This window comes from Pseudoalteromonas shioyasakiensis (genome assembly GCF_019134595.1).
In the GTDB taxonomy this organism is placed as follows: Bacteria; Pseudomonadota; Gammaproteobacteria; order Enterobacterales; family Alteromonadaceae; genus Pseudoalteromonas; species Pseudoalteromonas shioyasakiensis_A.
Genome location: NZ_CP077770.1, coordinates 1,944,800 through 2,002,470, shown reverse-complemented (window position 1 = coordinate 2,002,470; position 57,671 = coordinate 1,944,800). Strand labels below are relative to the sequence as shown.

General features: G+C 40.3%; 53 protein-coding genes and 1 tRNA gene (2 of these 54 running past the window's edge). 33 read left to right on the top strand and 21 right to left on the bottom strand.

Annotation, left to right across the window (positions count from 1 at the left end):
• On the bottom strand, positions 1 to 335 hold the 5' portion of the coding sequence (locus tag KQP93_RS09280) for a DUF3010 family protein (RefSeq protein ID WP_054561405.1). Its footprint begins 118 nt before the window's first position; the window shows 335 of its 453 coding nt (coding positions 1–335); the start codon lies at positions 333 to 335; the stop codon falls past the left edge of the window.
• 64 nt (positions 336 to 399) lie between these two features.
• A complete protein-coding gene (locus KQP93_RS09275) occupies positions 400 to 1,413 on the bottom strand; it encodes an endonuclease/exonuclease/phosphatase family protein (RefSeq protein WP_217874139.1) in 1,014 nt (337 codons plus the stop codon).
• Positions 1,414 to 1,662: 249 nt separating this feature from the next.
• On the opposite strand from KQP93_RS09275, the gene thrS reads away from it, so the two are divergent.
• The 10 genes from thrS (at position 1,663) to KQP93_RS09225 (ending at position 11,971) form a co-directional block, all read left to right on the top strand.
• A complete protein-coding gene (gene thrS / locus KQP93_RS09270) occupies positions 1,663 to 3,573 on the top strand; it encodes a threonine--tRNA ligase (RefSeq protein ID WP_217874138.1) in 1,911 nt (636 codons plus the stop codon).
• 57 nt (positions 3,574 to 3,630) lie between these two features.
• Positions 3,631 to 4,194 (top strand): translation initiation factor IF-3, encoded by a 564-nt coding sequence (infC, locus tag KQP93_RS09265; protein ID WP_217874137.1) that lies wholly within the window; start codon positions 3,631 to 3,633, stop codon positions 4,192 to 4,194.
• Positions 4,195 to 4,402: 208 nt separating this feature from the next.
• Positions 4,403 to 4,603, top strand: coding sequence for a 50S ribosomal protein L35 (rpmI, locus tag KQP93_RS09260; protein ID WP_054554888.1), 201 nt, complete (start codon positions 4,403 to 4,405; stop codon positions 4,601 to 4,603).
• Positions 4,604 to 4,618: 15 nt separating this feature from the next.
• Positions 4,619 to 4,978, top strand: a complete 360-nt coding sequence (gene rplT / locus KQP93_RS09255; RefSeq protein WP_036968189.1) for a 50S ribosomal protein L20 — start codon at positions 4,619 to 4,621, stop codon at positions 4,976 to 4,978.
• 199 nt (positions 4,979 to 5,177) lie between these two features.
• On the top strand, positions 5,178 to 6,974 hold the full coding sequence (locus KQP93_RS09250) for a M14 family metallopeptidase (RefSeq protein ID WP_217874136.1): 1,797 nt from the start codon (positions 5,178 to 5,180) through the stop codon (positions 6,972 to 6,974).
• A 1-nt stretch (position 6,975) separates the two neighbouring features.
• The gene (locus KQP93_RS09245) at positions 6,976 to 7,617 is read left to right on the top strand and encodes an MBL fold metallo-hydrolase (protein ID WP_217874135.1); all 642 of its coding nucleotides are present in this window, start codon (positions 6,976 to 6,978) and stop codon (positions 7,615 to 7,617) included.
• A gap of 145 nt (positions 7,618 to 7,762) precedes the next feature.
• On the top strand, positions 7,763 to 8,221 hold the full coding sequence (locus KQP93_RS09240; RefSeq protein WP_036968198.1) for an Lrp/AsnC family transcriptional regulator: 459 nt from the start codon (positions 7,763 to 7,765) through the stop codon (positions 8,219 to 8,221).
• Positions 8,222 to 8,364: 143 nt separating this feature from the next.
• A complete protein-coding gene (locus KQP93_RS09235; RefSeq protein WP_217874134.1) occupies positions 8,365 to 9,921 on the top strand; it encodes a SulP family inorganic anion transporter in 1,557 nt (518 codons plus the stop codon).
• A 155-nt stretch (positions 9,922 to 10,076) separates the two neighbouring features.
• Positions 10,077 to 11,150 (top strand): sensor histidine kinase, encoded by a 1,074-nt coding sequence (locus KQP93_RS09230; RefSeq protein WP_217874133.1) that lies wholly within the window; start codon positions 10,077 to 10,079, stop codon positions 11,148 to 11,150.
• The gene (locus KQP93_RS09225; RefSeq protein ID WP_054554883.1) at positions 11,147 to 11,971 is read left to right on the top strand and encodes a LytR/AlgR family response regulator transcription factor; all 825 of its coding nucleotides are present in this window, start codon (positions 11,147 to 11,149) and stop codon (positions 11,969 to 11,971) included. Before KQP93_RS09230 ends, KQP93_RS09225 begins: the two co-directional genes overlap by 4 nt.
• An 82-nt stretch (positions 11,972 to 12,053) precedes the next feature.
• Here KQP93_RS09225 and pyk read toward each other — a convergent pair whose 3' ends face one another.
• Positions 12,054 to 13,487 (bottom strand): pyruvate kinase, encoded by a 1,434-nt coding sequence (gene pyk / locus KQP93_RS09220; RefSeq protein WP_217874132.1) that lies wholly within the window; start codon positions 13,485 to 13,487, stop codon positions 12,054 to 12,056.
• Between the two features lie 423 nt (positions 13,488 to 13,910).
• Between pyk and gndA the strand changes: the two genes are divergently transcribed.
• Complete coding sequence (gene gndA, locus KQP93_RS09215; RefSeq protein ID WP_209326870.1) at positions 13,911 to 15,284, top strand: NADP-dependent phosphogluconate dehydrogenase; 1,374 nt, start codon at positions 13,911 to 13,913, stop codon at positions 15,282 to 15,284.
• Positions 15,285 to 15,338: 54 nt separating this feature from the next.
• Here gndA and ansA read toward each other — a convergent pair whose 3' ends face one another.
• Together ansA and sppA are read right to left on the bottom strand one after the other, a co-directional pair.
• Positions 15,339 to 16,349 (bottom strand): asparaginase, encoded by a 1,011-nt coding sequence (gene ansA, locus KQP93_RS09210; RefSeq protein ID WP_054561413.1) that lies wholly within the window; start codon positions 16,347 to 16,349, stop codon positions 15,339 to 15,341.
• A gap of 59 nt (positions 16,350 to 16,408) precedes the next feature.
• A complete protein-coding gene (gene sppA, locus KQP93_RS09205; RefSeq protein ID WP_217874131.1) occupies positions 16,409 to 18,274 on the bottom strand; it encodes a signal peptide peptidase SppA in 1,866 nt (621 codons plus the stop codon).
• A 199-nt stretch (positions 18,275 to 18,473) separates the two neighbouring features.
• Between sppA and KQP93_RS09200 the strand changes: the two genes are divergently transcribed.
• The 7 genes from KQP93_RS09200 (at position 18,474) to KQP93_RS09170 (ending at position 23,705) form a co-directional block, all read left to right on the top strand.
• Positions 18,474 to 20,435: an oxidoreductase gene (locus KQP93_RS09200; protein ID WP_217874130.1), complete on the top strand. Its 1,962-nt coding sequence runs from the start codon at positions 18,474 to 18,476 to the stop codon at positions 20,433 to 20,435.
• A gap of 61 nt (positions 20,436 to 20,496) precedes the next feature.
• Positions 20,497 to 21,207, top strand: a complete 711-nt coding sequence (locus KQP93_RS09195) for an HvfX family Cu-binding RiPP maturation protein (protein WP_217874129.1) — start codon at positions 20,497 to 20,499, stop codon at positions 21,205 to 21,207.
• A gap of 63 nt (positions 21,208 to 21,270) precedes the next feature.
• Positions 21,271 to 21,819, top strand: coding sequence for an NAD(P)H nitroreductase (locus KQP93_RS09190; RefSeq protein WP_217874128.1), 549 nt, complete (start codon positions 21,271 to 21,273; stop codon positions 21,817 to 21,819).
• A gap of 199 nt (positions 21,820 to 22,018) precedes the next feature.
• Positions 22,019 to 22,396 (top strand): hypothetical protein, encoded by a 378-nt coding sequence (locus KQP93_RS09185; protein WP_217874127.1) that lies wholly within the window; start codon positions 22,019 to 22,021, stop codon positions 22,394 to 22,396.
• Positions 22,397 to 22,469: 73 nt separating this feature from the next.
• Positions 22,470 to 22,560: transfer RNA gene (locus KQP93_RS09180), tRNA-Ser, on the top strand.
• 52 nt (positions 22,561 to 22,612) lie between these two features.
• Positions 22,613 to 23,014, top strand: a complete 402-nt coding sequence (locus KQP93_RS09175) for a hypothetical protein (RefSeq protein ID WP_217874126.1) — start codon at positions 22,613 to 22,615, stop codon at positions 23,012 to 23,014.
• Between the two features lie 73 nt (positions 23,015 to 23,087).
• Complete coding sequence (locus tag KQP93_RS09170) at positions 23,088 to 23,705, top strand: FKBP-type peptidyl-prolyl cis-trans isomerase (protein ID WP_054553930.1); 618 nt, start codon at positions 23,088 to 23,090, stop codon at positions 23,703 to 23,705.
• Positions 23,706 to 23,773: 68 nt separating this feature from the next.
• Here KQP93_RS09170 and fur read toward each other — a convergent pair whose 3' ends face one another.
• The 5 genes from fur to KQP93_RS09145 form a co-directional block, all read right to left on the bottom strand.
• Positions 23,774 to 24,217, bottom strand: coding sequence for a ferric iron uptake transcriptional regulator (gene fur, locus KQP93_RS09165; protein WP_217874125.1), 444 nt, complete (start codon positions 24,215 to 24,217; stop codon positions 23,774 to 23,776).
• Between the two features lie 189 nt (positions 24,218 to 24,406).
• Complete coding sequence (fldA, locus tag KQP93_RS09160) at positions 24,407 to 24,934, bottom strand: flavodoxin FldA (protein ID WP_054553928.1); 528 nt, start codon at positions 24,932 to 24,934, stop codon at positions 24,407 to 24,409.
• Between the two features lie 14 nt (positions 24,935 to 24,948).
• Positions 24,949 to 25,227: a LexA regulated protein gene (gene ybfE / locus KQP93_RS09155; protein WP_004586673.1), complete on the bottom strand. Its 279-nt coding sequence runs from the start codon at positions 25,225 to 25,227 to the stop codon at positions 24,949 to 24,951.
• A 2-nt stretch (positions 25,228 to 25,229) separates the two neighbouring features.
• A complete protein-coding gene (locus tag KQP93_RS09150; RefSeq protein ID WP_036968243.1) occupies positions 25,230 to 25,451 on the bottom strand; it encodes a DUF2788 domain-containing protein in 222 nt (73 codons plus the stop codon).
• Between the two features lie 99 nt (positions 25,452 to 25,550).
• Complete coding sequence (locus KQP93_RS09145) at positions 25,551 to 26,315, bottom strand: alpha/beta fold hydrolase (protein WP_217874124.1); 765 nt, start codon at positions 26,313 to 26,315, stop codon at positions 25,551 to 25,553.
• 131 nt (positions 26,316 to 26,446) lie between these two features.
• Here KQP93_RS09145 and seqA point away from each other — a divergent pair, with 131 nt between their 5' ends.
• The 6 genes from seqA to KQP93_RS09115 all read left to right on the top strand — a co-directional run bounded on the left by seqA (position 26,447) and on the right by KQP93_RS09115 (position 33,879).
• Positions 26,447 to 27,049: a replication initiation negative regulator SeqA gene (seqA, locus tag KQP93_RS09140; RefSeq protein WP_217874123.1), complete on the top strand. Its 603-nt coding sequence runs from the start codon at positions 26,447 to 26,449 to the stop codon at positions 27,047 to 27,049.
• 16 nt (positions 27,050 to 27,065) lie between these two features.
• Positions 27,066 to 28,703 (top strand): phosphoglucomutase (alpha-D-glucose-1,6-bisphosphate-dependent), encoded by a 1,638-nt coding sequence (gene pgm / locus KQP93_RS09135; protein ID WP_217874122.1) that lies wholly within the window; start codon positions 27,066 to 27,068, stop codon positions 28,701 to 28,703.
• Positions 28,704 to 28,782: 79 nt separating this feature from the next.
• Positions 28,783 to 29,838 carry a succinylglutamate desuccinylase gene (gene astE, locus KQP93_RS09130; protein ID WP_217874121.1) on the top strand — a complete coding sequence of 352 codons (1,056 nt, stop codon included), beginning with the start codon at positions 28,783 to 28,785 and terminating at the stop codon, positions 29,836 to 29,838.
• 269 nt (positions 29,839 to 30,107) lie between these two features.
• Positions 30,108 to 31,322, top strand: coding sequence for a thiamine pyrophosphate-dependent dehydrogenase E1 component subunit alpha (locus KQP93_RS09125; RefSeq protein ID WP_217874120.1), 1,215 nt, complete (start codon positions 30,108 to 30,110; stop codon positions 31,320 to 31,322).
• Positions 31,322 to 32,299 carry an alpha-ketoacid dehydrogenase subunit beta gene (locus KQP93_RS09120; protein ID WP_058584964.1) on the top strand — a complete coding sequence of 326 codons (978 nt, stop codon included), beginning with the start codon at positions 31,322 to 31,324 and terminating at the stop codon, positions 32,297 to 32,299. Before KQP93_RS09125 ends, KQP93_RS09120 begins: the two co-directional genes overlap by 1 nt.
• Positions 32,300 to 32,307: 8 nt before the next feature.
• Positions 32,308 to 33,879, top strand: a complete 1,572-nt coding sequence (locus KQP93_RS09115) for a dihydrolipoyllysine-residue acetyltransferase (RefSeq protein ID WP_217874119.1) — start codon at positions 32,308 to 32,310, stop codon at positions 33,877 to 33,879.
• Between the two features lie 224 nt (positions 33,880 to 34,103).
• Here KQP93_RS09115 and KQP93_RS09110 read toward each other — a convergent pair whose 3' ends face one another.
• Together KQP93_RS09110 and KQP93_RS09105 are read right to left on the bottom strand one after the other, a co-directional pair.
• Positions 34,104 to 35,276: a putative manganese transporter gene (locus KQP93_RS09110; RefSeq protein ID WP_217874118.1), complete on the bottom strand. Its 1,173-nt coding sequence runs from the start codon at positions 35,274 to 35,276 to the stop codon at positions 34,104 to 34,106.
• Between the two features lie 71 nt (positions 35,277 to 35,347).
• Positions 35,348 to 36,973, bottom strand: coding sequence for a M28 family metallopeptidase (locus KQP93_RS09105; protein ID WP_217874117.1), 1,626 nt, complete (start codon positions 36,971 to 36,973; stop codon positions 35,348 to 35,350).
• A gap of 110 nt (positions 36,974 to 37,083) precedes the next feature.
• Here KQP93_RS09105 and KQP93_RS09100 point away from each other — a divergent pair, with 110 nt between their 5' ends.
• The 4 genes from KQP93_RS09100 (at position 37,084) to KQP93_RS09085 (ending at position 43,088) form a co-directional block, all read left to right on the top strand.
• Positions 37,084 to 37,896, top strand: a complete 813-nt coding sequence (locus tag KQP93_RS09100) for a DUF3025 domain-containing protein (protein WP_217874116.1) — start codon at positions 37,084 to 37,086, stop codon at positions 37,894 to 37,896.
• Positions 37,893 to 38,681 carry an ABC transporter ATP-binding protein gene (locus KQP93_RS09095; protein ID WP_217874115.1) on the top strand — a complete coding sequence of 263 codons (789 nt, stop codon included), beginning with the start codon at positions 37,893 to 37,895 and terminating at the stop codon, positions 38,679 to 38,681. The genes KQP93_RS09100 and KQP93_RS09095 overlap by 4 nt, the downstream gene beginning before the upstream one ends.
• A complete protein-coding gene (locus KQP93_RS09090; protein WP_217874114.1) occupies positions 38,674 to 39,882 on the top strand; it encodes an ABC transporter permease in 1,209 nt (402 codons plus the stop codon). The genes KQP93_RS09095 and KQP93_RS09090 overlap by 8 nt, the downstream gene beginning before the upstream one ends.
• Positions 39,883 to 40,055: 173 nt before the next feature.
• Complete coding sequence (locus KQP93_RS09085; RefSeq protein WP_217874113.1) at positions 40,056 to 43,088, top strand: ATP-binding protein; 3,033 nt, start codon at positions 40,056 to 40,058, stop codon at positions 43,086 to 43,088.
• Here KQP93_RS09085 and KQP93_RS09080 read toward each other — a convergent pair.
• From KQP93_RS09080 to KQP93_RS09055, 6 genes are all read right to left on the bottom strand, one after another.
• Positions 43,085 to 43,918 carry a UDP-2,3-diacylglucosamine diphosphatase gene (locus KQP93_RS09080; RefSeq protein ID WP_062565326.1) on the bottom strand — a complete coding sequence of 278 codons (834 nt, stop codon included), beginning with the start codon at positions 43,916 to 43,918 and terminating at the stop codon, positions 43,085 to 43,087. The two genes, KQP93_RS09085 and KQP93_RS09080, sit on opposite strands and share 4 nt — an antisense overlap.
• Positions 43,919 to 44,060: 142 nt before the next feature.
• On the bottom strand, positions 44,061 to 45,785 hold the full coding sequence (locus KQP93_RS09075) for a proline--tRNA ligase (RefSeq protein ID WP_217874112.1): 1,725 nt from the start codon (positions 45,783 to 45,785) through the stop codon (positions 44,061 to 44,063).
• A 113-nt stretch (positions 45,786 to 45,898) separates the two neighbouring features.
• Positions 45,899 to 46,603, bottom strand: coding sequence for a tRNA (N6-threonylcarbamoyladenosine(37)-N6)-methyltransferase TrmO (gene tsaA, locus KQP93_RS09070; protein WP_217874111.1), 705 nt, complete (start codon positions 46,601 to 46,603; stop codon positions 45,899 to 45,901).
• A 99-nt stretch (positions 46,604 to 46,702) separates the two neighbouring features.
• Positions 46,703 to 47,275, bottom strand: coding sequence for an outer membrane beta-barrel protein (locus KQP93_RS09065; RefSeq protein WP_055198360.1), 573 nt, complete (start codon positions 47,273 to 47,275; stop codon positions 46,703 to 46,705).
• A 227-nt stretch (positions 47,276 to 47,502) separates the two neighbouring features.
• Entirely contained in the window at positions 47,503 to 47,967 is a 465-nt protein-coding gene (locus KQP93_RS09060) for an acyl-CoA thioesterase (RefSeq protein WP_054561436.1), read from the bottom strand.
• A 103-nt stretch (positions 47,968 to 48,070) separates the two neighbouring features.
• The gene (locus KQP93_RS09055; RefSeq protein WP_217874110.1) at positions 48,071 to 49,717 is read right to left on the bottom strand and encodes an electron transfer flavoprotein-ubiquinone oxidoreductase; all 1,647 of its coding nucleotides are present in this window, start codon (positions 49,715 to 49,717) and stop codon (positions 48,071 to 48,073) included.
• Between the two features lie 193 nt (positions 49,718 to 49,910).
• Here KQP93_RS09055 and KQP93_RS09050 point away from each other — a divergent pair, with 193 nt between their 5' ends.
• Both KQP93_RS09050 and KQP93_RS09045 read left to right on the top strand, forming a co-directional pair.
• Complete coding sequence (locus KQP93_RS09050) at positions 49,911 to 50,660, top strand: electron transfer flavoprotein subunit beta/FixA family protein (RefSeq protein WP_217874109.1); 750 nt, start codon at positions 49,911 to 49,913, stop codon at positions 50,658 to 50,660.
• The gene (locus KQP93_RS09045; protein ID WP_217874108.1) at positions 50,661 to 51,587 is read left to right on the top strand and encodes an electron transfer flavoprotein subunit alpha/FixB family protein; all 927 of its coding nucleotides are present in this window, start codon (positions 50,661 to 50,663) and stop codon (positions 51,585 to 51,587) included.
• Positions 51,588 to 51,652: 65 nt separating this feature from the next.
• On the opposite strand, the gene KQP93_RS09040 is transcribed toward KQP93_RS09045, so the two are convergent.
• Both KQP93_RS09040 and asnS read right to left on the bottom strand, forming a co-directional pair.
• Positions 51,653 to 52,582 carry a substrate-binding domain-containing protein gene (locus KQP93_RS09040; RefSeq protein WP_217874107.1) on the bottom strand — a complete coding sequence of 310 codons (930 nt, stop codon included), beginning with the start codon at positions 52,580 to 52,582 and terminating at the stop codon, positions 51,653 to 51,655.
• A 155-nt stretch (positions 52,583 to 52,737) separates the two neighbouring features.
• On the bottom strand, positions 52,738 to 54,135 hold the full coding sequence (gene asnS / locus KQP93_RS09035; protein WP_054553906.1) for an asparagine--tRNA ligase: 1,398 nt from the start codon (positions 54,133 to 54,135) through the stop codon (positions 52,738 to 52,740).
• Positions 54,136 to 54,406: 271 nt separating this feature from the next.
• Here asnS and KQP93_RS09030 point away from each other — a divergent pair, with 271 nt between their 5' ends.
• Positions 54,407 to 54,841 (top strand): ATP-binding protein, encoded by a 435-nt coding sequence (locus tag KQP93_RS09030; RefSeq protein ID WP_217874106.1) that lies wholly within the window; start codon positions 54,407 to 54,409, stop codon positions 54,839 to 54,841.
• Positions 54,842 to 54,874: 33 nt separating this feature from the next.
• Here the strand turns inward: KQP93_RS09030 and bioA are convergent, their stop codons facing one another.
• On the bottom strand, positions 54,875 to 56,167 hold the full coding sequence (gene bioA / locus KQP93_RS09025; RefSeq protein ID WP_217874105.1) for an adenosylmethionine--8-amino-7-oxononanoate transaminase: 1,293 nt from the start codon (positions 56,165 to 56,167) through the stop codon (positions 54,875 to 54,877).
• 98 nt (positions 56,168 to 56,265) lie between these two features.
• Between bioA and bioB the strand changes: the two genes are divergently transcribed.
• Positions 56,266 to 57,306: a biotin synthase BioB gene (gene bioB / locus KQP93_RS09020; RefSeq protein WP_054553903.1), complete on the top strand. Its 1,041-nt coding sequence runs from the start codon at positions 56,266 to 56,268 to the stop codon at positions 57,304 to 57,306.
• A gap of 7 nt (positions 57,307 to 57,313) precedes the next feature.
• Positions 57,314 to 57,671, top strand: the 5' portion of a protein-coding gene (locus tag KQP93_RS09015) for an aminotransferase class I/II-fold pyridoxal phosphate-dependent enzyme (RefSeq protein WP_217874104.1). It continues 779 nt past the right edge of the window; 358 of the gene's 1,137 nt are visible here — the first part of the coding sequence; the start codon lies at positions 57,314 to 57,316; its stop codon lies beyond the right edge, outside the window.

The window sequence follows — 57,671 nt, the reverse complement described above, 5'->3', positions numbered from 1 at the left end:
TTGCGCTTAAGCTGCTCTTTGATTTCAGTTGCAGATAAAACTTGCACATCTAAGCGCTCGATTAACTGAATAGCCGTTTCCATTTTGAAACCTTTCGCACTACCAGCGAATTTACCTTTAGCTTGGCGCTCTTTGATTGCTACAGAGTCAATTTGGTAATCTTCCATTAATTTTTTGAAATCAAATTGGAATTTACGCATTACTTCTGTGTCATTACCGTTACCTAAGGTAAAACGTGTTTGTCTGACATCACGGATATCAAATACGTCATTGTCTTTGGTTAAGATACACAGTAGTACGTCGCTACCTGTAATTTCTACACCGCATGTTCTCATGGTCATTCTCTAAATAACTTAATTTTCGCAATTATAGCAAGTAACGTTATGAAAAACAGTTGCTTTAAAAATGAATTTTTATAGCGATAACACTATGGTCACTTACACTAATGTCTTCGGTGAGTTGTGTAGGGGAAATATGCTTGTCATAACTTTCATAGTCGAGCGCTTTCACCTTTGAAACTTGGCAATCGGGATTAAAATGTGCAGATGCAAGAATATAATCTAGTACATTACCTTTACCTTGGTAATAATGGCTAAAGGGTTTGTTTTTATTATCATAAAACGAGCGGCTAAACTCGTAGCTGTCGGTTAGGCCAACAACGGGTTCGTTATGTTCTATGCAGGGCTCACAACGTGTAGGATGAAACCCTTGTGTCATAAACGATAAAGTAGGGCTGGTAAGTACATCGTTAAAATCACCCATAACGAGTGTTGCACATTGCTTTTCTCGCTGGGTTTTTAGCGCATCATAATAAACAATGGATGCTTCTAATGAACGCGATATTTGAGACTGCATGGTACCTACTGTTTGGTGTAACAACTGCAGCAACGGATCTTCAAGGTTGTGAATATTAAGAATATGCGCCATTGATTGCACACGCTGTGACTTAAAGTGAACAACGTAAAAACAGACTTCACCAAAATCAGGTAAATCAATCATGCATTTAATCGGAGTGCGATTAAATTTGAACTCATTTTGATTGTTTAAATACTCAAGTAATTCAGGGCAAGGAGAAAGCGCTTCGACTGATTTAAACGGGTATTTACTGGCAATGGCAACTACAGGGTTGAACAATACTTGTGGGTATAACGCATCATGGGATGGGCTATCGACTGTTTTAAAGAAGTCATAACCTGCTTCTTTACATTGCACCTCTAATGCATGTTGACTAAACACTTCTTGAAAAGCCACCACTTCAGGGTTTGACTCGCTCAAGAAATTAGCTACAAACAATTGTTTTTGCAGCCATTGCGTATTGTTATAACGTTCATGTAATTGATAAAACGAGTAGGGTGGCGCGGTATAATTTAATAAGTTAAACGTTGCAAATTTGAACGTACGCGTGTTTGGCATCTTCATCACTCTAAAAGTACTGACTCACTAAGTATGAAATGACTTAACTAATTGTCAATTTACTCTTCTAACTACTTGTATTTGAGAACGTGAGCGGCGACAATAGCTGCTTGTATTTGCGAAGACTCAGTAAATACAAGCTTAAATAGCAATGCTTATTCGTAAAAGCGTTGCAGAGTTACATAAAATTTTTTTAAAAATATTACATGTGATGCATTGTAGGCATCACCACTGTATTAAGGATTTATAATGCCAGTTATTACCCTCCCTGACGGCAGTCAGCGTAGTTTTGAAAACCCTGTAAGTACATATGACGTAGCAAGCGATATCGGTCCTGGTCTTGCCAAAGCAACGATTGCAGGCCGCGTTAATGGTAACCGTGTTGATGCATGTGACTTAATTACCGAAGATTCGCGTTTAGAAATTATCACAGCAAAAGATGATGATGGTTTAGAGATCATCCGTCACTCATGTGCGCACCTTATTGGTCATGCGGTTAAGCAGCTTTTCCCTGAAGCAAAAATGGCAATCGGTCCGACCATCGATAACGGTTTCTATTACGATATCGATATGGAGCACTCTTTAAGCCAAGATGATTTAGATGCTATCGAAAAGCGTATGCTTGAGCTTGCTAAAACAAACTACGACGTTGTTAAAAAGACCGTAAGCTGGCAAGAAGCACGCGATACTTTTGAAGCGCGTGGTGAAACATATAAAATGGAAATCCTAGACGAGAATATCGCTAAAGATGACCGTCCGGGCTTATACCATCACGAAGAATACATTGACATGTGTCGTGGCCCACACGTACCAAACATGAAGTTCTGTCAACATTTCAAAATCATGAAAGTGGCAGGTGCTTATTGGCGCGGTGATTCTGAAAACAAGATGCTGCAACGTATCTACGGCACAGCATGGGCAGATAAAAAGCAACTTAAAGCGTATTTAAAACGCTTAGAAGAAGCTGAAAAACGTGATCACCGTCGTATTGGTAAAGCACTTGATTTATGGCACTGGCAAGAAGAAGCGCCAGGCATGGTGTTTTGGCATAACGATGGCTGGAGCATTTACCGTGAACTAGAAGACTTCGTTCGTGAAAAATTACGTGAGTACGATTACGAAGAAGTTAAAGGTCCATTAATGATGGACCGTGGTTTATGGGAAAAATCAGGTCACTGGGACAAATACGCAGATGCGATGTTCACAACTGAATCTGAAAAGCGTGAGTACGCAATCAAACCAATGAACTGCCCGGGTCACGTACAAATCTTTAACCAAGGTTTAAAATCATACCGTGATCTGCCATTACGTATGGCAGAGTTTGGTTGTTGCCACCGTAACGAACCATCAGGTGCATTACACGGCTTAATGCGTGTACGTGGCTTTACTCAAGATGATGCGCATATCTTCTGTACTGAAGAGCAAATCATGGATGAAGTTTCTGCATGTATCAAAATGGTTTACGACACGTACGAGACGTTTGGCTTTGAGAAGATCGTTGTAAAACTATCTACTCGTCCAGAAAAGCGTATCGGTGAAGACGAAATGTGGGATAAAGCTGAGCTTGCGCTAGCTGATGCATTAAAAGCAAACGACATTGAGTTTGATTACCTACCAGGTGAAGGTGCATTCTACGGTCCTAAGATCGAGTTTACACTTTATGATTGTTTAGACCGTGCATGGCAATGTGGTACTGTACAGTTAGACTTTGCATTACCAGGTCGTTTAGGTGCAACTTATGTTGCTGAAAATAACGAACGTCGTACACCGGTTATGATCCACCGCGCAATTTTAGGTTCAATTGAGCGTTTCATCGGTATTTTAACTGAAGAATACGCTGGTTTGTTCCCAACGTGGCTTGCTCCTAAGCAAGTCGTGATCATGAACATCACGGACAAACAAGCAGATTATGTGCAAGAAATTGTACAAAAATTAAATAAACTTGGAATTAGAGCCGCTGCTGACTTGAGAAATGAGAAGATTGGCTTTAAAATCCGTGAACATACGTTAAAACGTATTCCATATTTACTTGTTGTTGGCGATAAAGAAGTTGAACAACAAGAAGTGGCAGTACGCACTCGCACAGGTGAAGACCTGGGCAAATTTAATGTTGATGATTTCGTTGCAAAAGTAAGCGAAGAAATTAAAAATCGACAATAAATCATGAGCGTGTAGGGCAAAACAAACAGCCAACTACACGCTTTTTATTTTATATTCTTGGAGGATCGTACCATTAGAGGCGGCAAGAAAGGGCAACAAACAGCTCAAAAAAATCGTATCAACGAAGATATTACAGCTAAAGAAGTTCGTTTAATTGGCATCGAAGGCGAGCAAGCTGGCATCGTGTCATTAAAAGAGGCGCAAGCTATCGCTGATGATGCGGGTGTAGATCTTGTAGAAATCAGTCCTAATGCTGAGCCACCTGTTTGTAAGGTTATGGACTACGGTAAGTTCATCTTTGAAAAAAGCAAAGAACTAAAAGAACAAAAGAAAAAGCAAAAGCAAATCCAGGTTAAAGAAATCAAATTCCGTCCAGGTACGGATGAAGGTGACTACCAGGTTAAGCTTCGCAACTTACGCAAGTTCTTAGAAGCGGGTGATAAAGCTAAAATCACTATCCGTTTCCGTGGTCGTGAAATGGCTCACCAAGAAATTGGTATCGAATTATTAAACCGTGTTAAAACTGATTTAGAAGATGTTTCACAAGTAGAATCATTCCCAAATCGTGTTGAAGGTCGCCAGATGGTTATGATGATGGCACCTATTGCTAAAAAGCAATAAACAGGGTATATTACGCACCGATTTTATTTCAGGTCTACAAGTAACAGTTTACTGTTCACCTGGAATAACCGGTTATAAGTAAGGTTGCACTGCTTTTGTAGTGAGCCTTCACCGGAATATGGCAGTAAGTTAGGCCTTAAAAGTAGAGCTATTTTTATATCTCTCGCCTGCTTGCTAATTTTTAAGCAATACATTTGGAGTTATTGCAATGGCTTACAAGCTAAAAACTCACAGAGGCGCGGCTAAGCGTTTCAAGAAAACTGCTTCTGGCGGTTTCAAGCGTAAACAAGCGCATCTTCGTCACATTCTGACTAAGAAAACTTCTAAGCGTAAATTACACTTACGTCCTAAGATGATGGTTCATAAAAATGACCATGGTCTAGTTTCACGTATGTTACCATTCGCTTAATAGGAGTCTTCAGAAATGGCAAGAGTTAAACGCGGTGTTATCGCACGTGCACGTCACAAAAAAGTTTTAAAGCAAGCTAAAGGTTACTACGGAGCACGTTCACGTGTTTACCGCGTAGCTTTCCAGGCAGTTACTAAAGCGGGTCAATACGCTTACCGTGACCGTCGTGCTAAGAAACGTACTTTCCGTCAACTATGGATTGCACGTATCAATGCAGCAGCTCGTCAAAACGGTCTTTCATACAGCCGTTTTATCAATGGTCTTAAAAAGACTTCTGTAGAAATCGATCGTAAGATCCTTGCAGATATCGCTGTTTATGACCAAGTTGCATTCGCAGCGCTTGTTGCAAAAGCAAAAGAAGGCCTAGCGGCTTAATTTCGCTTTTCATAAAGTTTAAAAAGGAGCCTAGTGCTCCTTTTTTTGATCTTAATTAATACTCATAACTAACAACAATTTTGCATAGCGTATGTCGTTTGCTCCATTTTTTTGTTGAATCACCGCAGTTTACGCAATCCATTCAGATTAGTTGTTATAATTTCCCCAATATAGAATAAGTACCGCACTTGAGAGTGATATGTTTGCGAGTTTAGTGTTTTTATCTGCTGCAGTAACTTTAGACAGCCACTTACCCCCATTGTTGCCATGGCAAGGCGATAGTGTGTCTTTAATGCAAGAAAAAGGACCTTTAACCACAGATTTTGAATTAAGCGAAGGCACTTTATCGCCTAATTATGCCGACACAATGGCGTTTGTAGACCGCCTAGTTGCTGCAAACCCAACACAATTCAAAGTAACGACAATTGCAACAAGCAGTGCGGGTCGTGCGGTTAAAATGTTAGTGGCGAATGAGCAAGGTTTGTTTGATGCCAAACAACTTGTTGCTGATACAAAACCAACCATTTTTATTCAAGCAGGTATTCACAGCGGTGAAATTGATGGCAAAGACGCCATGTTTATGTTGCTACGCGATATCGCAACAGGTAAACGCCGCGATATTTTGAGCAAAGTAAATATTCTGTTTATTCCTATTTTAAACGTTGATGGTCACGAGCGTAGTAGCCAATACAACCGTATTAATCAGCGTGGCCCAGTAGAAATGGGCTTTCGAACGAATGGTCTAAATTTAAATTTAAATCGTGATTACACTAAGCTTGATACACCCGAAGTACGGGGTGTGATGCAGGTTATTAATCAATTTAAGCCAGATTTATACGTGGATGTCCATGTAACCGATGGTGCTGATTACCAATATGATGTTACCTACGGCTATAACCCGGTATTTTCTAGTGAATCACCAAGTGTGTCACAAGCGTTAGATAATCTGTTTAAACCTGTTATTGATGCCAAACTCGAAAAAGCAGGGCATATTCCTGGCCCTCTCGTATTTGTTATGGACAAGCGCGAATTTAAAAAAGGTTTAGCAGGTTGGGTGGCAACACCACGTTTTTCAAATGGCTGGGGTGATTTACGTTCATTACCGACCATCTTAGTTGAGAACCACTCTTTAAAACCTTATAAGCAGCGCGTATTAGGTACTTATGTATTTATTGATGGTGCCATTGATGCTTTAGCTACAAACGATAAAGCCCTTAATGAAGCGGTTAAAAAAGAACTCGAATTCAAACCGACACAATTAGTTGTTGAACGCGGTTATGCAAAAGAGCCTGATACCATCGAATTTAAAGGTATCGCTTATTCAAGAACTGAAAGCGCATTGTCAGGGCAACCTGAAGTTAAATATTTAGGTGAGACTAAAAACTATGACGCTTTGCCTATTTACTGGCAGAAAGAGGTTAAAAAGACCGTTAACGTTCCTACAGCGTTTTATATTCCGCCAGCATACAGCCAATTGGTAAGTAAGCTTAAATTACATGGCGTAGAGGTAATGACATTGAATGGCTCTGTTTCTGAGCCATTAACGCAAGCAAGCGTTGCTGATTACTCATTTGCAAAAGCACCTTTTGAAGGACGTTTTCGTGTAGAGGCGACATTTGATTACAACACCGTTGAAAATGTCGATATGACCGGCTGGTATAAAGTCTCAACTGAGCAGCCATACTCAGAGCTGGCGACGCACTTATTACACCCAGAAGCGCCAGATTCATTCTTTGCTTGGGGTGAGTTTAATACTATTTTTCAGCGTACTGAATACGTAGAAAACTATGCACTGATGCCTTATGCACGACAAATGCTAAAAGAAAAACCTGCATTGGCTTTAGAGTTCGATAAAAAAATTCGTGAAGATAAAAAATTTGCAAAAGATGCTGATGCGCGCTTGCATTGGCTCTATGAGCGTACACCATTTTATGATCAAGGCTATTTGAAATACCCAATTTTAATGGCGTTTGAGCAGTTACAAAAAGGACAATAACATGAAAGTGAAAGCTGTTCCTGTTACTGGCTTTGCGCAAAATTGCCGTATTATCATTTGTGAGCAAACGAATAAAGCGGCGTTGGTTGACCCTGGTGGCGATGCAGAAAAACTTCAAGCAGAACTTGCTGCTTTAAATTGCCAATTAGAGGCAATTTATTTAACACATGGCCACTTAGACCATGTGGGTGCTGCAAAGCAACTCGCAGAGCATTTTAGTGTAGATATCATTGGCCCACATTTAGATGATAAATTTTGGTTTGATGCCTTGCCAATGCAAGCGCAAATGTTTGGTTTTGCACCAATTACACCATTTTATCCAACGAAGTGGCTAAATCATGGCGATACAATCACAGTGGGTGAACTTGAATTATCGGTACGCCATTGCCCAGGGCATACGCCTGGTCATGTTGTTTTTTACCACCAAGGTTCAGAGCAAGTGATAGTGGGTGACGTTATTTTCCAAGGCTCTGTCGGTCGTACTGACTTCCCGAAAGGGGATAGTGCGCAATTAATCGAATCAATTAAGTCTGAGATTTTATCATTCTCTGATGACGTTGCTATTTTGCCAGGCCACGGTCCGAATACCACCGTAGGGCATGAGCGAAAAACAAATCCATTTATTAGCGGACGTTTTGGTTAATGCCAACGCGTAACAATAGCTAAGTAGTTTATAAATGGATCGGTATAAAATTGCAATTTTTTTGCATAAATAGTAGAAAATAGGCAGACTGATTTTTAAATCAGTTATATAATTTAACCAGTATTTTTACAGAAAAAGAAATAAAATGTCTCTGAACCAAGTAGATCGCCAAATTTTGGCATTATTACAGCAGGATGCTAGCTTATCTACGGCAGAAATTGCCGATAAAGTTGGTTTATCTCAATCTCCATGTTGGCGTCGTATTGCTAAGCTTGAGCAAGATGGCTATATCAAAGGTAAAGTTGCTTTGCTTGACGAGAAAAAGCTTGGCTTTGATATGTTGGTTTATGCCCATGTTCGTCTATCTAACCACGGTAGAACGAACCTAGCTGAGTTTGAGCGTTTAATTATGAGCTATGATGAAGTAACCGAGTGTTACAGCATGGCGGGTACGATGGACTTTATGCTTCGTATTATTTCAAAAGGTATTGAAGGTTATGAGCAGTTTGTTCGTGATAACCTACTAAACCTTGAGTTTGTTCAAGAAGTTCACTCAAACGTGACCATGACATGCGTTAAGCGTAGTACGTCTTTACCTCTTTAGTCTTTTTCTACTACGTTTTATTTTTCGGAAACGGTTAGTGCTTTTAGGTACTAGCCGTTTTGTTGTTAATAATTGTTAACTTTTGCGGATTTTGCTAAAATTCTGCGCCTTGCCGAAATGCATTCACTATAAAGAGGATCTTAATGTTTAACTTACTCAGCAAAGCGCCAAGCTCTGCTAAAAACGATATTCTATCAGGCCTGACCGTTGCGTTGGCATTGGTACCAGAAGCGGTTGCGTTTGCTTTTGTTGCTAATGTTGAGCCTTTGGTTGGTTTATATGCTGCATTTATTGTTGGCTTAATTACGGCTATTTTTGGTGGTCGTCCAGGTATGATTTCTGGTGCTACCGGTGCACTCGCCGTTGTAATGGTAAGTTTAGTTTTAGATCATGGCGTAGAGTATTTATTTGCAACCGTCTTATTGATGGGGATACTGCAAGTTCTCGCAGGTATCTTCAAGCTAGGGAAGTTTATTCGCATGGTCCCACACCCAGTAATGCTGGGCTTTGTAAATGGTCTTGCGATTGTAATCTTCTTAGCACAACTGGGTCAATTTAAAGTACCAGACGGTATGGGCGGTCAACAGTGGATGGAAGGACAAGCACTTTATATTATGCTTGGTTTAGTGGCCTTAACTATGGCTATTATTCATTTCTTACCTAAGCTAACCACTGCTGTGCCTTCATCGCTGGCAGCCATTGTAACTGTAACAGCGATTGTGATTGGTTTTGATTTAGAAGCGCGCACTGTACTTGATTTCTTAAAAGGGATGACAGGTAATGAGCAAGCAACGATTGCCGGTGGCTTGCCTGAGTTCCATATTCCTATGGTGCCATTTAACCTTGAAACATTAAAAATTATCTTCCCTTATGCCTTAGTTTTAGCGGCAATTGGTTTAATTGAATCGTTATTAACACTGACTTTAATTGACGAAATTACTGAAACCCGTGGTCACAGTAACAAAGAGTGTATCGGTCAAGGCGCAGCCAACATTACCTGTGGTTTCTTTGGTGCAATGGGTGGTTGTGCGATGATTGGTCAATCAATGATCAATATTAACTCGGGCGGTCGTTCACGTTTATCTGGTATTAGTGCTGCATTAATACTGCTAGCATTCATCATTTTTGCAGCCAGCCTCATCGAGATGATCCCACTTGCTGCCTTAGTTGGCGTTATGTTTATGGTTGTTCTTGGTACATTCGAGTGGGCAAGCTTCAAGATGATGAAGCGGGTGCCTAAGTCTGATGCTTTTGTTATCGTGCTTGTTTCAGGCGTAACCGTAGCAACAGATCTTGCGATAGCGGTATGTGTGGGTGTGATTGTTTCTGCTTTAGTTTTTGCTTGGCAGCATGCGAAACACATTTACACAAGCAATTACATCGATGAGCAAGGCTCTAAAGTGTATGAGCTTCATGGTCCTTTATTCTTTGGTTCGGTTAAGAACTTTGCCGAGTTATTTGATGTTAAAAATGACCCAGAAGACGTGATCATTGAATTCAAACATAGCCGTGTTGCTGATCACAGTGCGATTGAAGCAATTGACAGTCTTGCAGACAAATACGCTAAAGTGGGTAAGAAACTGCATTTGCGTCATTTAAGCCCTGATTGTATTCAACTATTACACAATGCGCGTGATTTAGTTGAAGTGAATGTGATTGAAGATCCAAATTATAAAGTGGCTTCAGATAAACTAGCTTAAAAATAAAGCAGATAAAAAGCGAAGGCTGTTGTGGCCTTCGCTTTTTTAATGTCTGAAGAATGCGGTAAGGCTATAAAAAATTAAGATAGGCGGCAGTGCTTTGTTCTCGTGACTATCGGTATAATAAAAATAATTATGAAAGGTAATCTGATATTTTGAATTGGCAATCATTAGTTGATAATCGACAACGCTTTTTCTGGGTTTTGCAAATTGCAGGCTGGATAGGTTATGCGTTAGTTAATTATATCGGCTCAAAAGTCTTTGAAATGCGTGATATTTACGTATTTGTTATTGTATTAAACGCTTATGCAGGCTGTTTAATGACAGTACCTTTACGTTATATGTATCGCAAAGTGTGGAATGCCTCACCTTGGGTATTAATGCTTGTCGTTTTTGGTGCTTCCTATGTAACAGGCACATTATGGGCCGTTGTACAAAAATTCAATTTGTGGGAAATCTACCGTCACGGTTACCGACCAAATGAATGGTTTTATTACTTTCAACAAGGTTTAGATTCGGTTTATATCATTCTTTGTTGGAGTGGTTTGTATTTTGGTATTAAGTATTACCAGCTATTGCAAAGTGAGCGTCAAAAGGCCCTAAAAGCAACCACTATGGCTCACGAAGCTCAGCTGAAAATGCTGCGCTATCAACTTAATCCGCACTTTTTATTTAATACCCTAAATGCAATTTCAACCTTAATTTTGGTAAAAGAGAACAAAGATGCAAATTTAATGGTGTCAAAATTGAGTGACTTCTTACGATACACACTCAATACCGACCCAATAAAAAAGGTGCCGTTAGAGCAAGAAATTCATGCCCTCATGCTGTACTTAGAAATTGAAAAAGTACGCTTTGATGAACGTTTACAAGTTAATGTAGATGTAAGCGAGCAGGCAAAAGAAGCCTTGGTACCAAGCTTGATCCTCCAACCCATTATCGAAAACTCGATAAAATATGCGATAGCGCAACTAAATGAAGGTGGTGTGATTGATATTAAAGCACAAGTTTTTGCAAATGAACTATTATTGGAAGTAGGCGATAATGGTCCTGGCACTGAGCTTAAAAATGGCCAACTGGTTAATTCTCAAGGCGTTGGCATAGCTAATACACAGGACCGCTTAAAAACACTTTATGAGAACAACTACTCGTTTGTTCTCTCTGACAATACGCTAAGTGGATTAAAAGTTAATCTGCGCGTTCCGTTTGAAAAGGCTGTTAAGAAATGAGCAAAATTAGAACTTTGATCGTTGATGATGAACCGCTAGCTAGAAAAGGCTTAGCTGTTCGACTTTCTGAGTTTGACGATTTAGAAGTCATTCGTTTATGTAGCAATGGTCAAGAAGCAATTGATGAATGCTTATCGGGCAATATTCAATTGGTTTTCTTAGATATTCAAATGCCAAATATGAACGGTTTTGAAGTTGCAAGAGCACTTAGCGAGAGTGTAAATCCATTACCGGCTATTGTGTTTGTCACGGCTTTTGACCAGTTTGCAGTTAAAGCATTCGAGATTCATGCGTTGGATTATATTCTTAAACCAGTCGATGACAACAGACTAAAACAGGCGGTAGAAAAAGTGCATACCTATTTAAAAACGCAACAAGATAACGCCCATAAGAAAAAACTAGCGAGCTTTGTTGCTGGCATTACAGGCAATAATTGCGAAGAAATTTTAAAGAAGTTAGCAACGGGCGATAGCCTTGCTGACCGTCGTTATCCAGAATCATTAGCTGTAAAAGAGCAGGGCGAAATTGTTCGTGTGCCAGTCATTACAATTCAATGGGTTGATGCGGCTGGTGATTATATGTGTCTTCACTGCCAAGACGGGCAAACGCATATTCTTCGTAAAACAATGAAAGAGCTAGAACAAGAGCTTGATCCACAACTATTTGTGCGAGTTCACCGCAGTGCCATTGTTAATACTAAGCAAATTAGCAAACTTGTAACTCAAGTAAGCGGCGAATACCTGTTAGTGTTAGATAACGGCCAAGAACTAAAAGTAAGCCGAAGCTATCGCGATAAAGTGAAAGCTGCTCTGGCGAGCTAATAGCTGTTCAAAAGTTAGTAAGTTAAAAATAAAAAAGGCGCAATTATTAATTGCGCCTTTTTTAATGAAAATTTGTAACAGATTAAACTGTTACAATCTTCATAGTGTTTGTTGCACCAATAGTTTCCATTGCATCACCGTGAGTTAAAATCACAGTATCACCTGCTACTAGAGAGCCTTGCTCAACAAGTGTGTTTAATGCATCACGTACCATGCTCTCATCTTCACACTTCGTTGAATCAAAGAATACAGGGTAAACGCCACGGTAAAGTGCTGTTTGACCCAGTGTGCTTGGGTGACGTGATAATGAATAAATTGGTAAACCAGAGCTGATACGCGACATCAATTTAGCAGTGCTACCTGATTCAGTCAGTGTAACAATTGCCTTAACAGAATCTAAGTGGTTAGCTGCATACATTGCAGATAACGCAATTGATTCAGCATTTGATGAAAAGCGGCTATCTAAACGGTGCTTAGAAACGTGCGTTTCTTTTTGTGATTCAGCACCTAAACAAACACGAGCCATAGTAGCTACGGTTTCTTCAGGGTAGTCACCAGCAGCTGTTTCAGCAGATAACATAACTGCATCAGTACCATCTAACACGGCGTTTGCTACGTCCATAACCTCTGCACGTGTTGGCATAGGATTATCGATCATAGATTCCATCATTTGTGTTGCAGTCACAACTGTACGGTTAAGTGAACGAGCACGGCGAATGATAAGCTTTTGTTTACCAACAAGCGCCGCATCACCAATTTCAACACCTAAGTCACCACGAGCAACCATCACTGCGTCAGAAGCAAGCACGATATCGTCAATTGCTTCAACAGTTTCAACTGCTTCTGCACGTTCGATTTTTGCTAATAGTTGTGCGTTTGAGCCAGCATCTTCTGCTAAAGAGCGAACATAACGCATGTCATCACCACTGCGTGGGAATGAAACAGCAATGTAATCAACGCCAATCTCAGTGGCAGTGATTAAATCTTCTTTATCTTTATCAGTGAAAGCAGGGGCTGTTAAACCTCCGCCTAAACGGTTGATACCTTTGTTGTTTGAAAGTACGCCACCAACAGTAACAGTCGTGTGCACAAGGTCACCGTCAACGCTATCTACCGTTAACTGAATTAAACCGTCGTTTAATAGCAGTAAGTCGCCTGGTTTAACGTCGTTAGGTAGCTCTTTATAGTCGATACCTACCGCATTAACGTCGCCTTGGCCTTTTTCCATTTTTGCATCAAGGGTAAATTTTGCGCCAACTTCTAGGTTTACTTTACCGTCTTTAAACGTTGATACGCGAATTTTCGGGCCTTGTAAGTCTGCAAGGATAGCAACGTGTTTGCCTAAACGCTTAGCAATGCTGCGTACCGCTTCAGCGCGGTCTTTGTGATCTTGTGCTACGCCATGTGAAAAGTTCAAACGAACCACATTTGCACCTGCACGAATAATTTTTTCTAGGTTGTTATCGCGATCGGTTGCCGGTCCAAGGGTCGCAACAATTTTTGTGCGTCTTAGCATCAAATTCTCCTGTGCGCTCAAATATATTAAGCGAATTGATGGTTATCTATTAAAATGTCGTGCTATAAACCTTTAATATAGGCTTATACATAAGCACAATGTAGAACTCATAAGTAAAAAATGATTGTTTTTACTTATGAGAATCTGGCTCTTTGTATTAATTATAGAGTATACAAAGGGTGAATGACGTTATTATGACACCGGTGTCAGGTAGCGTCAATACACATACCTTTTTAAAGGGTATTATAAAAATCTGGTCCGATGCCTTGGTTATTTTGATATACTGAGGGCAACGTCGCTTCATGATTTCGATGATTTCTCTCAAGTTGGCTGTCAAGCTCGCATTTTTGGGCTGCTTGGGTATAATGCGCGCGTAATTATTTTGATTAACTAACCAATAGTTGTTACCGAGGAGGACACTAAATGCAAGTTGCATTAGTAGGGTTAGGCGTTATGGGTAAAAATCTTGCCCTCAACCTGATTGAAAAAGGGCTGACATTAGTAGCTTATGATAAAAACCCAGATGCGGGTGCCGAGTTACTAAGCTGTGCGAAAGCACTAGGTTTGGCAGACCGTTTACATATTGTGTCTGATTTAAATGATATGGTTAGACGCTTAGAGCCGCCTCGTTCGATTCTACTTTTAGTTCCTGCTGGTGAATTGGTTGATAAAGTATGTACAGAGCTTGCAGAAGCAGGTGTTGACTGTGATGACATTATCGTAGATTGCGGCAACAGTAACTACAAAGATGGCATTAGCCGTAAACTTAAGTATCAAAACAAATTTGAATTTGCCACTATGGGGATTTCAGGCGGCGCAGAAGGTGCACGTCACGGTCCTGCTATGATGGCAAGTGGTTCAGAAGGCGGCTGGGAGCGTGTTGAGCCGTGGTTTGAAAAAGTAGCCGCAAGCTACAAAGGTGAATCGTGTTTTGCGCGTGTAGGCCAATCTGCAAGTGGTCATTTTGTGAAAATGGTTCATAACGGTATCGAATATGCGTTAATGCAATTAATTGCAGAAATGTATCAATTATTACGTTTAGGTACTAATCGTTCACCAAAAGAAGTGGCTGACATTTTCAATGAATGGTCAGAAGGCACTTTAAATAGCTATTTACTGTCAATCTCAAGCCATATCTTAAGCCTTGAAACAACAGAAGGTGAGCCGCTAGTTGATTTAATCGACAATAAAGTTGGCGCGAAAGGCACGGGTTTATGGACTGCACAAAATGCACTAGAGCTAGGTATTGCAGTGCCATCACTAGTTGCAGCTGTTCAAGCACGTCACTTAACAAATACCTGCGATACACACGCTGCTAAAGAAATGACTTACGCTGCTAAAGCAACTGATACCGTTGATTTAGATTTAGCCGAGCTAAAAGATGCATTCACATTGGCAAGTTTACTTGCTTATCGTCAAGGTTTAGCTCTTATCAAAGGTGCGTCTCGTGCTCATCAGTGGAAAGTTGATCTTTCTAAAACGCTACAAACGTGGCGCGCAGGTTGTATCATCCGTGCTGATTACTTAGACAATGTAGCTGAAGGTGTAGAATTTATTGATTCTATGCAGCGTGAATCAGCAGCATTACGTAAGGTAACGGGTGCAGCAGTTGCATCTGGTTTAGCTTTCCCTGTGTTAACTGCAACACAAACTTACATTGCGACGTTAACCACACCAAGTAATGGTCACCTAGTTCAAGCACAACGTGACTACTTCGGTGAACATGGCATTAAAACTCACAGCGGTGAGCAATGCCATTTAACAGACTTAGTTGAGATTGACGAAAAAGTTCGTTAATTATCAAATAGATTAAAAAAGGCACCCATTGGTGCCTTTTTTGTACTTGCTTCATTAACGACTTAGCTCACCGCGCAGGTTGTCTTGCATCAAGTGACGAATTGTTTCTACTTCAAGCTTTTGACTAAATAAGTAGTGTAACTTGGTCAAACACGCTTCTAAAGTCATATCGTAGCCACTGATCACACCACAATTTAATAAGGCATTACCAGTTGCATAACCGCCCATATTAACTTGGCCTTTTAAGCACTGTGTTAGATTAACGATCACCATACCGCGTTTACTTGCATCATTAAGAATGTCCAAGAACGCCGGATCTTGCGGGGCATTACCCACGCCAAAACTTAATAACACAAGAGCTTTGATGTCGTCATTAACTAAACTTTTAACCACTTTTGGGCTGATCCCTGGATAGAGATAAAGCACTCCAATTGGCTGTGGCGTGATATTTGACACCTGTAGTTCGTTATCAACGTAAGGGCTAAGTTGCCCTTTGATCAGTTGAATATTAATTCCAGACAGGGCTAATGGTTCAAGGTTCGGTGATGCAAATGCATCAAAGCCATCAGCATGGGCTTTTGTTGCACGGTTACCACGGAATAATTGATTATTGAAAAACAGGCTTACTTCGGCAATTGGGTAATTAGCGGCTAAATACATGGCATTGAGTAAGTTTACTTGGCCATCAGAACGAAGTTGCGACAATGGAATTTGTGAGCCTGTCACAATTACAGGTTTTGTTAGGTTTTCGAACATGAAAGACAAAGCAGAAGCTGTGTAGGCCATGGTATCGGTGCCATGCAAAACCACAAAGCCATCATAGTCTTGGTATTTACTCTTAATATCGTCAGCAATTAATTGCCAGTGGGCAGGGGACATATCTGAAGAATCAATGAGCGGGCAATATTCGTGAATATCAAACAAAGGCATTTCATCACGATTAAACTCTGCATTATTGACCACTGTTTCGGTTAAAAAACCTTCTGCCGGAACATAGCCACGGCTCGATTTTTTCATACCGATAGTACCGCCTGTATAGGCGATATATATACGTTTACGTTTCATAAAAAAAGCCCAGTTAAATAACTGGGCTTAGTATACCTAAAATCGTTTAGCTAAGTAACTTATTGAATTACATTACACACTAAACAACGAGCGTAAACGCCTTGTGGATCGTTGTAATCTTTTAGGTTATCAATTTCACTACTTAACTGATTAATAAGGCTTTGTAAGTTGGCTTGTGTTGCTAGTACTGATTGCGATGAATCAGACTTAGCAAAGAAGCTCTTAACAGCCGCTGTGCCAAAGATATCTTGCAGCATTTGCTCTTGTGGTGTGAGCGATTGCTTGATGGTTTTAACATCATAATGATTAAGCTTAGCAAGCTCAGCTGCCGCCTTAATTGCATCTTGTTTATCACCAAGTTTATCAACTAAACCGAGTTCTTTTGCTTGAGTTGCAATCCATACACGGCCTTGGGCAATTTTATCAACTTGCTCAGGGGTCATGTTACGCGCTTCAGCTACAACATTTAAAAAGCGTTTGTATGCATTTTCAACGCTCATTTGAATGATATCTGACATTTTCTCGTCAAGTGGGCGTGCAATAGAGAAGCCAGCAAGGTCTGTTGTTGCAACACCATCTGAGTAAATACCTAATTCAGCCATGGTATTTTCAAACGTCATGAAAGTACCGAATACACCGATTGAACCTGTAATTGTGCTAGGGGCTGCCCAAATTTCATTGGCAGCAGATGCAATCCAGTAACCACCTGAGGCTGCCACTGAGCTCATTGAAGCGATAACCGGTTTACCCGCTGCTTTAAGTGCTAATACTTCAGCACGGATAACTTCAGAAGCAAACATACTACCGCCACCTGAATCGATGCGAAGTACAACGGCTTTCACTTTGTCATCAAGACGCGCTTTACGAAGTAGGGCTGCTGTAGAGTCACCACCAATTTCACCTGCTTTACGCTCGCCATCGACAATGGTGCCTTTAGCAACAACAACAGCTACTTTTTCAGTGATTGGGTTATCGAACTCAACAGGTGGTTTTACAAGCGATAAATACTCACGGAAGCTTACTTGCTTAAAGGTTTTGCCTGTTTCTTCCGCACCAACTAACTCAATAAGCTGTTGGCGAATTTGTTGTGATGTTTTTAAAGAATCAACCCACTGATTATTTAGCGCGTACTGACCTGAGTTGCCATCAACTGCTTGCATTTTTGCAAGATAAACATCCATATCTTCATCGAAATTACTTTTATCGAATGGACGGCTCGCAGCAACGTCAGTTTTATACTCATTCCAAAGTGCAGTTAACCAAACACTATTCGCTTCTTTTGCCGCTTCTGACATGTCATTACGAATAAATGGCTCAACTGCTGACTTATAAGTACCCACACGGAAAATATGTTGAGTCACTTTTAACTTTTCAAGCGCATCTTTGAAGTACAGTGGGAACATACCGTAGCCTTCAATGCTCACACCACCATAAGGGTGCATAGACACTTCATTAGCGTGGGCGGCAATATAGTATTGAGCTTGTGTATAGTAATAGCCTGTTGCGATAACTTGCTTGCCTGCATCTTTAAAGGCATCAATTGCTTTGGTTATTTGTTTTAGCTTATTGATGTGTGCACTTGGCATTTTTTGTAGATCAAGAAGCATCACACTGATGCGATCATCTTTAGTTGCTTGGTTGATCACTTCAACAACATCATCAAGAAGAATTTCTGATGGTGCTTCTTTACCCATAGTTGCATCGTTGATTGCTGCTTCTACAGGGTCAACATAAGTTTTTTCTTCAACAATAGGGCCATTTAAGTTTAGGCGTAGCACGGTTCCGTCTGCTACTTTTACTTGGTCTTCTTCGCCTGTGATGGCAACAAAGAAGAGTATTACTAGTAATACAAATAATATGTTTAGGACCAAACGGCGGGAAAAATTAATCCCGGTCCAAATGCCTTTAAATATCTTTGCTAGCAAAATAAATCCTTAATTCAGTACAGCTTAGTAGTGATCTCATCTTAGCTTAGAATAACTTTAAAATTAACTGTTAAATAGTAACAGAGTGTTTAAAACGACAATTTGCTACAGATTAATTACGAGTGAAAAGTTGATTATTCTAAGTTATTGCCGCAAAATCTATTTCAAATAGAGGTTCGACCAGTTAACGGGGCACACAATGTTAGAACAAAAATTACAATTACCGCATACCGAACTTCGTAATCGTTTGGTTATGGGCTCAATGCATACCGGCTTAGAAGAAGGCTGGCATAACCGCAAACGCTTACGTGCATTCTACGAGGCACGTGCCAAAGGCGGCACGGGTTTAATTATTACTGGTGGTTATAGCCCAAATATTCGAGGCAAGCTATCTCCGTTCGCATCAACATTTAATTCATTTTATGATGTGATCAAACACAAAGCATATACTGATGCAGTGCATCAACATGGCGGAAAAATTTGCTTACAATTATTGCATGCAGGTCGTTACGCGTATCATCCGTTTAACCAAGCGCCAAGCTCAATTCAGGCACCTATTAATCCGTATAAACCTAAAGAAATGTCGTTAGGGTCAATCAAAAAAACCATCAAAGACTTTGCTAACTCAGCAAAAATGGCTGAAAAAGCAGGTTATGACGGTGTTGAAATAATGGGTTCTGAAGGTTATCTAATTAATGAGTTTATGGCTAACCATACTAATAAAAGAACAGACAACTATGGTGGTAGTTTAGAAAATCGGATGCGCTTGGCTGTAGATATTGTTAAAGCTGTTCGCGCAAAAGTAAGTCAAAAATTCATTATTGTATTTCGTTTGTCTGTGATGGATTTAATTCCTAATGGATCAACGCCTGATGAAGTAAAACAACAAGCACTAGCACTTGAACAAGCTGGCGTTGATATCTTTAACACGGGTATTGGTTGGCACGAAGCTCGTGTACCAACTATTGCCAGTATGGTACCAGCAGGTGCATTTAAAGAAGCATCAAAACGCTTAAAAGATACGGTTTCAGTGCCAGTTATCGCGGTTAACCGTATTAACACGCCAGAAATTGCCAATGGAATTTTAGAAGCTGGCGAGTCTGATTTAATTTCGATGGCACGTCCTTTATTAGCAGATCCAGAGTTTTTCAATAAATACGTTAATAATAAGTCTGAGCAAATCAATATTTGTATTGGTTGTAATCAGGGCTGCTTAGACCATGTGTTTAAAAATAAACGTGCAACCTGTTTGGTTAACCCACAAGCGGCCTTTGAGTTAGATTACAGCCTTGAAAAAGCACCATCTGCTCGATTAGTACTGGTTGTGGGTGCTGGCCCTGCAGGCCTTGCTGCAAGTTGTTACTTAGCAGCGAAAGGTCATAAAGTCACTTTAATTGAACGTAAAGAACAAATGGGTGGCCAATTTAATTTAGCCATGCAAGTACCAGGTAAAGAAGACTTTAATCATACTCTTAACTACTTTACCAATGAGCTAAAGCGCTTAAATGTCGATTTACAGATCGGTACTGAATTTACCGACAATATGCTTAATCAATACGATGATGTTGTATTTGCTACAGGTGTACGTCCGCGCGAAGCCAAAATAGAATGCAGTGATGGCAAGCGTGTATTTGCTTATGATGAAGTCATTCGTGGGGAAGTAGAACTAGGCGACAAAATTGCGATTCTAGGTGCCGGTGGTATCGGTTTTGATATGGTTGCCTTTTTAAGTGAACACAAAGGCCAAACAATTGAGCAATTCAAAACTCAATGGGGTATTGAATGTGATGCCGCGCCTGAAAAAGACAATCGCCAACTTTACATGCTTAAAAGAAGTGCAGGGCGTTTTGGTAGTGAACTGGGTAAAACAACAGGTTGGATCCACCGTCAAGTTGCCAAACAGCACGGTGTTAAACAAATAGCTGAGTGTCAGTACCTAAGCTTTGATAAGCAAGGTTTGAAAATTACTGTAAAAGGTGAAGAGCAAATCCTCGATGTTGATACCGTGATTGCTTGTATTGGTCAGGTTTCAAATACTGAAACTTTCGACAATCAAACCGAAAACGCTAAGGTTCACGTGATTGGTGGCGCAAAACTAGCTGCTGCAATTGATGCAAAACGTGCGATTTTTGAAGCACTACAAGTCGCTCGTAAAATTTAATTGAAAGTAAACTAGGAAACGTGCGGTCTGTGTGATTAATCTATTTAGTCACGAGACCGCTATGTTGAACACACACCTAATACCCCTTTACCAACACACCTTAAAGAAACTGCAGTTTTTAGATGGACTACCGAGTCTATTAATTCGCTTGATTTTAGCCCCAGTGATGATCATTGCAGGCTTTAATAAACTTGCTTTAAGTGGAGATGTCACTCACTTTTATCAATACTTTTTAGCATCTGAGGATATTGTTGCTTGGTTTGGTAATAGTGAATGGGGTTTAGGCCTACCCATGCCCTCTGTATTAGCCTTTTTATCTGCATGGACTGAGTTTTTAGGGGGGATCTTCATTTTATTAGGTTTATTTACCCGTTTAACCGCAATTCCTTTAATGATCACCATGCTGGTCGCAGCGACGACCGTGCATGCAAGTAATGGCTGGTTTGCTGTAACACCTACCGATGCCAGTACCAGCCCTGCAAGAGCTCTCAATTGGCTTGCAATACCAGGTAGTGAAGCCAGTTTAGTAAATTCCAATGAAGCCAGTGAAAGATTAACGAAAATGCGCGAGTTGTTAGAAACACATGGTTATACAGAGTACCTCTATGCGAAAGGGAAGCCTGTAATATTAAATAATGGTATTGAATTTTCCGCAATATACTTTGTTATGCTCTTAAGTTTATTTTTTGCAGGTGGCGGGCGTTACGTTAGTTTAGATTATTGGTTAACTAGAAAAGCATCGAATAGCTTTATTGGTAATAAAGATAAATGATAAGCTTGGGTTTTCTGCCCCGATTATTAAGGGGCATCGTACTTAAGCATTTACGGAATATTCATGGACGCTTTAACGCTATTACACACTCGACAATCAGATCCTCGCCTTATCGCACCAGGACCTACTGTAGAACAACTTGAAATTATTAAGCGAGCAGCCATTAAAGTGCCTGATCATGGCTGTATTGCTCCTTGGCGATTTATTGTCGTTGAAGGCGATGCACGTAATAAATTAGGAGATATCTATCATCAAGCCGCTGTTGCTGAAAACCAAGATGATAGAACCATTGAGCGCGCTAAAGAACTACCGCTGCGCTCTCCTATGATGATCATTGCTATTGCTGATGTAACTGAAAACCCAAAGGTGCCACGAATTGAACAAGTACAAAGTGCAGGCTGCGCGGTACTTGCAATGCAACAAGCGGCCTTTGCGCAAGGTTTAGGGGGCATTTGGCGCACAGGTTATTTTGCACAGAGCCCAGCTGTTAAAGCGGCACTAGGTTGTAAAGAACAAGATGAAATTGTTGGCTACTTATATTTAGGTACGCCAGAAGTAGACATTAAAAAGCCAATCAGACACAAGCCAGAGACGTTTTTTGAGAATTTATAAATATTAGGAACTTTTTTACAGTTAAGCAGTCAGATGCTATTAAGCTTACTTATGTTAGTTTTTGTGGATTTAGCTTAGCTGTAAGAAGCGCACGGATGCAAAAAACGAAACAATTCTTCTTCAGTGTGTTTTTAAATCGGTTATTTTTTGTTAACGTATGGATGGTCTTACAAAAATAACGATAAAGAAGACGAGAACAATGGGAAACTTATTTTTACGTGAAAAAGAAAATTGGTTCGCTTGGTCAGTATGGGGCGTTGTTGGTGCTATAGTAACTTTCTTTGTTGCTATGTCTACGAAACAACCTCATTACCTTGGCTTGTCTGCTACAGTTATATTGCTTCTGCTTACTTGGTGGATGCATAGCACTAAGCGTTTTGATTTTGGTCGCGCCTTTAAAATATGTTGCTTCGTTTTAACGCTCACTTGCTTACCCGCCTTTGCATTAGTCATAATACCTAGTTATAACCTCAATAAAATTGACGTGATAGTGCAGGGCTCAGGCTTTGCAATTGTAAGTTTAATTGTTTGTTTAGTTTGCTCTTTAATCGCAAAGCGTCCTAAACAGTATTACTAAAATTACCTTTTTAAAGTTTTTTACATTTAAAGCTTTACAACGAACGCAGTAAACACTATTATGCGCGCCGTACGGAGAGATGGCAGAGTGGTCGAATGCACCGGTCTTGAAAACCGGCAGGGGTTTGTAGCCCCTCTAGGGTTCAAATCCCTATCTCTCCACCATTATTTAGAAAAACCGCCTATTGGGCGGTTTTTTGCTATCTGGAGAAAAGTAATGTCAGCAAGCGAGTCTTCTTCTACACTAATGCGCATTGTTAAACATGTTTTGCTTTGGTGTATCTTTTCTTATTTTTATCATAGTGGCATAAATGTACTTGTTGCTATGGCGCATGATGCGCAGCCTGATTACGGACTAATATCTTCAATCGCTTATGGCATTGGTTTTAATGTATTAGTAGGGCACCTAATTGGTAAATATGACAAACATTGGCCTGTCATTGCTGCATGTGTGATTTCTACTGTGGGTCTTATTGCTGTGCCCTTAATTATGTTAGGCAAAGATGGCTTAATGAGCGGCTTTTTTATAGCTTCGATGATCGCTACATTACCTGTTGCGACATTTGTAATTGAAAAAATAAAGCAGCGAATTAGTGCAAACACTGAGCAAACGCAGTAAAACTTGGCGATATTCGTTGTTTTTTTATGTTATTATTAGCACGTCTTTTAACTAAATAAACGTGAATTAAAACATGTCAGATAATTTTACAACAGACGCTGAAAAAGCAAGTTACGGTATTGGTTTACAAATGGGTGAGCAATTAAAAGCGAATCCATTCGAAGGTTTAAACTTAAATTCTGTATTTGAAGGTATGAAAGACGCATACACTGGTAACGATTTCCAAGTTGAAATCCCAGCAATTCAAGCAGCTTTTGAGAAAATCAACGCTGAGATCCAAGCTCGTCGTGAAGAAGAAGCTAAGGTTCTTGCAGCTGAAGGTATTGCATTCTTAGAAGAAAACGCAAAACGCCCTGAAGTAACTGTAACTGAATCAGGTCTTCAATACGAAGTGCTGACTGCAGGCGATGGTGAAAAACCAACTGCAGATTCAACAATTCGTGCACACTACCACGGTACACTAATCAACGGTACAGTATTTGACAGCTCATACGAGCGTGGTCAACCAGCTGAGTTCCCAGTTGGCGGTGTAATCAAAGGTTGGACTGAAGCAGTACAAATGATGGGTACTGGTTCTAAGTGGCGTTTATACGTACCACACGAACTTGCTTATGGCGAGCGCGGTGCTGGTGCAGCAATCGCTCCTTTCTCAACGCTAATCTTTGACGTTGAACTATTAGAAATCATCTAATTGATTTCAAATAGACATAAAAAAACCTGCTTAAAGCAGGTTTTTTTATGTCTGAATCAAATAACTAATTAGCTATTTGATTCAGCGAATTCTTTACACGCAGCAGTGTCTTCACATTCACCGTATAGGTAAAGAGAGTGGTTAGTCAGCTTAATACCATTCTCAGTTGCGATTTCTTCTTGACGACGCTCGATAGTGTCATCTTCAAACTCTACAACCTTACCACATTTAAGGCACACTAAGTGGTCATGGTGAGTGCTACCTGATAGTTCAAATACTGACTTACCGCCTTCGAAGTGGTGGCGAGATACAATACCAGCATCATCAAATTGGTTAAGAACACGGTAGACAGTTGCAAGACCAATCTCTTCGCCTTTGTCTAAAAGAATTTTATAGACATCTTCAGCGCTGATGTGTTGGTTGTCTGGAGATTGCAGAATCTCTAAAATTTTAATACGTGGCAGAGTAACTTTTAGCCCTGCTTTTTTTAATTCCAAGTTGTGATCAGTCATTCAATCTGTCTCAATTTATTTAGTTATACTAGGCACCTTCAAGATGCACACGACACATTAGCAACTGTTAGAATAACGTGCCTAGTTACTAAGTGCAAAGAACAATTCGTCTAATTGCTGGTTTTTTGAACAAAAACGAACCGGTTGTGCATCTTTACATCAGCTAGTAAATGCGAGTAATACTTGTTATTAATCAGCAAGTTCCGCTAAACACATTTCGTCATAAACTTGAGCACACCAGTCTTTAACACGCTTTTCAGTAAGCTCTGGTTGACGGTCTTCATCAATGCCTAGGCCAACAAAGTTGCTGTCATCTACTAGTGCTTTTGAAGCTTCAAAGTCGTAGCCTTCAGTTGACCAATGACCAACAACGATTGCGCCACGCTCAGTAACGATATCGTTGATCATGCCCATTGCATCTAAGAAGTATTCTGCATAGTCTTCTTGATCACCGCAGCCGAAAATAGCAACAAGTTTACCTTCGAAGTCAACTTCTTCTAATTCAGGGAAGAAATCATCCCAGTCACATTGAGCTTCACCGTAGTACCAAGTTGGAATACCGAATAACAATAAATCGAATTCAGCAATCTCTTCTTTAGAACTTTTTGCAATGTCGTGAACCGCTACAAGCTTTTTACCTAATTCTTTTTGAATCATTTTAGCTACGTGTTCAGTATTGCCTGTGTCACTTCCGAAAAAAATACCTACGCTTGACATGGATTTAAAACCTTCTATCTATCAATAGCCAATCTTTCTTGTAAAATTGTTTCAATCAACGCGCTACGGCTAATATTCTGCGCATCTGCCATATCGCTTAATGCTTGATATAACTGTGATGAAACCTTAAATTCTACACGCTTTAAACCACGTGCTTTATCTCGCTTTATTTGATTACGTTTATTTACTTTTAATTGCATATCGCGAGGTAGGGGATTTGTTTTAGGCCTACCTGGGCGCTTTTCGTATTCAAATAAATCGGGTGTTGTTCTATCTGTTTCTGACTTTGCCATGTCTAGCCCACACCTGCACCTTGCCAAAAGACTTGAATAAGTCCTTTCGCTATAAACCCAGAACAGCCTAAAAATAGCACTAACCAAACGATGTATCGGCCAAATCGTGGTACATCACCTTTTTTAAGGACATCTTGAATTGCCATTCCAATAAAAAAGAAAATACCGGCTAAGCCAAAATACAACCCTAAGGTATCAAATTCGTTAATTAACTGACTGACCATCAACGTATAAACCTTTAAATTAAACGGCGCGTACTATAGCACACAAATTTATAATAATTTAGTGCGCACGATCAAAAACAGCGAATTTTATCAGCCCAATTAATGAGCTAAAAAATCGCTGATTGCTTTATTTACAGCAAGTGGTTTTTGGGCATGTAGCCAGTGACCAGCACCATGAATAATTTTTGCTTTTGCATTAGGGAATAACGCCATAATAGCAGGGCGGTGCTCTGCTAAAATGTAGTCAGAATCATTACCTTTAATGAATAAAGTATCACATAAACAAGAATCATTTTCACTAACTTGTGCTAAAATATTTTCATATTGCTGGTATAAAACAGCTAAATTAAAGCGCCATTGATAGTGACCTTGATCATTTTTAGCAAAGCTTTTTAATAAAAACTGACGTACCCCCATTTCCTCAATGTGCTTGGCAAGTATTTCATCAGCTGCTTTTCTATCACTGATATTAGATTGTGAAACTTCGTTAAGGCCTGCAAAAATAGCACTGTGACGAGGATTATTAGCAACAGGAGAAATATCTAACACTACAAGCTTATCGATAAGTGCAGGGTGATTAAGTGCTAATTGCATGGCCACTTTGCCACCCATTGAATGACCTATGATGTGCGCTTTACTAATATTTAGATGTTCAAGTAACTCACTGACATCTTTCGCCATAGCACCATAATTCATGGTCTCGCTATGAAACGATTTACCGTGGTTACGTAAATCGATATTCGTTACACGATAATTTTCAGCTAATGCTTTTGCGATTACATTGAGGTTTTCAAGTGAACCAAACAAACCGTGGATCAATACAACGTCTGAACCTTGACCCATTTGTTGGTAGTTTAATAGCATTTTCAACTCCTAATTTTAATGGCAGTATTTTGCCTAGTGAAATTACAAAATGCAAAACATAGAGAATTGCTGCGAGCTTAGGTATAATCATTGAGAACTTTTAAAATGTGACCCGTAAAGACAGGAATAACATGAAAAAAATCGACATAGACGACGAGTTATATCAATACATTGCAAGCAACACGCAAAGTATTGGTGAAAGTGCATCAACCATTTTGCGTCGTTTATTAAACCTCTCTGATGGCGCTAATGCCCCAGTTGAAACAACTACTAAAACTGAACAAGAAACCCCAGTTGTTGAAATACAAGAACAAGCAGAACAAGAATCAAGCCTTGAACCAAGCGACGAAAATGTTGAAGAGGCTGCACAAACTGTCACAGCATCGACACAAGTGAAAGGTAATGTGTTTAATGTATTAAACAAAGAAGAACTGGCAATGCAAAAAGGTGTTGTTGGTCGATTCTTATTTATACTAGCTGCTTTATATAGAACGCATAAAAAAGATTTTGCTAACGTGCTTGAAATTAAAGGCCGTGACCGTGTTTATTTTGCCACTAGCAAAGAAGCACTACTGGAAAGTGGTAGCAGCATGAATCCAAAAAATATCACTGATACTGAGTATTGGGTGATGACAAATTCAAATACAACCAGAAAAAAAATGATGCTTCACGAAGTAGCACTGTGCTTAGGCTACAGCGCAGATGAAGCAGAAAAAATTCGTGATTACTTATAATCCATAAGGAAATAATATGGCGATTCATCCAGATGCAGGTAAACCTGCACCGCAATCAAGCTTAGTGAATGTACCAAAACTGATCTCGGCTTATTACTTAAATGAACCTGACCTAGAACAAAACCCAGAGCACTGCGTTGCTTTTGGTACATCTGGCCATCGTGGTTGTTCGTTCGATGTAAAATTTAATGAATCGCATATTTTAGCGATCACTCAAGCAATTTGTGATTACCGTAAAGAAAACAATATTTTTGGCCCACTTTTCTTAGGTAAAGATACACACGCATTGAGTGAAGCGGCGTTTAACTCAGCTATCGAAGTGCTTGTTGCAAACGAAGTGCAAGTCATTGCACAAGAAAATGACGATTACACGCCAACACCTGTAATCAGTCATGCTGTTGTTTGCCATAACAAAGAAAACCCAAATGAACTTGCTGATGGTATTGTGGTAACTCCTTCACATAATCCGCCAGAAGACGGTGGTTTTAAATATAACCCGCCAAATGGTGGCCCTGCAGATACTGATGTAACTAAGTGGATTGAAGACAGAGCAAATCAATTACTTTTAGAAGACTTAGTTGAAGTAGAGTTATTTCCATATGCTAAAGCATCACGTTCTGGTTTTATTAAGTACCAAGACTTAATTACCCCTTATGTTGATGACTTAGTTAATATCGTTAACCTAAAAGCAATTAGCGATGCGAAAATTAAAATTGGCGTCGACCCACTTGGTGGCTCTGGTATCAACTTTTGGCCAGTCATTGCAGAAAAATATAATTTAGACTTAACGGTCGTAAATGAGTCTGTTGATCCGACGTTCTCATTCATGCCTTTAGATAAAGACGGCAAAATCCGTATGGATTGCTCATCTCCTTATGCAATGACAAACCTTATTGCATTAAAAGATGACTATGATATCGGTATTGGTAACGACCCTGATTATGACCGCCATGGTATTGTTACCCCAGACGGCTTAATGAATCCAAATCACTTTTTAGCAGTTGCAATTGACTACTTATTAAATAACCGCGAATGGTCAAAAGAGGTTGCAATTGGTAAAACGCTGGTATCAAGCGGCATGATTGATAAAGTGGTTTCACGTAATAACCGCGAAGTAAAAGAAGTACCGGTAGGCTTTAAATGGTTTGTTGAAGGCTTAAGCAAAGGTACCCTTGCTTTTGGTGGTGAAGAAAGTGCAGGGGCGTCATTCTTACGCTTTGATGGTACAGTTTGGAACACTGATAAAGATGGTTTCATCTTAGGTCTACTTGCTGCAGAGATTTTAGCCGTAACGGGTAAAACACCTTCACAGCTTTATAAAGAACTTGAACAAGAGTTCGGTGCGCCTATTTATAAACGTATTGATGCGCCAGCTAGTGCAGAACAAAAATCACGTTTAAAAGCGTTATCAGCTGATGATGTAACTGCAAGTACGTTAGCGGGTGATGCCATTACGCAAAAACTAACCCATGCCCCTGGTAATAACGCTGCTATCGGCGGTTTAAAAGTTGTTACTGAAAACGGTTGGTTTGCTGCACGCCCATCTGGCACTGAAGATATTTATAAAATTTACCTTGAATCATTCAAAGGTGAAGAACATCTAGCATTATTAGAAAAAGAAGCGAAAAAGCTGGTTGATTCAGTAATTAGCTAATTCCTTTTTTACCTATTAAAACGGCTGAGATTCTCAGCCGTTTTTGTATTCTACTCTCACGCATTTTTAGGATAGAACAATGAGCTATTCAACTCCTTCATATCTCGAAGAATTAAAAAGTACCGGCGACTTTTTAACCCTGACCCGCAACAATGAGTTTTCACTAGAATCTTGTGCATTTACCCTTGCAAATGGTACTGATGTCACTGTTCACGACACGGGTATCATTGAGTTTCAACCTACGCAGCAAACAAACAAAGATATTGTACTTTCAAGTGCGGTACATGGTAACGAAACTGCGCCAATTGAAATCTGCGATCAATTAATCAAGTCAATCATTACAGAACAACTTACCTTGAAGCAGCGTGTACTGTTTATTTATGGTAATCCTAAATCTATTAATATCGGTAAGCGTTTTGTAGATGAAAACTTAAACCGTTTGTTTAATGGTCATCATACTGTAGAAGGCATTGCTTCTAACCCTGAGCGAGTTCGTGCAAAGCTGCTTGAAGACGTGGTTACTGATTTCTTTGCAAGAGGCAACCAGGGCAGTGAGCGTTTTCATTATGATCTTCACACTGCAATTCGTGGCTCTAAAAATGAAAAGTTCGCAGTGTATCCTTTCTTACATGGGAAACCGTGGAAAAAATCACAACTGCAATTTTTACTTAGCTGTGGCGTAAACACGGTACTAATGATGAAATCAGCGGCAACTACCTTTAGTTACTACTCGTCGTTTGTGCATGGAGCTGACTCATTTACGGTAGAACTTGGCCAAGTAAAACCATTTGGCGAAAACGACATGTCGCGATTTGAGAAAACCAAAAAAACCTTAATTGCATTAATTAGTCAAGAATCTGTTGAATATAAAGAATTCAATGCAGAAGATTTCGAGTTGTTTTCAGTATATAGAACAATAAACCGTACTTGCGAAGACTTTAGTTTCCCATTTGCTGATGATGTAGAAAATTTCACCGGTTTCGCAAAGGGTGAATTAATGGCAACTGATGGTCAGACCACATATGAAGCGGAAGTAGACGGTGAAGCTATTATCTTTCCAAACGCTGATGTAGTCTTAGGTCAGCGCGCTTTGCTTACTGTTATTCCAATGCAAGTTGATAGCAACTTTATTTAAAATTTCTGCATTAACACCCATCTAAATTAAGTTAACTATATGACTATAAAGAATTTATCTTGTTGTATAGTTAACTTTCCATGCGTTTTTAGCCATTTATCATCTATTCGTCTATGATTAGTTGAATAACAACTTACGTTAACGTAAAGTGACGGCAGTTTAATTTAATTAGATTGAATATTGCGCAAACTTTATCCTTACAGCTCATGCTGATAAAACTATAATTAAGGGCAGTAGCGTAGGTTTCTGACAACGAAAGAAGGTAGGTTATGAGTAATCCAAATAACGTATCGCTAAACATTAATCATGAACTGTCATTTATTGATGGTCACGCATTAACGATCCCTACATTAAGTATTCTTAATGAGGAAGGCGACATCTACGAAGGTGCAACCGCACCTGATATCGACAAAGCAACAGCAATCCGTTTATACGAGACAATGCGTTTTATTCGTGCGCTGGATGAGCGTATGCAAGCAGCACAGCGTCAAGGTCGTGTAAGCTTTTATATGCAATGTCTAGGTGAAGAAGCGGCTGTAACAGCATCAGCTGCAGCGCTTGATCAAAACGACATGATCATGGCCCAATACCGTGAGCAAGCAGCTTTACGTTATCGTGGTTTTAGCCTTGACCAATTCATGAATCAAATGTTCTCAAATGAAAAAGATTTGGGTAAAGGTCGTCAAATGCCAATTCACTATGGCTCACGCGAACTTAACTACATGACTATTTCATCACCGCTTGGTACACAAATTCCACAAGCAACAGGTTATGCATACGGCCAAAAAGTTCGTCATATTGATGCCCAAACCGGTGAGTTAAACAGCACTATTGATAACATCACTATTTGTTACTTTGGTGAAGGCGCTGCGTCTGAAGGTGATTTCCATGCTGGTTTAAATATGGCCGCAGTTCACGAAGCACCGGTGATTTTCTTTGCTCGTAACAATGGTTATGCGATTTCTACACCTGCTGATGAACAATTTAAAGGTGATGGTATTGCATCACGTGGTGTTGGCTATGGCATTAAAACAATCCGTGTTGACGGTGCCGATGCACTTGCAGTTTATGCTGCAACGAAAAAAGCCCGTGAAATTGCGACTACCAAAGGCGAACCTGTTTTAATTGAATCGATTGCCTATCGTCTTGGCGCTCACTCAACGAGTGACGACCCAAGCGGCTACCGTACAAAAGACGAAGAAGCAAAGCATAAAGGCTGTCCAATCGAGCGTTTCCGTAAGTGGCTATTAAAGCAAGGTTGGTTAGATGAAGCGCAAGATGCGAAAGACAAAGAAACAATTCGTGAAGAAATTTTAGCAGCTCTTAAACGCGCTGAAAAAGTAGCAAAACCAGCATTAGAAGAGCTTATTTCTGATGTTTATGATAAGCCAATCCCATCACTACAAAAACAATATGAAGAACTAAAAGAGCACATTTTGCAGCATCCTGATGCTTATCCAACAACTGCAGGGAGATTCAAGTAATGGCTAAAATGAACATGCTTCATGCAATTAATTCAGCCCTTGATATCACCATGGCAGAGCATCCAAATGCATGTATTTTCGGTGAAGACGTTGGTTATTTTGGTGGTGTATTCCGTGCTACATCTGGCTTACAAGAAAAATATGGTAAGCATCGTGTGTTCAATACACCGTTAACTGAGCAAGGTATTTTAGGTTTTGCTAATGGCTTAGCGGCGTTTGGTGCGCCAGCATTAGCTGAAATTCAATTTGCTGATTATATTTTCCCTGCATTTGACCAAATCGTGAATGAATCAGCTAAGTTCCGTTACCGTAGTGGTAATGAATTTAATGTTGGCAATCTAACAATCCGTACACCATACGGTGGTGGTATTGCAGGTGGTTTATATCACTCACAATCACCAGAAGCTTATTTTGCTCACACACCTGGTTTGAAGTTGGTGGTGCCACGTAACCCATACCAAGCAAAAGGTTTGCTTCGTGCATCGATTAAAGATGATAACCCTGTTATTTTCTTTGAACCGAAACGTTTGTACCGTGCATCAACAGGTGAAGTTCCTGAAGAAGATTACAGCATCGAGCTCGGTAAAGCTGAAATCGTGCAAGAAGGCACTGATGTCACTGTACTTGCTTGGGGTGCACAGATGGAAATCATCGAAGACGCCGCTAAAAAAGCAGCAGAGCAAGGTATTAGCTGTGAAGTGATCGACTTACGTACCATTTTACCATGGGATGTTGAGACAATTGCTAAATCAGTGACTAAAACAGGCCGTTTAGTGGTAAGCCACGAGGCACCAATCACGAATGGTTTTGGTGCAGAAATCGTTGCAACAATTCAACAAGAGTGTTTCTTACACCTTGAATCGCCAATTGCTCGCGTGTGTGGCTTAGATACGCCATACCCATTAGCACTTGAAAAAGAATATGTGCCGGATGCACTTAAAGTGCTTGCTGCGATTAAGCAATCAGTAGAGTTTTAGGAGTCAGTATGTCTAAAGATTTTATCTTGCCAGATATCGGCGAAGGCATCGTAGAGTGTGAAATTGTTGAATGGTTAGTTGCAGAGGGCGATTCAGTAAATGAAGACCAGCCTATTTGTGATGTTATGACCGACAAGGCGCTTGTGCAAATTCCTGCTGTTCATGATGGTGTGATCAGTAAGCTTTATTATGCAAAAGGGGATATTGCGAAAGTACATGCACCATTATTCGCAATGGATGTTGATGGCGAAGCACCAACACAAAGCGAAGAAGCGCAAGCTCCTGTAACTCCAACTGAAGCATCATCTGAGGCTGGTGAGCACTTAGAAGATTTTATTTTACCAGATATCGGTGAAGGTATCGTTGAGTGTGAAATCGTTGAGTGGTTAGTGAGTGAAGGCGATGAAATCGTTGAAGACCAAGCTGTGTGTGATGTAATGACAGACAAAGCATTGGTGCAAATCCCAGCTAAATACACAGGTAAAGTTGAAAAGCTTTATTATCAAAAAGGTGATATTGCAGCGGTTCACAGCCCATTATTCCAAATGAGCATTGCAGGCCAAAGTGCAGAGCCAGATGTAAGTTCTGCAGTGGTTAAAGCACAAACAAATGCAGCAACTAAACCTTCACAGAAGCCTGCGACTTCAGCAAACTCTAGCAAACAACTTAATAAGAAAGCTGTTGCTTCACCTGCTGTTCGTCGTAAAGCCCGCGAACTTGATGTTGATTTAACGCAAGTACCAGGCTCTGGTAAAAACGGCCGTATTTACAAACAAGATATCGAAGACTTCTTGAATGAAACACCAAGCCAAGCAGCATCACAACAAGCTGCGCCAAAAGCGGCAGAGCCTGTATCAACTGTGGCGTCTTCTGGTGGCAGTCGCGTAGAGCCTATTAAAGGCATTAAAGCGGCAATGGCTAAGCAAATGGTTGCTTCAGTTTCGACAATTCCTCACTTTACTTTCTGTGATGAAATTGACCTAACTAAACTGATTGCAATGCGCAGTGAGCTTAAAGAGCAGTATAAGCAACAGGGCGTTAAGCTCACTATGATGCCGTTCTTTATCAAAGCACTGTCGTTAGCGATTAAGCAATTCCCGGTATTAAACTCGCAAGTAAATGATGATTGCAGTGAGCTAACTTACTTTGATGATCATAACATCGGTATGGCGGTTGATTCTAAGATTGGTTTACTTGTACCAAACATTAAATCATGCCAGTCAAAGAGCATCGTAGATGTTGCAAACGAAGTGACTCGTTTAACTGAAGCAGCACGTGATGGTCGTGTTTCACCGGATGATTTGAAAGGCGGCACTATTAGCATTTCTAACATCGGTGCGATTGGCGGCACAATTGCAACCCCGATCATCAATAAACCTGAGGTAGCGATTGTTGCTTTAGGTAAACTGCAGCATTTACCTCGCTTTGATACACAAGGCAATGTTGTTTCAGCTGCTATTATGCAAGTAAGCTGGTCTGGAGACCACCGAGTGATTGATGGCGGAACAATTGCCCGCTTCAATAACTTATGGAAGTCTTACTTAGAAGACCCTGCAAAAATGATGATGGCGATGAGCTAACATTAGTAAGCATTAAAAAACCAGCCTCGGCTGGTTTTTTTAATTGTAAATTTTGTATTTGTTATACCATTCCGCTTAATTAAGTAGTCTATTTTGAGGCAATAAAACCTCGTTGATAACAAGGCAAAAATTTCGTTATTTAGTTGTTCTAAATGAGAAATTTTTAACGCAGTTAGCGAAAGGTTTAATCCCTCAAAATGATTAAGTATTATTGCGGGTTGGTATTATATTACGTAAAAATACAACCCATAACCGAGTAACAGCGCAGGTATTGTTGAATACACCGTCGCGATTAAGGCCGCTTTTGGTGCTAATGCGATAGCTGGGAATAGGGCATCGCCGTCATTTGAAATTGCATTGGCTGCCATCGCACTAAATGGAATAATACCTTGTATATACAGTGTCATCACAACGATTTGTGGCCCGCAGCCAGGTAATAATCCAATAGCCACAGCCACCAGCGGTGCAAGATAAGCATACTCAGAAAACCAGGCTGTTAAATCAACACCGACTAGGTTAACGAGAATTTCAAACAGCATAAAACTGGCAACAACCCAGGCAGTAACAAAGTGCGTGTCCATTAACACTTTCGTGAGTTTTGAGGGAGGTGTGCAAGGCGCTTCTTCACTGGTTACTTGCTTATAACTGCTGCCTTTTGATGAAAGTGCCCATACAACCACGGTGAATAGCGCCATGATCGAGCCAAACAGGGTGACGCCAGTATTAACGCTTTGACTAAATTCGCTAAGGTCAGAATTGGTAGCGATAACAAAAGCAATAATCAAGCTTGGTACTAGGGTAAATTTCCAAATAGGACGGCTAAATTTCAAAGCTCTTGGTTGGCATTGTGGCTGCTCGTTGTATTGACTTGCTTCGTCAGGTTGAAATTTATCTGGGCTATGAATTGTATTTACTATCTGACCGCTAATAATACCTACAGCAACACCGATTAACATCATTAATAAACCATCAAGTGGGCGGGTTGCTAAAAGTAAAAAAGCGGCATCGCCCATGGTTGCGGTTAAGACGGCAACAACGGAGCCAAAGCTAGCCTGCTTTTTAGTAAATTGGGTTACCACAATAATGGCACCCCCACAGCCAGGTAAAGCACCTAAAATAGACGCAAAGCTCACCTCTAGAATGCCTGATTTAGCACGTAAATAGCTAAGCTGTAATTGAGGAAGACGATCAATAAGGTAGTAATAGATTAATAAGGTGGCTGCAACAAATACAGATACTTGAAAAAAAGCATCACTTAGCGCTTGTAGGGTGAACTCTCGGCTTGCAGGTACCGCTAAAGAAATCAGTAATAAAAGGGGTAAAATTAAGCGTTTATTGTCCGTAATGTAACACCTCGCTTTATTAGGAATAAACCTCGTTTGTGTTAGTGAGAGCATACAGTGCAACCTAAAAATTAATCAGGTTACACTGTATTACGTTTTTAAATGAAAATCAATCTCATTTGCATCTATTTGCGTTGGAACTCAGAAGTGGCATTCCAGGTCGGCCATTCTTTTTGTTCTGAGATATCAAAACCTACTTGATAGAATAACTGAAGGTCCTGAACGGCACCTGATAAATCCCATTCATCACGGTAACGGTCGCAAGGCTGATGGTAACAACCACGAAGCACTAAGCTCATACGCTTACGGTAATTTGCCGTTTCTTCGTCAAGGGCCTCACTACCACCACCAGCATACATTGCAGGTACCCCCATGTTTGCAAACGCAAAGTGATCAGAGCGGTAATAGCCACCTGAAGACGGTTTAGGGTCGCCAGATACCGTACGGCCTTGAGCTTTTGCAGCTGTTTCTAGCAGGCTATCCATTTCTGATTTACCAATACCAACAACACTGATGTCTTTTACTTTACCTAATAGGTTTAAGCTATCCATATTGATGTTAGCAACCGTTTGTGATGCTGGGATCACTGGGTTTGCAGCATAATATTTCGAGCCAAGTAAACCTTGTTCTTCAGCAGTAACGGCTAAGAAAGTCATTGAACGGCTAGGGTGCTCAGGTAAGGTAGCAAATGCTTCAGCAACTTCGATTAAGCCAGCAGTGCCCGTTGCATTATCGTGGGCGCCATTATAGATTTGGTCGCCTTTGCGGGTTTTATCAGTACCAAGGTGATCCCAGTGAGCTGAATAAATGATGTGCTCGTCTGGCTTTTCGCTACCCGGTAACGTCGCGATAAAGTTATACGAAATTGACTTTTTGATTGTGTTATTTACTTCAACACTTGCAGTTAGGTCGCCCATATCAACATGGTAAGCGCCTTTTGCCGCATTAGCTTTCATGGTATCGAAATCTAAGCCTGCTTTTGTGAAAAGCTCTTTAGCAACATCAGTTGTTACCCAGCCTTCAACAGCAACACGGTCCATGTTGTTATTTTCTTTTTGGAAACCAAATTGCTCACCGCTCCAAGAGTTTTCAACAACTGACCATGGGTAAGAGGCCGGTGCTGTTTCGTGGATAATAATCGCACCTGCTGCACCTTGACGGCTTGCTTCTTCATATTTGTATGTCCAACGACCGTAATAGGTCATGGCATCGCCGGTGAATAAATCAGGGTTTTTCGTCGCAAAACCTGGATCGTTTACCAGCATAACAACTGTCTTGCCTTTAACATCTAGGCCTTCGTAGTCGTTCCAGTTGTACTCTGGTGCATTGACACCGTAGCCAACGAATACTAATTCAGAATCTTTAATGCTTTGCTTAGCACTAATACGGCTGCTACCCATTACCATATCTTTTTTGTATTGGTAATCTTTGCCGCCAATGGTAAGTACCATGTCTGAATCAGCTTCTAGTGAAACAAGCGGTACTTCTTGTAAGAAGCTATCACCGTTACCCGGCTCAAAACCCAATGCTTTAAATTGGTCGGTTAAATAGGCAAGCGTTAGCTCTTCACCTTTAGATGATGGTGCACGGCCACCGAACTCATCAGAGGCAAGCACTTTAATATGCTCTGCTAGTTGCTCTGAGTTAATGCTTTGATAGGCTTTTTCGACATCACTTGATGTGATACTTGTTGAAGCACAGCCCGCAAGAATGGCACTTGCAAGGACTGTCATTGGAAAATAGCGTTTCATAATAGCTCTTTTTTTGTTTTATGGTGGCATTAGTATATGAGGTTCTATTAATGAGAACCAGTTTTTACGGTAAACTACCCACAATACATCAAGAAGTTAAAAAATAAGCAATGAAACGATTTACTGCTCCCGAGCAATGGTCAACACAATACCTCACAACGGGTGCTTTTAGTGACCTAGCAACGCTATTTAATTTAGATAAACTGGCAGATTGGCCATCTTGCCAGTGGTTTAATCAATATCTAAATGCGAAAACTACACAGGGCAAAGCCATAACCTTTGTTGAAGATGAAAAGTTTGCTGATGAGACCCGTTATTATGAGCAAATCATATTTGAGACAGGGCAAGTACCAACAAGACAACAAAATTGGCATGACCTTTTCGGTGGCTTTATTTGGTGTTTATTCCCAAAAACTAAAGCGCTGATTAATCATCAACACATTGAAGAAATTAAACTACATGGTCTAAAAGAGCGAAGTAAACACCGAAATGCGCTTACTTTATTTGACGAATGCGCTGTGGTGCTGGCAATTACCGAGCAAAGCTGGCAGCAGCAATTACGCGACCATCAATGGCAGCAAGCCTTTGTCGAACAACGTGAACAATGGGGTAAAAGCATTAGGCCATTTATGTTTGGCCATGCTAACTACGAAATGCTCACTCAGCCGTATATTGGTTTAACAGGTAAAGCATTATTTGTAATTGTTCCTGATGACATATTTTGTAAAGATTTAAGCGAACAATATGCGTATCTAGATCAACGTCTTTATGAGATGATTAAGGTTGATGATTGTTTGCGTGATAATAAAAATTTATCACCCTTACCCTTGTTAGGTGTACCAGGATGGTGGACTGACAATGAAAATCCAGAATTTTACAGTAACACTGATTACTTTAGACCGAAACGAAGGAAACGCACATGATTGAAGTGGCAGGGCTTAAAAAGAAGTTTAAGCTAACAAAAGATCATAAAAAAAATAAAACGGACAACGTAGACCCCCGTGAAGATAAAGAGTTTTTTCATTCTGTAAGAGACGTCAGCTTTCAATGTAACAAAGGTGAAGTACTCGGTTTACTCGGCCCAAATGGGGCCGGTAAAACAACCACCCTTAGAATGATTTCAACAGCCTTAAAACCAGATGAAGGCAGCATTACCATCTCTGGTCACGATATCGTTAAAAAGCCATTAGTTGGCCGCAAATCAATTGGATTTCTGTCAGGTAGTACCGGCTTATATGGGCGTTTAACAGTTAAAGAAAACGTTGAATACTTTGCCCGTTTACATGGCATGAGTAAAAAAGCGGTAGCCGCTCGTTGTGATGAGCTATTCACCTTACTTGATATGCACAGCTTTATTGATAAACGCGCCGAAAACCTTTCAACAGGTATGAAGCAAAAAGCCAATATTGCCCGCGCTGTTGTTCATCATCCTGATGTGGTTATTCTTGATGAGCCGACAACTGGTTTAGATATTATGACTACGCAAACCGTAATTAACTTTATTCGCGGCCTTAAAGAGAAGGGCACACCCGTTATTTTTTCAACGCACCATTTAGATGAAGTTGCCTTACTTTGTGACCGTGTTGCTGTGATAAACCAAGGTATTAGTTGCTTTGATGGCACCTTAGATGAGTTTAAACAAACAGGTCAAAGTGAAGAATTAAACCAAGCGTTTATGAATATTTTAACGGAGAGCCGTGATGTTTGAAGTATTTAAAAAGGAATTAAAAGAGCTGTTACGTGACCGTAAAACATTGATATTCGTTGTTGCACTTCCGGTTGCTATCTTCCCACTGTTATTTGCTGTTATGGCCTTTATTAGTTCACAAGCGGCGTTAGAGGCAGAACAAGAGGTCCACACTTACGCCATTATTAATGGTAGCTATGCGCAAGAGTTTACAGATAAGGTGTTTTACCATAAGAGCTTTGCTTTATACAAAGGCGACGAAACCTTTAATACGGTAGAAGAGCTCACCAAAGCGGTTAAAGCAGGCACCATCGACATGGGTATCTATTTACCGTCAGACGCAAAGCAAACGTTAGATGATGCAAAGCAAAGTGAATGGCAAGTTGTGTATAACGATGCGAAAGCAATTAACTTCTTGTTTGACCGTGTAAAAGAACTGGCAAAAGAATATGGTGATGCCCTGCGTACAAACAAACTATTAAGTTTTGGCGTATCAGAAGAGCAACAAGCCGCTATTATCGAGCCTATTAAAGTGGTGAAGGTCGACACTGCAGATAAACGTGAAAATCTTGGTGAGAAAATAGGTGGGTTTATTCCTTATCTGCTTATTCCTCTGGTATTGATGGGTGCAACATACCCTGCGATTGATTTAGGAGCTGGTGAGAAAGAGCGCGGTACGCTCGAAACCCTTTTACTTACACCAATCACGCGTACTCAGTTGGTGTTAGGTAAGTTTGTAACTTTACTTGCTTCTTCTATTGCGACAACCACCATCACCGTACTCAGTATGGGGGTATGGATATCGGTGGCCATTGCATTTGTGGATTTAGCGGTTGTAAAAAACGCATTTAGCTCTTTAACCGTATTTGATTTAGGGCTGATTTTTGTGTTGTTATTGCCTATAGCTGCAATCTTCTCATCATTAGCGTTGGCTATCTCAATTTATGCCCGAACCTTTAAAGAAGCGCAAAACTACATGGCGCCGCTTAGCATGGGTGTGATTTTTCCAATTATGATTGCTTTAATGCCAAATGTTGAACTGACGAGCAAAACCGCTTTTATTCCAGTGACAAACGTTGCGCTGGCAATCAAAGAAATCATTAAAGGCACAGTTGATTACACATTAGTGGGTTTAATTTTCCTCGCGACAGTCATTGTAGCAGGTGCATTACTCGCGTTTTGTGTTAAGTGGTTTAATAAAGAAGATGTCTTATTTAGATAAACGATTTAATGATTTTACCTGATAATAAAGCACCACTTTGGTGCTTTATTTGTTTGTAAGTCAAGCTAAGTACCTGCTAATCCTTATTAATTAATCTTTTTTCTGTATACTCCACTTTATTATTATTCTCTCCTATACTCTAAAGCAGAGTAGAAAAGAAGGCTTTCGATTCAATGGATTCTGGACATTCAGCACATTTCTATCAACGCCACAAATTACCAATTCTCGCGTTTTGTATTCTCTTGGTATTGGCAATTTTAGTAACTGTGAAGTATGAATACGATCTTAGAGAGGATGTGTTCAGCCGCACGCTTGTGCAGATAGAGCGAGAGCTTGAGACTAAAGAAGCTGTTTTTGAGTCAAGTCTAAGAGAGAAAATTTCTGCACTTAACTTCTTAGACTCAACGCCGCCAGTACTTGCAATAATGCGTGCTACAAATGATCAAAATATAGATCCTGTTTTAGGTACGCCCATCTCGGCATGGAAAGACCGCCTAGCTAAAATCTTTAGTGGTTTTATGACAACAGATAAAGACTTAGCACAGGCTCGCTATATTTACATTGCAGACAATGGTAAAGAAGTCGTTCGCGTTGATAATGTAAATAGTCAGGTCTATAGAATTGGTGAGGAAAAGTTACAACATAAAGGCCAACGTGATTACATGCAAATCACAGCACAGCTTAAAAATGGCCAAATTTATATATCACCTATTAACTACAATCGTGAAAATGGCCGCTTACAACAGCCCTATACCAGTACATATCGAATTGCAAAACTAGTAAAAGATGCTGAAGGTAAACCGTTTGCCGTGTTGATCCTGAACTATTATGCAGCCGATCTGATTAGCAAGCTTACCAGTAACACCGCTGAAAACCTCTCAGTGTATTTGTTAAATGCGCAGCAACAATTTATCTATCACCCGATGGAGTCATACCGCTTTAGCTTTGAGCTTGATGACGCTCATTATTGGTCTGAAGAATTTAGCCCTACCCAACAAATGGCAAATGTTGATTTTTTTGATGTGGTTAACTTACCCGAAAAATTATATGTTCAGAAAGTTTTTGAGTTTGATAATGGCGTTCAAATGCAGCCACTGACACTGGCTGTTTCAATAAATACCGATATATTACTCAATGAAATACATCAAAAGCGATTAAGGTTTATTGGCATTTTATGCTTAATCATTTTAGTTGTGCTGATGTTATTTATAATCTATCAACGTGACATCAACAGAAAAATTGAGCTTAGTTTCCTAAAAGAAAAGAACAGTAAAATTATTGAAGACTCAACAGATGCCATTATTATGGTTCAGCCAGATGGTGTTATTTGTAATGCCAATGAAACGGCAAAAACGTTTTTTGGTATAACAGAGCAAACCACCCATTTTGATACCTTGTTTAATTATAACGATGAAGATTTTCAAGGGATTGCACAAGCCATTAAAGAAGGGCAGCGGTGCTCGTTTGAAGCGGTTCACATCAGTGAGCAAAGCACACATTATTTCTCGATTACCATGACACCTGTTTTTGATGCAGTAAAACAGCAATATCAAATAGCGGCAATACTGCGCAATATTGATTCACTTAAGTGCGCTCAACATCAACTAGAAAAGCTTAATGTTACACTAGAAGAAAAAGTGAAAAGCCGCACAGCCGAGCTCGAAAAGGCCACCGAAGAAGCATTAGCTTCCAGTAAAGCTAAAAGTGAATTTGTCGCTAATATTTCTCATGAAATTCGCACCCCGATGAATGGCGTACTTGGCATGCTCGAAATGCTTGAAGAAGAGCCTTTATCTACTCAGCAAATGCAATACTTACATTATGCAAATACTAGCGCTAACTCATTGATGACACTGATCAATGACATTCTTGATTTTTCAAAAATTGAAGCAGGTAAACTTGATTTAGATAGTCACGAGTTTGATGTTGTTTCAGTGTGCAGTGATTTAATTACATCGATGGCTGTTCAAGGTCAGAAAAAAGGTATTGAGATACTGTTCGATGCGCATGCTATAACTAAGCGTACCGTAATGGGTGATAGTCACCGCCTAAAACAAATTCTTAATAATTTACTCAGTAATGCATTTAAGTTTACCCATAAAGGTCATGTTAGCTTAACGGTTAAGGAGCAGCTGCATTCAGACAATACGCTTTGCCTAAGCTTTATTGTTGAAGATACAGGTATTGGTATCTCGAAAGAAAACCAAAGTAAATTGTTTGAAGTGTTTACCCAAGAGGACTCAAGTACAACACGTCATTATGGTGGCAGTGGTTTAGGGCTTTCTATAAGCCGAAAACTCGCTCAGTTGATGGGTGGTGATATTATCGTTGAAAGTGAAAAAGGAAAGGGCAGCCGCTTTTGGGCAAGTATTTTTGTATCTATCTGTGAGCCGCATAATGTGCCACATAAGAGCAATTTACTTAATGAGAAAAAAATAGGCTGTGCAATTCAATATGAATTACTGGCTAGCAATGTTGAGCTGCAACTAGCGACACTAGGCCAGAGTCATAAAATTACGCATTTAACTGATGTTTCTGAAACTGACTTCAATGAGTTAGGTTTACTTATCATTGATCATAAACACCCAGAACTGAACAATGTGTTGGGTTTTGCAAATCGATACCCCGACACCTGCGTATTAATTTTAGGAGTTATGGCATCACTTAAACAAAAAGAAACATTACCGAGCAATTGTACTGTTATTGCAAAACCTGTCACTCCTGATGAATTAGCCTATAAACTCGCGGTTTTATTTAATGACAATGACTCTGTTATTGAGCGTAAAAATACAGATACTAAAGAAATTATTGAGCTTGATTTAACATCTCGTTCAGTGCTTATCGTCGACGATAACATGATTAATATTGAGGTGAGCAAAGCCATTTTAAGAGATAGTCATGTTCATATTGAATCAGCCAGCGATGGTCTTGAAGCAATTGAGGTATTGAATAATAGCGAAACTCAATTTGATCTGATCTTAATGGATTGCCAAATGCCAAACCTAAATGGGTATGACTGTACCAAAGCAATCAGGCAAGGCAAAACTGGTGAGAAATACCAAGATGTGGTGATCATCGCTATGACTGCAAGTGCGATGGCTGGCGATAGAGAGAAATGCCTCAGTGTTGGCATGAACGACTATATCACCAAGCCAATTAAACAAGCCACATTGCGTAAAAAGCTATCAATGTGGCTGAAGGCTTAAGCGGCATCACGTTCTTTATTAAATGCAGGTTTAGGCGTTAAAGCACTAATATCAGCAGAGTGAATCACTTTTTGTGTTTCACTCCAGTGCAATAACTCAATACGGCCAGAGCTGTTTTCAACTAATGCAGTGCAGCTCTCAATCCAGTCGCCATCATTGCAATACAAAATTCCATCAACCACTTTAACGGCTGGGTGATGAATATGCCCACAAATGATGCCATCGACGGCTTGTTTTTTTGCTTCGTGGATGGCTGCTTTTTCAAATGCGTCAATTGCTTCACGTGCTTTATGAACTCGTGCTTTTATCCAAGAGGCCAATGACCAATAATTACCGCCAAATAAACGGCGAATGCGATTAGTCCAACGATTTAAAAAAAGTAAAAAGTCGTATCCTGCATCGCCTGCAATACTGATTAATTTGTTGTAGCGGGTTGCTGAATCAAAATCGTCGCCATGCAACAGTAAAAACCGTTTGTTGGCTTTTGTGGTATGGATATATTGTTTATGTACTTCGATACCGAATAATGAATCATTGGCATAATGGCGAAAGGTTTCGTCGTGGTTACCCGGTATATAGATCACTCGAGTGCCATCTTTCGCTTTTTGTTGAATAAGCGCTAATACATCATAATGACTAGGGTGCCAAAAGAACTGTCGTTTCATCGACCATAAATCGACAATATCACCGACCAAATACAGAACATCGCATTCAATCGCATTTAAAAAGTCTAGTAAATACTGCGCTTGGCAGTCTTTATAACCTAAGTGAACGTCGGAAATCCAAACGGCAGGATAGTGGGTTTTACTACTGCAAGTGGTGTTATTCATGGCATTTACTCATGGTGTAATAAAGTAAATGCTAGGCAGAATCAATGACAGTTAAAAGACGCTTTAGCGAAACATCTATGACAATTAAGAAATACAAAAAAACCGCCGAAGCGGTTTTTTATATTTTGTTGAGCTGACTTAATTAGCCTTTAATAAGTGCGGCAATTTCGGAAGCGGCACTATCTAAATCAAGCATTAGCTTTTCACCAGTACGACGGTTTTTAAGCTCCACCTTATTTTCATCAAGGTTACGCTCACCAATAACTAGCGTGAAAGGCACACCTAATAATTCCATGTCGTTAAACATAACACCAGGGCGCTCTTTACGGTCATCAAACAACACATCTAAACCTGCATCTTTCAAACCTTTGTAAAGGTTATCTGCAATATCCGGAATACGATGAGACTTATGCATGTTCATAGGTACAATTGCTAAATCAAATGGTGCAATAGGTTGCGGCCATTTAATACCGTATTGGTCGTTGTTTTGCTCAATAGCGGCAGCTACGATACGTGATACACCAATGCCGTAACAACCCATTGTCATTACTTGGTTTTTACCTGATTCACTTAATACGCCTGCTTTCATTGCTTCTGAGTACTTAGTGCCAAGTTGGAAAATATGGCCAACTTCAACACCACGTTTAATTTGCAGTGAACCTTGGCCACACGGGCTTGGATCGCCTTCCACGATATTACGGATATCAGCCACTTCGTAGTTTTCTACATCGCGATCCCAGTTGATACCGCTGAAATGTTCACCATCTTTATTTGCACCAGCTACAAAATCAGCCATTACGTTAGCTGTGCGGTCAACAATTATTGGCATTGATAGGCCGACTGGGCCTAATGAACCCGGTTTTGAGCCAATAGCAGCAACGATGTCTTCTTCTTTTGCCATTTCAAGCGGTGAGTCTACAAGCGGGTGTTTCTCAGCTTTTAACTCGTTTAGGTCATGGTCGCCACGTAATACAAGGGCAACTAAACCACGTTGTTCGTTTTCATCTGGTGCGCCATACACGATTAATGTTTTCACGCCGCGATGAGGTTTAACACCATAGTGCTCTTTAAGCTCAGCAATTGATTTTGCATCAGGCGTTGGGAACGCTTTTAGTTCTTTGCTTGCAGCTGGGCGCTCTTCAGTCGGTGCCAGTGCTTCTGCTTTTTCGATATTTGCAGCATAATCACTAGCATCACTAAATGCGATTGCATCTTCGCCTGATTCTGCAAGTACATGAAACTCATGTGACACGCTACCACCAATTGAACCTGTATCAGCGATAACAGGGCGGTAATCAAGACCAAGGCGCTCGAAGATGTTGCAGTATGCTTTGTGCATTACTTGGTATGTTTTCTCTAAACACTCATCACTTAAGTGAAAAGAGTAAGCATCTTTCATCGTAAATTCACGAGCACGCATTACACCAAAACGAGGGCGAACTTCGTCACGTACTTTTGTTTGTACTTGGTAAAGAGTAAGCGGTAATTGCTTATAAGAATTTACTTCTTTACGTACAAAATCAGTGATCACTTCTTCGTGTGTAGGGCCAAGTGCAAATGGACGGTTGTGACGGTCATTAATACGAAGTAATTCAGGACCAAATTGCTCCCAACGACCAGACTCTTCCCAAAGATCAGCTGGTTGGATAATAGGCATTAACATTTCTATAGCGCCTGCTTTATCCATTTCTTCACGTACGATGTTTTCTACTTTTTTAAGTACGCGTAGACCAGAGGGCAACCATGTATACAAACCCGACGCAACGCGGCGGATCATGCCTGCTCGTAGCATTAATTGATGAGAAACAATTTCTGCATCAGACGGAGTTTCTTTAAGTGTTGCGAGTATATATTGACTGGTACGCATCTCTATTCCAAGTAGTGTTAAAATTATTATCGTTTACTCAAGACGTTTGAGTAATAACAAGGCGCTAAGTTTACCAGTGGAAGCACTGACACTAAAGCGCTATATGCTAAAAACTAGCATTTTTCAATGCTGGTCACTGTATTATGATTGTCCTGAACATGCCACCTAATATTAAAATCATATAAGGTCATGCCGTAGCTTTGTTCTGAGTCACGTTGCTTTTTATAGGCAGGGCGAGGATCTTGCTTTAATACATTGCTTATAAACGCTTTTAATTCAGGTTGTTCGGTCTGTTTTTCGATAAACGCCAGGGCTTCTTCACTAAACTCAACACTCATATCGGTTTCTGGTCGGGTATCGGCAAAGCCTGCGGTGGCATCGGTCATTGCGTCTGAGTAGGGCAAATAAGGTTTAATGTCTAAAATAGGTGTGCCATCGAGTAAATCGATACCTGAAAGCAATAAGCTTAACTGACCATTTTTATATTCGATACCCTCTAATTTTACAGCACTCATGCCTATAGCGTTTGGTCGAAAGGTTGCTCGTGTTGCAAATACACCTTTTCGTTCGTTACCGCCGAGGCGAGGGGGTCTCACCATTGCTGAATAGCCTTTATCTGCGGTTTCATGAAATCTGAATAGTAACCAAATATGGCTAAATTCATCGAGGCCGCGTACAAACTCTTCACGATTAAAATCGCTGCAGAATACCAGCTTTGCTTTAGCTTCAGGAACTAAACGAGGTTGGCGAGGTATGGCAAACTTTTGTTTATAAGGAGATTGAATATGGCCGACGGCAGTTAATTGGTATTCGCTCATTGTGCATTGTCGTTAAGAAAATCTGCCGACATTTTACATGCAAACACAAAAAAAGGCAGTCGAGACTGCCTTTTAAATATTTAGACTGTACAGTCTAAATTAAAACATGTATTGGAATGATACAGACGCTACATCCATATCTGGGTCAATATCGTCTTCTAATTTATAGCGCTCATACTCTAAACGTACTTGCATGTTTGTTGTGAAAGCATATTCTACACCTGCACCATAAAATACATCACCACCGTCTGAGTCAGCACTGATGCTGCCAAGCTCGCCTAGGTCTTGTTCAATTTCAGCATCCCACTCAAGCCAACCACCTTTGGCATAAACAGAAAAACTATCTGTAATTGGGGCTGCTAAGCGTGCTGCTAGTGAAACACCGTCAATTTCAGCTTTAGAATCGATATCGCTTACTTCATCAAAATTTTGATAGGCAAGTTCAAGGCTTAAGTACTTGTTAAACTGAGTACCAATATAGCCTTTCAGCATTTGTGAATCGTCATCAAAGTCAGTGTCATTTTCACTGTCTTCAAACTCAAAAGAATATTGGCCGTAGCCGATACCGGTATAAATACGCGGAGAATCCATTTCGGTAATATCTGCATGTGCAGCATTATTAAAACCTAGTAGTGCTAAAGAAAGTGCAGAAAGTGAAATTGCTTTAATCATTTAATAGCTCCTTTATAAAATAAATAAACGAATGTTTCGCGTCATTCACAAGGAGTATTGCAACGGCAATGCCAAGCTGAAAATAAAGCCTAAAGTATTGTTTTTAGGCTTTAATTAGTGGTTTTTTGCGCAGTTTGTTGAAACTGTAATCAGGCATTCAGTTTGGCTGTCGTAACAATTTCAGGGTGCTCTGTAGAAGTTACTAAGTGCAGTTAATAGGTTTAGTTTTATGCTTTTTGTAATAGGGTTTCAGTTTCTATCGCGATCTCTTTCATTTTAATCGCATAGTTTTCAATTTTCTTTTCTTCGTCTGTCACTGCAGTATATGAAGGTACTTCGATTGGGTAGCCTGCTTCATCCATAGCAATAAAACTTATAACACAATGATTGGTTTCAACTAGATTCTGTGTTTTAGGGTCGCCGCAGCGTACTTGAATAAAGATTTGCATGCTGGTTTTACCTGTGTGGGCAATACTAGCTTTAACTTCGACTATTTGGCCAACCAAAATAGGGCGTTGAAACTTTACACCCGCAACAGAGACAGTTACGCAGTAATGACCGCTCCAACCTGCAGCACAGGCGTAACCAGCTTGGTCAATCCACTTCATTACCACACCACCATGAACCTTACCGCCAAAATTGACATCAGTAGGTTCAGCTAAAAAACGAAAGGTTACACTTGAAGACGGCATACTTTACTCACTTTTATAAAACACGACATTTTCAGCATAGCCTAAAAAAGGGGCCGAAGCCCCTGCAATTTAGGATAAATTTTAATTAAATGAGTAACGTGCGTTACATATTAGGGTAGTTTGGCCCGCCAGCTCCCTCAGGTGTTACCCAAGTAATGTTTTGACTTGGGTCTTTTATGTCGCAGGTTTTACAGTGCACACAGTTTTGTGAGTTGATCACAAACTCTTTCTGACCTTCAACCTCTTGTACTTCGTAAACACCTGCAGGGCAGTAGCGTTGTGCTGGCTCATCAAATTGCGGTAAATTAACCTTAATTGGAATCGAGTTATCTTTTAGCTTTAAATGGCATGGCTGCGATTCTTCATGATTGGTATTTGATAAAAACACCGATGAAAGTTTATCGAAGCTAAGCTTGCCGTCTGCTTTCGGGTAGTCGATTTTTTCAGCCTGATCAGCTGCAACCAACGTTGCATGATCTGGCATGTTGTCTTCAAAATTAAACGGTAAGCTGCCACCAAATAGATTTTGATCGAGAGTGTTATAAGCACCCCCTAAGAACTTACCGAGTTTGTGCATAACAGGGCCAAAGTTACGCGATTGATAGAGCTCTTTATACGCCCAGCTCTGTTCAAAGGCTGATTTATATTCTACTAAATCGGCATTTTCTTTACCGTCGCTAAGAGCTGCTACGATCACATCAGCGGCAACTATGCCTGATTTCATCGCTGTATGATTACCTTTGATCTTAGCAAAGTTCAATGTGCCGGCATCACAACCCACAAGTAAACCACCCGGGAAGTGCATTTTCGGTAATGAGCGCAGGCCACCTTTGGCAATGGCTCTTGCACCATAGGCTATACGTTCACCGCCTTCTAAAACATCTTTAAAGACAGGGTGATGCTTCATGCGCTGAAATTCATCGAACGGGCTCAAATGTGGGTTTGAGTAGTTAAGGTCAACAATTAAGCCAACTACAACTTGGTTGTTATCGCTATGATACATAAACGCACCACCACTGGTATCACCCGTTAAGGGCCAGCCTGTACCATGTACTACTGTGCCTTCTTTGTGTTTACTTGGGTCGATTTGCCAAATTTCTTTGAAACCTAAACCGTAATGCTGTGGTGACGCATCTTTATCAAGGGCAAAGTGTTTAATTAGCTCTTTACCTAAATGACCGCGGCAACCTTCAGCAAATACTGTGTATTTAGCTCTAAGCTCCATACCCGGCATGTAACCGTCTTTTTCGTTGCCGTCTTTATCAAGACCCATATCACCAGTGATAATGCCTTTCACTGTTTCGTCTTCAATAATTAAAGAGTGCGCACTAAAGCCAGGGAATATTTCTACCCCTAAGTTTTCAGCTTGCTCTGCTAAAAAGCGACATACATTACCCATAGAGACAATGTAATTGCCTTCGTTATGGAATGTTTTAGGGCTAGCAAAGTGGGGGATGCTGGTGGCTTTTTCATTGTTATTAAACCAGTAAATATCATCTTGCGTTACTTTTGTGGTAACTGGAGCGCCTAATGACTGCCAATCGGGTAATAATTCGTCCAGCGCTTTGGTTTCAAAAACCGCACCCGATAAAATGTGTGCGCCCACCTCAGAGCCTTTTTCTACCACACAGATCATTAATTCTTGTTGTTTTTCTTGTGCTTGTTGAGCCAATCTAATCGCAGTTGATAAACCTGCTGGGCCTGCGCCTACGATGACTACATCAAATTCCATGGTTTCGCGTTCGACCATATAAACCTCTTCTCGGTGACGGACCTGCTGTAAAGAACCTTATTTCATACTTGCAAATGAAACGTTACAGGCTGTGAATACTTTAAGGTTATTTTAGGTTGACGTTTACGTCAACAGGAAGTAGTCTGAATTCATAAAATAAATAAGTTGACGTTTAGGTCAACTATGAGAACACACAATTGATGGAGTCACGATGAAAGTCCTCGTTCCAATTAAAAGAGTAATTGACTACAACGTCAAAGCACGCGTTAAAGCTGATAAAACGGATGTTGATCTAGCTAATGTAAAAATGGCGATGAACCCGTTTTGTGAAATTGCAATTGAAGAAGCTATTCGTTTAAAAGAAGCAGGGACGGCCACTGAGGTTGTTGCTGTGACTATTGGTAATAAATCATCTCAAGAGCAATTACGTACGGCCTTAGCACTCGGTGCCGATAAAGCCATTCATATTGAAACAGAAGAAAAGCTTGAGTCTTTACATGTTGCTAAATTACTAAGCAAGATTGTAGAGCAAGAATCACCTGAGCTGGTTATTTTAGGTAAGCAATCGATTGACTCTGACAACAATCAAACCGGTCAAATGCTTGCAGCTTTAACGGGTCGTGGCCAAGGCACCTTTGCATCTAAAGTCGATGTTCAAGCGGGCACCGTTAATGTAACGCGTGAAGTAGACGGTGGCTTACAAACAGTTACTCTTAAACTACCTGCTATCGTAACCACAGACTTACGTTTAAATGAACCGCGCTACGCTTCATTACCAAACATTATGAAGGCAAAGCGTAAACCTCTAGATGTAATTGCTGCTGATAGCCTAGGTGTAGACCTTGCGCCTCGCGTGCAACTGGTAGAAGTAAATGAGCCAGAAAAACGCAGTGGCGGTATTGTCGTAGAAGATGTTGCGACATTGGTAGAAAAGTTAAAAACTGAAGCGAAGGTGATCTAAATGAAAACATTAGTGATAGCCGAACACGATAAAGGTGTTCTAAAGCCTGAAACCAATAAAACGATTACTGCTGCTGTTAAACTTGGCTTTGATGTAGATTTACTTCTTGCAGGCGACAACTTATCTGCAATGAGCGAGCAAGCAGCGTCAATTGCAGGTGTTAGCAATGTACTGATTGCCGATGATGCAGCTTATGCTCATCAACTTGCAGAAAACCTAGCTGACCTGGTTTTATCTTTAGCTGATAACTATTCACACATTGTCGCAAGCGCAACAACAACGGGTAAAAACTTTATGCCACGTGTTGCAGCACTTTTAGATGTTGCGCAAATCTCTGAAATCATCGACGTTATTGATGCAGATACCTTCAAGCGTCCTATTTATGCGGGTAACGCAATTGCGACAGTTAAATCGCTAGATAGCAAAAAGGTTATTACTGTTCGTGCAAGTAGCTTTGATATTGCACAAGAGCAAGCGCCAGTAGCTGTAACTAGTGTTGCTGGTAAAGGTTCTGTTGGTCTGAGTGAGTTTGTATCAGAAGAACAAACTGAATCTGAGCGTCCAGAGCTTACTGCCGCACCTGTGGTTATTTCAGGTGGTCGTGGTATGCAAAATGGTGAAAACTTTGCGTTATTAAATGGTATTGCCGATAAACTAGGCGCAGCCATTGGTGCTTCACGTGCTGCTGTTGATGCGGGCTTTGTACCAAACGATATGCAAGTAGGCCAAACAGGTAAAATTGTTGCCCCAGATTTATATATTGCTGTGGGTATCAGTGGTGCGATTCAACACTTAGCGGGTATGAAAGACTCAAAAGTGATTGTTGCAATCAATAAAGACCCTGATGCACCAATTTTCCAAGTCGCTGACTATGGTTTAGTTGCTGATTTATTTGATGTGTTACCAGAGCTTGAAAGCGCTCTGTAATTCATAACGATTCTGGTTGTTAAAAGCTGTTCATCTTTTTAGGTGCGCAGCTTTTTTTCGTTTAACTATTTTACCGGAAGGTAACCAAACTCAAGCATTTTCTGTTGAATCTTGTTTGATTTAACAATCACAGCGAGCTTGTCGCCAATCTTTTTTGAACGAGGTGATTGAGTATTAATGATAAGCACCAGCGGCCTAACAAAGGCATAGTTGCCACTTTGAATTGATTCAACTGAAGGGCTTACACCATCTATCTCAAGTAAAGTTACTTTGTTAATACGTCTGTCATTTTCTAATTTACTAATAGCGCCATATGAATCATAGGCAATGGCATTTGGAATACGTTGCACTATCCCAAGCGCTTGATTGAACTGATCGTAAAGCTCTACTTTTTGTTTAGAAAATAAACCTCTATTACCTGCCATTTTTAAACGTATGAAGTTACTGCCAGGTTCTTGGATATAATCTAAATTTAAATACTCTAAAAAGACATCAAAACTACCGTGACTAGTGCCTTTGCTAAAAAGCAGGATCTCATCATTTTTTGCGCTTAGCTCTGGAGTATAAGGCGAAACCTCAGACCATGCCTTTAGCTTACCTTGGTAAATATCGCTTAGCTTTTTAGTTGTAAGCTCAGTGATGTTTAAGTTTTTGTTTACAAAAAATGCGATTGCATCTTGGGCTATGATTATTTGCCGCAAAAAGGGCCAACGTTGTTGTTCTTCTTTTGTTAAATATCGTGAGCTAGTGCCGATATCTATAACATTTTCGGCAATCGCTTTAATGCCTTTATCGCTGCCCATTGGCCTGATTTGTATACTATTGCCAAATTCTTGGCTTAAGTCGTCTTTTATATCGACTAATAATTCTGTCACTGTGGTTGAGCCGGCAATAAAAATAGGCTTCGAATTAATATTTTCTTCAATTGCATACGCACTATGTGCAGAGATAAGTGTTGTAGATAGCAAAAGAGCTTTCATAGAGCGAAATAGCATAGTAGACACAAACTCCTCAATAGTTAGCTTCCTATCAATATAGGCAATATGTCTGACTTTGCTAATTCTTTATACTGTAATATTTTAAAATATTTAATGATTTACACACAAAAAAGCCGCTCGAAAGCGGCTTTTGAATTATGTTGCGTTACTTATTAGTAAGTCGCGCTGCCTTTTGTACGTGGGAAGGCGATAACGTCACGTACGTTACCCATACCTGTTACATATGCAACTAAACGCTCAAAACCTAGACCAAAACCTGAGTGCGGTACAGTGCCGTATTTACGAAGGTCGCGGTACCAGCTGTAATCTTCTTTGTTTAAGCCCATTTCTTCTAGACGCTTATCTAGTACATCTAGACGCTCTTCACGTTGAGAGCCACCGATGATTTCACCAATACCTGGTGCAACTACGTCCATTGCAGCGACTGTTTTGCCGTCTTCGTTTTGACGCATATAGAAGGCTTTAATATCACGCGGGTAGTTTTTAATAACAACTGGCGCATTAAAGTGCTCTTCAGCAAGGTAACGTTCGTGCTCAGACTGTAAATCTACACCCCATTCAACAGGGTATTCGAATTTCTTACCACACGCTTTTAAGATTTCGATAGCATCTGTGTAATCAACTTGTGCGAAATCTTTAGTTACGAACTCTTCTAAGCGTGAGATAGCTGTTTTCTCAACACGTTGTGCAAAGAATTCCATATCATCGCGACGCTCTGTTAATACTGCATTGAAAACATATTTCAGCATGTCTTCAGCAAGTTTTGCGATATCTTCTAAATCTGCGAATGCAACTTCAGGTTCAACCATCCAAAACTCAGCTAAGTGACGAGATGTGTTTGAGTTTTCAGCACGGAAAGTAGGGCCAAAAGTATAGATTTTTGACATTGCTGAGGCATATGTCTCACCATTTAATTGACCAGATACTGTTAAGAATGCTTCTTTACCGAAGAAATCTTCACTGTAATCGATGTCGCCTTTATCTGTGCGTGGTAAGTTTTGCATATCTAAAGTAGATACACGGAACATTTCACCGGCACCTTCACAGTCACTTGCAGTGATGATAGGTGTGCTGATCCAGTAGTATCCTTGCTCGTGATAAAAACGGTGAATCGCTTGTGCTAAACAGTTACGTACACGGGTTACCGCGCCCATGATGTTAGTACGAGGGCGAAGGTGTGCGTGTTCACGTAAATATTCAATGCTGTGACGTTTAGCAGACATAGGGTAGGTGTCTGGATTCTCAACCCAACCTAATACTTCTACAGAGTTAGCTTGAATTTCGAAAGACTGGCCTTGACCCGCAGAAGGCACAAGAACACCTGTTACAGATACAGAACAACCGGCAGTTAAACGTGTTACTTCATCATAATTATTGAGTGAATTAGGTACTACCGCTTGAATAGGATCAAAACACGAACCGTCATGAACGGCTAAAAATGAAATTCCTGCTTTTGAATCGCGGCGTGTACGGATCCAGCCTTTTACTGTTACTTGGCTGTCTACCGCAACCTTGCCTTTTAATAGCTCTGAAATCGCTAAATGGCTCATCTTCACTCCAATGATATAAGTTGCCTAATATAATAATGCTGTGCATTGCACTTGAATCGACTATCTTACCCTCGTAAATCAAATAAAAAAACTATTGAGGCGTACTCTTTAGTAGTTTTTCTTCAATTGAGTAAAATAGCAGCAATATTTTGCGTAAAATTTGCGTTTATTTAAATTCTGGCTGCGCTAATTGGTTATTTTGTGGCATTATTAACAATTCTCAACAGGATAACTGTCCTTTAGTCTTTAATTAAATTGTATAACAGGTGCTATGAAACAAGTTTTTATTCTTCGCGGCTTACCAGGCTCAGGTAAATCATATTACGCACATAGCCTTGCTGATGAGTTGGTAGCTGGTAATGAAAGTGATTATGTCGTGTGCGCAACAGATGATTATTTTTACAATAGCGAAGGTGTGTATCAATTTGATAAGTACAAGTTATCTGAGTATCACAATCTAAACCTTGCACGCTTTATTAATGCCTTAGCAGAAGAAATCCCGTTAGTAATTGTAGATAACACTAATATTAAAAAGTGGGAATTTATTGCCTACGCTCAAGCGGCTACTGCATTGGGTTATCAAGTAAAAGAAGTGATCGTTGGTGAAATTAAAGATAAATCATTACAGCATCTTTACGCCAAGCGCTGTGAACATAAAGTACCGCTTCGAATGATCAGTAAAATGGCTTATATGTTTGAATGGTAAAGTTTAAAGGAAAAGGAAGCATCAGCTTCCTTTTCAATACGCCTGTTGTTCAATGGCTGCATAAATAGCATTGCATAACTTAGTTAAGCTTTGTTCGTCGCTTATGTAAGGCGGCATCAAATAAATTAACTTACCAAACGGGCGTATCCACACACCTTGCTCTATAAAAAAGCGTTGAATCTTTGCTACATCTACACTTCTATTAAGCTCAACAACTCCAATAGCCCCCAATGTCCGCACATCAACGACTGCATCAAGTTGCTTACACTTTGCAAGCTGGGTTGTTAGTACATCATTTATATGTTCAATTTGTTCTTGCCACGGTTGCTCTAACAGTAAATCAATACTCGCGCAGGCTGTGGCACAGGCAAGTGGGTTACCCATAAATGTTGGTCCATGCATTAATACGCCGGCTTCACCTTCACTAATACCAACAGCGACTTTGCTGGTGGTTAATGTCGCTGAGAGCGTCATCATGCCGCCCGTTAGAGCCTTGCCAATACATAAAATATCCGGCTCTATGTTGGCGTGCTCAACAGCAAACAAGGTACCGGTGCGACCAAAGCCTGTAGCGATTTCGTCACAAATAAGTAAAACATCATACTTATCACAAAGAATGCGCAGGTGTTTTAAGTAATCAGGGTGGTAAAAATTCATTCCCCCAGCATTTTGTACAATGGGTTCAATGATAAATGCCGCAACATCTTGGTGGTGAGCAGCAAAGTAGCTTTCAAGCGTATCAGCTTCAGCAGGGCTAAACTCGCCATTAAATTTAGCACTTGGCGCAGGTACAAAAACATGTTCAGGTAAAAACCCTGAGTACATGCTGTGCATTGAATTAACCGGATCGCAAACGCTCATGGCTGCAAAGGTATCGCCATGGTAGCCCTTAAGAGGCGTCATTAACTTTTGTTTGCTGGTATAACCTTGGCTTAACCAGTATTGCAACGCCATTTTTATAGCAACTTCAACACTCACAGAGCCACTGTCGGCTAAGAACACCTTATCGAGTGACTCAGGTGTCATACTGACTAGCTTTTTACTCAGTTCAACAGCGGGCTCATGAGTTAAGCCACCAAACATGACATGACTCATTTTGTTAACCTGTGTAGTGATTGCCTCATTTAAAACAGGGTGGCAGTAACCATGAATTGCACTCCACCAAGAGGCCATACCATCTATTAGGCTTTCACCTGTTTCTAAGAAAATACGATTTGCATTGGCATGACTGACTGGGTAAACGGGAAGGGGCTGAGTCATAGAAGTATAAGGGTGCCAAATATGCTCACGATCAAAATCTAAATCTATCGGTTGTTTATTAATCATATGTAAACTTTATATTACTTCGATTCGTTGACAATGTTACGTCAAGTCGTAGACTAAGCCAATCAAACCGTCCCAAAAATTTAAAAAAAGAGACTATTATGGAGCACGCAGTTGTCCGTCACGATTGGACTCACCAAGAAGTAAAAGCATTATTCGAAATGCCGTTCAATGATCTGTTATTTAAAGCGGCCAGTGTGCATCGTGAAAACTTCAATCCAAATGAAGTACAAATTTCTACTTTGTTATCGATTAAAACCGGTGCTTGCCCAGAAGATTGCAAATATTGTCCTCAGTCCGGTCATTATAAAACAGACTTAGACCGTGAACGCCTTATGGAAGTAGAAAAAGTGGTTGAGCAAGCGCGTGTTGCCAAAGAAAAAGGCGCAACCCGTTTTTGTATGGGCGCTGCGTGGTCTGATCCGAAAGAACGTGACATGCCATATATTTCAAAAATGGTAAAAGAGGTTAAAGAGCTAGGCCTTGAAACCTGCATGACGCTTGGCATGCTAGATAACGAAAAAGCCCATGCATTAAAAGACGCGGGCCTTGATTATTACAACCATAACCTAGATACCTCACCTGAGTATTACCAACAGATCATTACAACACGTACTTACCAAGACCGTTTAAACACCATTGATAATGTGCGCGATGCCGGCATGAAAGTGTGCTCTGGCGGTATTGTGGGTATGGGCGAGCAAGCTGCTGACCGTTTTGGTTTATTAATGCAATTAGCAAATTTACCGCAACAGCCAGAAAGTGTACCAATTAATATGTTGGTTAAAGTGAAAGGCACGCCACTTGAAGATGTCGAAGACTTAGACCACTTTGAGTTTATTCGTACCATAGCTGTTGCACGTATAATGATGCCGAAAAGCTATGTTCGTTTATCAGCTGGTCGTACAGCGATGAATGAGCAAATGCAATCTATGTGTTTCTTTGCTGGTGCTAATTCAATTTTCTACGGTGATAAACTACTTACTACAGAAAACCCTGAAGCAGACGCTGACATGATGCTGATTAAAAAATTAGGCATGAACCCAGAAACCCGTGAAGATTATTCTGATGAAGCGGTTGCAGCATCACTTTCATCAAAAGTTGCTGATAAAGCAACATCAGAACTATTTTACGAAGCGTAATATTTAAATGGCTTTTGATTTTATTGCCGAGCATCTTGTTAACCGACAAGCAGATGCATTACTGAGAAAGCGCCAACTTGTTGAGCAATCAAGTGGGCGCTTTATTCAGGTTGCAGGTAAACAGTATTTAAATTTTGCCAGTAATGACTACCTTGGCTTTGCTGATGATTTTATTGAAATACAAGCGCAGCATCTAGGTAGCCACAGTTCAGCATTAGTGAATGGTTATAATAAACCACAACAACAGCTTGAGCAGCGTTTATGCGAGTTATTAGGCTATGAAAGTGCCATGTTATTTAACAGCGGATTTAGTGCTAATAGCAGCGTATTAAAAGCATTGTTTCAAGATAAAAGCGTGGCGCAAT

Excerpts from the sequence above, each read along its gene's own strand:
- fldA (WP_054553928.1), bottom strand. The coding sequence starts at position 24,934 with ATGTCAAGCGTAGGTATTTTTTTCGGAAGTGACACAGGCAATACTGAA.
- bioB (WP_054553903.1), top strand. The coding sequence starts at position 56,266 with ATGGAGCACGCAGTTGTCCGTCACGATTGGACTCACCAAGAAGTAAAA.
- KQP93_RS09100 (WP_217874116.1), top strand. The coding sequence starts at position 37,084 with ATGAAACGATTTACTGCTCCCGAGCAATGGTCAACACAATACCTCACA.
- KQP93_RS09145 (WP_217874124.1), bottom strand. The coding sequence starts at position 26,315 with ATGCTATTAAACTACCAACAAATGGGTCAAGGTTCAGACGTTGTATTG.
- rplT (WP_036968189.1), top strand. The coding sequence starts at position 4,619 with ATGGCAAGAGTTAAACGCGGTGTTATCGCACGTGCACGTCACAAAAAA.
- KQP93_RS09075 (WP_217874112.1), bottom strand. The coding sequence starts at position 45,785 with ATGCGTACCAGTCAATATATACTCGCAACACTTAAAGAAACTCCGTCT.
- KQP93_RS09225 (WP_054554883.1), top strand. The coding sequence starts at position 11,147 with ATGAGCAAAATTAGAACTTTGATCGTTGATGATGAACCGCTAGCTAGA.
- KQP93_RS09120 (WP_058584964.1), top strand. The coding sequence starts at position 31,322 with ATGGCTAAAATGAACATGCTTCATGCAATTAATTCAGCCCTTGATATC.
- bioA (WP_217874105.1), bottom strand. The coding sequence starts at position 56,167 with ATGATTAATAAACAACCGATAGATTTAGATTTTGATCGTGAGCATATT.
- KQP93_RS09245 (WP_217874135.1), top strand. The coding sequence starts at position 6,976 with ATGAAAGTGAAAGCTGTTCCTGTTACTGGCTTTGCGCAAAATTGCCGT.
- KQP93_RS09190 (WP_217874128.1), top strand. The coding sequence starts at position 21,271 with ATGGACGCTTTAACGCTATTACACACTCGACAATCAGATCCTCGCCTT.
- KQP93_RS09030 (WP_217874106.1), top strand. The coding sequence starts at position 54,407 with ATGAAACAAGTTTTTATTCTTCGCGGCTTACCAGGCTCAGGTAAATCA.
- astE (WP_217874121.1), top strand. The coding sequence starts at position 28,783 with ATGAGCTATTCAACTCCTTCATATCTCGAAGAATTAAAAAGTACCGGC.
- pgm (WP_217874122.1), top strand. The coding sequence starts at position 27,066 with ATGGCGATTCATCCAGATGCAGGTAAACCTGCACCGCAATCAAGCTTA.
- KQP93_RS09200 (WP_217874130.1), top strand. The coding sequence starts at position 18,474 with ATGTTAGAACAAAAATTACAATTACCGCATACCGAACTTCGTAATCGT.
- KQP93_RS09065 (WP_055198360.1), bottom strand. The coding sequence starts at position 47,275 with ATGATTAAAGCAATTTCACTTTCTGCACTTTCTTTAGCACTACTAGGT.
- KQP93_RS09080 (WP_062565326.1), bottom strand. The coding sequence starts at position 43,918 with ATGAATAACACCACTTGCAGTAGTAAAACCCACTATCCTGCCGTTTGG.
- KQP93_RS09040 (WP_217874107.1), bottom strand. The coding sequence starts at position 52,582 with ATGCTATTTCGCTCTATGAAAGCTCTTTTGCTATCTACAACACTTATC.
- KQP93_RS09060 (WP_054561436.1), bottom strand. The coding sequence starts at position 47,967 with ATGCCGTCTTCAAGTGTAACCTTTCGTTTTTTAGCTGAACCTACTGAT.
- KQP93_RS09235 (WP_217874134.1), top strand. The coding sequence starts at position 8,365 with ATGTTTAACTTACTCAGCAAAGCGCCAAGCTCTGCTAAAAACGATATT.
- KQP93_RS09185 (WP_217874127.1), top strand. The coding sequence starts at position 22,019 with ATGGGAAACTTATTTTTACGTGAAAAAGAAAATTGGTTCGCTTGGTCA.
- KQP93_RS09240 (WP_036968198.1), top strand. The coding sequence starts at position 7,763 with ATGTCTCTGAACCAAGTAGATCGCCAAATTTTGGCATTATTACAGCAG.
- KQP93_RS09085 (WP_217874113.1), top strand. The coding sequence starts at position 40,056 with ATGGATTCTGGACATTCAGCACATTTCTATCAACGCCACAAATTACCA.
- KQP93_RS09055 (WP_217874110.1), bottom strand. The coding sequence starts at position 49,717 with ATGGTCGAACGCGAAACCATGGAATTTGATGTAGTCATCGTAGGCGCA.
- tsaA (WP_217874111.1), bottom strand. The coding sequence starts at position 46,603 with ATGAGCGAATACCAATTAACTGCCGTCGGCCATATTCAATCTCCTTAT.
- KQP93_RS09250 (WP_217874136.1), top strand. The coding sequence starts at position 5,178 with ATGTTTGCGAGTTTAGTGTTTTTATCTGCTGCAGTAACTTTAGACAGC.
- thrS (WP_217874138.1), top strand. The coding sequence starts at position 1,663 with ATGCCAGTTATTACCCTCCCTGACGGCAGTCAGCGTAGTTTTGAAAAC.
- rpmI (WP_054554888.1), top strand. The coding sequence starts at position 4,403 with ATGGCTTACAAGCTAAAAACTCACAGAGGCGCGGCTAAGCGTTTCAAG.
- KQP93_RS09050 (WP_217874109.1), top strand. The coding sequence starts at position 49,911 with ATGAAAGTCCTCGTTCCAATTAAAAGAGTAATTGACTACAACGTCAAA.
- gndA (WP_209326870.1), top strand. The coding sequence starts at position 13,911 with ATGCAAGTTGCATTAGTAGGGTTAGGCGTTATGGGTAAAAATCTTGCC.
- ybfE (WP_004586673.1), bottom strand. The coding sequence starts at position 25,227 with ATGGCAAAGTCAGAAACAGATAGAACAACACCCGATTTATTTGAATAC.
- KQP93_RS09195 (WP_217874129.1), top strand. The coding sequence starts at position 20,497 with ATGTTGAACACACACCTAATACCCCTTTACCAACACACCTTAAAGAAA.
- seqA (WP_217874123.1), top strand. The coding sequence starts at position 26,447 with ATGAAAAAAATCGACATAGACGACGAGTTATATCAATACATTGCAAGC.
- KQP93_RS09090 (WP_217874114.1), top strand. The coding sequence starts at position 38,674 with ATGTTTGAAGTATTTAAAAAGGAATTAAAAGAGCTGTTACGTGACCGT.
- KQP93_RS09105 (WP_217874117.1), bottom strand. The coding sequence starts at position 36,973 with ATGAAACGCTATTTTCCAATGACAGTCCTTGCAAGTGCCATTCTTGCG.
- KQP93_RS09125 (WP_217874120.1), top strand. The coding sequence starts at position 30,108 with ATGAGTAATCCAAATAACGTATCGCTAAACATTAATCATGAACTGTCA.
- KQP93_RS09170 (WP_054553930.1), top strand. The coding sequence starts at position 23,088 with ATGTCAGATAATTTTACAACAGACGCTGAAAAAGCAAGTTACGGTATT.
- KQP93_RS09150 (WP_036968243.1), bottom strand. The coding sequence starts at position 25,451 with ATGGTCAGTCAGTTAATTAACGAATTTGATACCTTAGGGTTGTATTTT.
- fur (WP_217874125.1), bottom strand. The coding sequence starts at position 24,217 with ATGACTGATCACAACTTGGAATTAAAAAAAGCAGGGCTAAAAGTTACT.
- KQP93_RS09115 (WP_217874119.1), top strand. The coding sequence starts at position 32,308 with ATGTCTAAAGATTTTATCTTGCCAGATATCGGCGAAGGCATCGTAGAG.
- ansA (WP_054561413.1), bottom strand. The coding sequence starts at position 16,349 with ATGAAACGTAAACGTATATATATCGCCTATACAGGCGGTACTATCGGT.
- KQP93_RS09045 (WP_217874108.1), top strand. The coding sequence starts at position 50,661 with ATGAAAACATTAGTGATAGCCGAACACGATAAAGGTGTTCTAAAGCCT.
- KQP93_RS09275 (WP_217874139.1), bottom strand. The coding sequence starts at position 1,413 with ATGCCAAACACGCGTACGTTCAAATTTGCAACGTTTAACTTATTAAAT.
- KQP93_RS09175 (WP_217874126.1), top strand. The coding sequence starts at position 22,613 with ATGTCAGCAAGCGAGTCTTCTTCTACACTAATGCGCATTGTTAAACAT.
- asnS (WP_054553906.1), bottom strand. The coding sequence starts at position 54,135 with ATGAGCCATTTAGCGATTTCAGAGCTATTAAAAGGCAAGGTTGCGGTA.
- KQP93_RS09110 (WP_217874118.1), bottom strand. The coding sequence starts at position 35,276 with ATGCTCTCACTAACACAAACGAGGTTTATTCCTAATAAAGCGAGGTGT.
- pyk (WP_217874132.1), bottom strand. The coding sequence starts at position 13,487 with ATGCTAAGACGCACAAAAATTGTTGCGACCCTTGGACCGGCAACCGAT.
- KQP93_RS09095 (WP_217874115.1), top strand. The coding sequence starts at position 37,893 with ATGATTGAAGTGGCAGGGCTTAAAAAGAAGTTTAAGCTAACAAAAGAT.